Source organism: Streptomyces sp. NPDC008079 (assembly GCF_042957385.1).
Taxonomy (GTDB): Bacteria; Actinomycetota; Actinomycetes; order Streptomycetales; family Streptomycetaceae; genus Actinacidiphila.
In genome coordinates this window covers 55524-112347 of the sequence record NZ_JBIBIC010000012.1, presented here as the reverse complement: position 1 = coordinate 112347, position 56824 = coordinate 55524, and the positions used below count along the sequence as shown (strand labels likewise).

Below are 56824 nucleotides of genomic sequence, written 5' to 3'. Positions count from 1 at the left end.
TCTTCTCCAGCGTCTGGACCACGTATTTGTTGTGCACGATCTGCTTGCGCACGTAGACCGGGGCGCCGTACTGCTCCAGCGCCTTCTCGACGGTGATCACGGCCCGGTCCACGCCCGCGCAGTACCCGCGGGGGGCGGCGAGGAGGACGCGGCGGGGGCTCGTAGCGGCAGTCATGGGGTCCATCGTACGGGGGCGCTGATCGCACGCGCGGGGGCGTACGGGGGTGCGGCCGTTCGGCGGCGGTGTCGGTCGCGCCCACTACGCTGCGGGCATGGCTCTGAACACCTCGGCGCAGACGCCGATCCCCGTCGGTGAGGTGTCGCGGCTGATCGGCGGCTGGATCGACCGGCTGGGCGCGGTGTGGGTGGAGGGGCAGATCACCCAGTTGTCGCGGCGGCCGGGCGCGGGCGTGGTGTTCATGACGCTGCGCGACCCCTCGCACGACGTGTCGATCACGGTGACGTGCTTCCGCGGTGTCTTCGAGCAGGTCGCGGACGTGGTCGGCGAGGGCGCGCGGGTGGTGATGCACGCCAAGCCCGAGTGGTACGGGCCGCGCGGCCAGCTCTCGCTGCGCGCGGTGGAGATCCGCCCGGTCGGGGTGGGTGAACTGCTGGCGCGCCTGGAGCAGTTGAAGAAGACGCTGGCGGCCGAGGGGCTCTTCGCGCTGGACCGCAAGCGGCCCATACCGTTTCTGCCGCAGCTCATCGGCCTGGTGACCGGCCGCGCCTCGGCGGCCGAGCGGGACGTGCGGGAGAACGCGCGGCTGCGCTGGCCCGCCGTCCGCTTCGAGGTGCGCAATGTGCCGGTGCAGGGCGCGAGCGCGGTGCCGCGGGTGATCGAGGCGGTACGGGAGCTGGACGCGCGTCCGGATGTCGACGTGATCGTGGTGGCGCGCGGCGGCGGCAGCGTCGAGGACCTGCTGCCGTTCTCCGACGAGGAGCTGGTCCGCGCGGTCGCGGCCTGCCGGACCCCGGTGGTCTCGGCGATCGGCCACGAGCCGGACTCGCCGCTGCTCGACCTGGTCGCCGACCTGCGGGCGTCCACCCCGACCGACGCGGCCAAGCGGATCGTGCCGGATGTGCGCGAGGAGCTGGCGCGCGTCCAGTTGGTACGGGACCGGGCGCTGCGGGTGATGCGCGGGCTGCTGGACCGGGAGGAGCGCGGCCTGGAGGCGGCGCTGAGCCGTCCGTCGATGGCGGCGCCGTACGGGATGATCGACGGCCGCGCGGCGGAGGTGGCCGACCGGGTGGACCGGGCCCGCCGCACGCTGCGCCATCTGCTGGAGCGCGCCGACGCGGATCTCTCGCACACCCTGGCGCGGGTGGTCGCGCTGTCCCCGGCCGCGACGCTGCGCCGCGGGTACGCGGTGCTCCAGCGCGAGGACGGCTCGGTGGTACGGGACCCGGCGGAGGTGGCGCCGGACGACGCGCTGCGGGCGCGGGTGGCCGAGGGCGACTTCACAGTGCGCGTCACGGAGTGATGCCGGGGTGGGCGTGGGCGGCGCGCGGTGATGTCGGCGGCGCGCGGTTCGTCAGCGCGCGGTTCGGCGGCACGCGGTGATGTCGTCGTCACGCGGTTCGGTGTCGCGCGGTGATGTCGGTGTGCGCGTCGCCTGACCTGTCCCACCCCGCGCCTAGGCTTGCCCCCATGGCAGACACGGCAGGCACCACCGATACGGCGGACCGGGAGAGCGGCAGCGCGGCCCTCGGGTACGAGCAGGCGCGCGACGAGCTGGTGGACGTCGTACGGCGGCTGGAAGCGGGCGGCGCGACCTTGGAGGAGTCCCTGGCCCTGTGGGAGCGGGGCGAGGAGCTGGCCAAGGTCTGCCGCCGCTGGCTGGAGGGCGCGCGGGCCCGGCTGGACGCGGCGCTGGCGGCGGAGGAGGACGACGAGGAGGCGGAAGACGTCACGGGGGCCGCACAGGAGTGACAGGGGTCACACTTGCCCCAGGGAATGGTTGAACGTTCACCCAGGTTGGTCGGAGTGTTCCGACGCGCCGCCCCCCGGCGCGCCCCCCTCGCACGACCGAAAGACCTGAGGATCCCGCATGACTCTCGTGCTCGACACCGCCGCCCAGGACCTGCTCTTCCGTGAGGCCCGCACCGCCAACACGTTCACCGACGAGCCGGTGACCGACGAGCAGGTCCAGGCCATCTACGACCTGGTGAAGTACGCGCCGACCGCCTTCAACCAGCAGCCGCTGCGCGTCGTCCTGGCCCGTACCGAAGAGGGGCGCGAGCGCCTGGTGCGGCACATGAGCGAGGGCAACAAGGCGAAGACGTCGACCGCGCCGCTGGTGGCGATCCTGGCCGCGGACAACGAGTTCCACGAGGAGCTGCCCACCCTGCTCCCGGTCTTCCCGCAGGCCAAGGACGTGATCTTCGCCGAGCGCCCGGTCCGCGAGCAGTCCGCCGCGCTGAACGCCGCGCTCCAGGTCGGCTACTTCATCATCGGCGTTCGCGCCGCCGGTCTGGCCGCCGGCCCGATGACCGGCTTCGACGCCGACGGCATCAACAAGGAGTTCTTCGCGGACGGCGAGCACTCGGTGCTGGCCGTGGTCAACATAGGCAAGCCGGGCGAGGCCGCCTGGTACGACCGCAACCCGCGCCTGTCGTACGAGCAGGTCGTGACGACCGTCTGATCCGTACGACGGACCGACGTATGTCCGTATGACCGGGCACCTGGTCACACGTACGTCCGTATGACCGGCTACCGGTGGGACGTATGTCCGTATGACCGGCTACCGATTACTGGCCGCCGCGCTCCTTCAGCGCGGCGGCCATCGTCGTCAGCTCCGCGTCCTTGCCGGTGCCCAGTACCACCGTGGTGACGCCCTGCTCCTTGCGGACCAGCGCGTTGTACTTCGGCCCCGCGTAGCGCTCCCAGACCAGGCCGCCCGCGGTGACCGTACGGCCGCCGTCGCGGTGCGCGCCGAAGGTGACGTCCTTGATGTACGGCTCCGCCGCGGCGTTGCTCTGCTCGACGGCGACGTACTGGTCCTCGGGGTCGACGAAGCCGATGTGCCAGGTCACCGCCTGCGGGTCGGCCGCGCTGTAGGTGACCGAGGTGGGCCGCCAGGTCGCGGGCAGCCCCTCGGGCCCCGCCACCTTGTACGGCGCGTCGCGCCGCGCCTGGCCGAGCTCCACCGAGAAGGTGACCGGCTTGGTCGGGTCGGCCTTCGAGTCGTGCGGGATGAACACGTAGATGAGGGCGGCGACGGCGCCGATCACCGCCATCGACAGCACCAGGTCCCGCACGGTCTTGTTGCCACGTTTGTCTGCTGCCACCCGACCATCGTCCCCCATGCCGGGAACGGCCCCGGACGCCGGGGTCCGCACCCTCCACGGGCCCCGGCCCGCACCGGGCACCAGGCGCTCATGTGACGTGCACCCTGCTCATATTCGCGCCGAACCGATAGGGTCGGAACACCCTCATATTCCGGCCGTCCTCGTACAGAAAGGTGCGCGTGATGACCGAACAGCATTTGCCGCCCCAGCTCGAAGTGAGCCCGGAGGCCCCCGACCGCAACCTGGCACTGGAACTCGTACGCGTCACCGAGGCCGCCGCGATGGCGGCCGGACGCTGGGTCGGCAGGGGCGACAAGAACGGGGCCGACGGCGCCGCGGTGAACGCGATGCGCACCCTCGTCCACACCGTCTCGATGAACGGCGTCGTCGTCATCGGCGAGGGCGAGAAGGACGAGGCGCCGATGCTCTACAACGGCGAGCGGATCGGTGACGGCACCGGGCCCGAGTGCGATGTCGCCGTCGACCCGGTGGACGGCACCACGCTGACCGCCAAGGGCATGCCGAACGCGGTGGCGGTGCTCGCCGTCGCCGACCGCGGCACCATGTTCGACCCCTCGGCCGTCTTCTACATGGACAAGCTGGTGGTCGGCCCCGAGGCCGCCGAGTACGTCGACATCACCGCGCCGCCCGCGGTCAATGTGCGCCGGGTCGCCAAGGCCAAGGGCAGCGCGCCCGAGGACGTCACCGTCGTGGTGCTCGACCGGCCGCGGCACGACGGCATCGTGAAGGAGATCCGCGAGACCGGCGCCCGGATCAAGTTCATCGCCGACGGCGACGTGGCGGGCGCGATCATGGCGGTGCGCGAGGGCACCGGCGTGGACATGCTGCTGGGCATCGGGGGCACGCCCGAGGGCATCATCGCGGCCTGCGCGATCACCTGCCTCGGCGGCACGATCCAGGGCAGGCTGTGGCCGAAGGACGACGCCGAGCGGCGCCGTGCGCTGGACGCCGGGCACGACCTGGACCGGATTCTGCACACCAAGGACCTGGTCAGCGGCGAGAACGTCTTCTTCGTCGCCACCGGGATCACCGACGGCGAACTGCTGCGCGGGGTGCGGTACCGCGCGGAGACCGCCACCACCTCGTCGCTGGTGATGCGCTCCAAGTCCGGCACGATCCGGCAGATCGACTCCACGCACCGGCTGTCCAAGCTGCGGGCGTACAGCGCGATCGACTTCGACCGGGCGCGCTGAGGCCCGCTCCCCGTCTTCGGTACGTCCTTCGGTATGTCGGCTGCCGCCTGCCGCGGCGCACTCGGGCCCCGTATTCCCGGATGCGGCGCGGCGGGCGGCGCCCGGCCGACGAAACTCCTGAGCCGCTGAGCCGTACGGTCAGCCCGCGGCGGCGATCTGCGGGTCGGGGCGCTGGAGTTCGACCTCGCGACGGCGGCGGCGGGCCAGCACCACGCGGCGCTCGGCGGCGGTCATGCCGCCCCACACCCCGTACGGTTCCGGCTGGAGCAGGGCGTGTTCGCGGCATTCGAGCATCACCGGGCAGCGCGCGCACACGCGTTTGGCCGCCTCCTCCCGGGACAGACGAGCGGCAGTGGGCTCCTTCGACGGGGCGAAGAACAGCCCCGCCTCGTCACTGCGGCAGGCGGCCTCCGAGTGCCAGGGCCCGCCCAGATCCCGCGGATGACCGGGCGGGTAGGCGGTGTCCGTGACGGGCTCGATCGGTTGAAGCACGGGATACTCCTGACGACGGCTCGGCGATTGCCACCCTGGCGCGTCACCGACCACTCCCCCGGCGGGCGCGGATCTCAACGGCGGCAGTGCGGCGGCGTGCTCGAACCCCTACCCGCTGTACGCGACTTCATGCGCACCGTGTTCGCCCGGCGCGAGAGCCCCGCAAGCCTGTGACCTGCGGATGGCGGAAACACGCACGATGCTTGGCGCACTTACGCACCATCAATCACAGCCGTTACGGAGTCGGGGGGCGTGAAACCGCCGCTGCCCGCTCACCCGTGCGCGAGGCCGCCTCACCCCGGCGCCGGAGGCTCCCCCGACCGGTCCCGCGCCTCAGCTCTCGAGGTTCTTCTTCGTCCAGTCCTTGACCTTCTTGCCGCGCTTGGCCTTCGCCTCGACGCCGCCCCAGAAGGCGAAGCCGTCGATGCGGACCACCGGCGCGTCGGCGTCCGGCGCCTCGAACGCCTTGACGTCGGAGCCGCCCATGATGCCGACGACCCCGCCGCCGCGCAGCGTCACGTTCTCCGGCAGCTTGACGCTGATGCCGCCCATGATCGCGGTGCAGTGGATGACCAGTTCGGGCGAGGTGAACGTGGCCTCGGTGAGGTCGATCTCGACGCCGCCCATGATCGCGACCGCGGTGATCCGGTGGCCGACGCGCCAGCGGCCCTTGCGCTCGGCCCCGCCGAGGATGCCGACCAGGTTCGGGTTCTCGCCGCTGGGGTCGGGGGCGTAGTGGTAACCGCCGCGCGCCGCGGGGGCGGGCGCCGGTGCGCTGGTCCTGCCCACCGGCAGATCCCGTACCAGCGGCTCCAGTTCGCCCATCGTCTTGGCCGCGTAGACCTGGTCGAGCCGCTCGGAGTGCTCCGACGAGTCCAGACGGCCCTCGGCCAGGGCCTCGCGCAGGATGTCGGCGATCCGGTCCCGGTCCGCGTCCGACGCCCGCAGGTCCGCTTCCGCGGTGGGCTTGCCCGTACGCACCGGCTGGGGCTGCTCTTGCGCGCGTTTCTGGAGCTGCGATTCGTCCACGTCCCTACGGTACACAGACGCGATAGATCGCGACTACCCCGAAGTACCCCCTAGGGGTCCGGCCCGCCCGGCCGTTCGGGGGCGTTCTAGAATCGGGAGGCCGCAGCGCCGCCGCCGAGTGAGGAATGCCCCATGCCTGAGTTCGCCTACACGGATCTGCTTCCCCTCGGCGAGGACCCCACCACGTACCGCCTGCTCACCGCCGAGGGTGTCAGCACCTTCGAGGCGGACGGGCGTACGTTCCTCACGGTCGATCCGGAGGCGCTGCGGCTGCTCGCGGCCGAGGCGATGCACGACATCTCCCACTACCTGCGCCCGACCCACCTCGCGCAGCTCCGCCGCATCCTGGACGACCCGCAGGCGAGCCCCAACGACAAATTCGTCGCGCTCGACCTGCTGAAGAACGCGAACATCGCGGCGGCCGGCGTGCTCCCGATGTGCCAGGACACCGGTACGGCGATCGTCATGGGCAAGCGCGGCCAGCAGGTCCTCACCGCGGGCGGCGACGAGGAGGCGCTGTCGCGCGGGATCTACGACGCGTACACCAAGCTCAATCTGCGCTACTCGCAGATGGCCCCGCTGACGATGTGGGACGAGAAGAACACCGGCTCCAACCTGCCCGCGCAGATCGAGCTGTACGCGACGGACGGCGGCGCGTACAAGTTCCTCTTCATGGCCAAGGGCGGTGGCAGCGCCAACAAGTCCTTCCTCTACCAGGAGACGAAGGCGGTGCTGAACGAGGCGTCGATGATGAAGTTCCTTGAGGAGAAGATCCGTTCGCTGGGTACGGCGGCCTGTCCGCCGTACCACCTGGCGATCGTGGTGGGCGGGACCAGCGCCGAATTCGCCCTGAAGACGGCCAAGTACGCCTCCGCGCACTACCTGGACGAGCTGCCTGCCGAGGGCTCGGCGGCCGGACACGGCTTCCGGGACAAGGAGTTGGAGCAGAAGGTCTTCGAGCTGACGCAGAGGATCGGGATCGGGGCGCAGTTCGGCGGGAAGTACTTCTGCCACGACGTGCGGGTGGTGCGGCTGCCGCGGCACGGCGCGTCGTGCCCGGTCGCCATCGCGGTGTCCTGCTCGGCGGACCGGCAGGCGCTGGCGAAGATCACCGCCGAGGGCGTCTTCCTGGAGCAGTTGGAGACGGACCCGGCGCGTTTCCTGCCGGAGACCACCGACGAGCACCTGGACGACGACGTCGTACGCGTCGACCTCAACCGGCCGATGGACGAGATCCGCGCCGAGCTGACCAAGTACCCCGTGAAGACCCGGCTTTCGCTGTCCGGGCCGCTGGTCGTGGCCCGCGACATCGCGCACGCCAAGATCAAGGAGCGGCTGGACGCGGGCGAGGAGATGCCGCAGTACCTGCGCGACCACGCCGTCTATTACGCGGGCCCGGCCAAGACGCCCGAGGGGTACGCCTCGGGCTCCTTCGGGCCGACCACCGCGGGCCGGATGGACGCCTACGTCGAGCAGTTCCAGGCCGCGGGCGGCTCCTTCGTGATGCTCGCCAAGGGCAACCGCAGCAAGCAGGTCACCGACGCGTGCGCCGCCCACGGCGGCTTCTACCTCGGCTCCATCGGCGGCCCCGCCGCCCGCCTCGCCCAGGACTGCATCAAGCGGGTCGACGTCCTCGAATACGCCGAGCTCGGCATGGAAGCCGTCTGGAAGATCGAGGTCGAGGACTTCCCCGCCTTCGTCGTCGTCGACGACAAGGGCAACGACTTCTTCCAAGACCCTTCCCCCTCCCCCACCTTCACCACCATCCCCCGCCGCCAAGGCGCCTGACCCCTGCGGGAAGCTCGCCGCCTACGGGTCTGCCGCGCCGCGGGGGGCCGCCGCGGGGGGGGCGCGCGCCGCGCGGGGGCGGTAGCCGCGGACGCGCACGGCGCGGGAACGGGCGGGTACCGCCCTGCGGGGCGCTGGCGGCACGGCTGCGTGCAGACCCGCGGCAGGGGGGCGGACCTCCGCAGAGGCGGGCACGGGCACGTACCACCCTGCGCGGCACCACCCGCCCGTGCCGAAGGGGCGGCCCGGCGGGGGGCCGCTGATTACGCCAGCACGCAGCGCCCGGGCGGCGGGGCCGGCCGAGAACCGCACGGCGGCGGGGCACCACCCGCCCGTGCCCAAGGGGCGGCCCGGCGGGGGGACCGCTGATTACGACAGCGCGTGGCGCTGGGGGTCGGTGGTGAACGCCAGCGCGTGGCGCCGGGGGTTGGTATAGGCCAAGGGCAGGGGGTGGACCTTCACGAAATCCGCAAGAAGTGGAGGGCTTGCAGGCCAGGGTGGTCGGGGGGTGGCGGAATGCCCGGCTCGCGCAGCGGGGCCGATTCATCAACCGTTGACATGTCCTTAGCGGGAGCGGAACATTCCGTACCTGGGAGAGCGCTCTCCCAACTGACGGCCCGTCATGACGCCTGCCGCCACGTCGTGCCGTCAGCCCCCCATGCGCACCATCAAGCAGGAGGTCTCCATGGCACGGAGGACCAGAAGGATCCCGGGGCTGCTCATAGCCCTGTCACTCGCCGCTACCGGCCTCGGTATCGGCGGGGTCGCGATGACGACCGGAAACGCTTCCGCCAGCACACCGGCCGCCGCGGACCACGCGGCCGACCACGCCGGGATGCCCGGCATGGCGATGCCGCTGACCGGCAACGGACTGGCGTCCGGCGACGACCCGGACGGCGACGGCTACATCATGGCGAACCCGCCGGTCACCGGCGTGACGCCGTCGACGTACGAGCCGCCGCACGCGTACTTCCACGAGTTCCAGGCCCAGTGTGCCCCCACGCACACGGCGCCGGACGACCCGATCGTCTTCCCCGGCCAGCCGGGGGCGTCGCACGACCACACCTTCATGGGCAACACCAGCACGAACGGCAACTCCACGACGGCCTCACTGGAGACCGGTAACACGGTGTGTCTGGCGCCCGGCGACAAGTCGGCGTACTGGATGCCGAGTCTGTTCAAGGGCACCCAGAAGATCCTGCCGGTCGGCACGCAGACGATCTACTACAAGTCGTCCGTGAACGACTACACCAGCGTCCGCCCCTTCCCCAAGGGCCTGCGCTTCGTGGTCGGCAGCCCGAGCCAGACGCAGGACGAGTTCCAGCACCTCAAAGGCACCGTCGAGGGCTGGGAGTGCGGGACCAGTTACCACAACTGGAACATCCCGGTGAGCTGCCCCAACACGCCTGACACGCAGCTCAACATCCGTCTCCAGGCGCCGAGTTGCTGGGACGGCATCCACCTGGACGTGCCGGACCACAAGAGTCACATGGCCTACCCGGTCGCCGGCGGCGCCAACCAGAACGTCTGCCCGGCCGACCACCCGGTCGCCCTGCCGATGATCGAGTTCAAGATGGCCTGGCCGGTGAACGGCGACATGTCGCAGGTCCACCTCTCCAGTGGCCAGGGCTTCTCCTTCCACTACGACTTCTTCAACGACTGGGACGCCCCGACCCTCAACGCGCTGGTCACCCACTGCATCAACGGTGGACTCCAGTGCGACGCCCGCGGTTACGACCAGTCGCAGCCCCAGAAGGGCGCGGCTCTGAACCAGAACTACCAACTGCCGTAAGCCCGGACACCGCGCTCTCCCGCGCGGGCCGGGCTTTACCCGACCCCGTGGGAGAGCGCTCTCCGGAAACCTGTCCCCCCAACACACAGGTGATCTATGAACAGCCCCGCACTTCCCCCCTCTCAACCCCCCACAAGCAGCACAAGCAGCACGACCGGCACACCCGGCACACCCGGCTCACCGGTGACATCCGTCTTCTCCCGGCGCGCGGCCCTCGGCGCGCTGGCGGCCCTCGCGGCCACCCCGGTACTGGCGGGCCGCGCCTCGGCGGCCACCGCGGCCGGAGCGAACGGTACGACGGCCGGTACGACGGCCGGTCCGCGCGCCGCCGCCGCGGACCCCGACTTCGGCCCCAACGTCCTGGTCTTCGACCCCTCGATGCCGATCGCCGACATCCAGGCGAAGGTCTCGGACGTCTTCCGCCGCCAGGAGTCCAACCAGTTCGGCACCGACCGCTTCGCGCTGTTCTTCAAGCCGGGCACGTACGAAGGACTCGACGTCAACGTCGGCTTCTACACCCACGTCGCCGGTCTCGGCCTGTCCCCCGACGACGTCGACATCCACGGCCTGGTGCACGTCGAGGCCGACTGGATGCAGGGCAACGCCACCCAGAACTTCTGGCGCAGCGCCGAGAATCTGTCGGTCACCCCGACCGGCGGCTCCAACCGCTGGGCGGTCTCGCAGGCCGCCCCGCTGCGCCGCGTGCACATCCGCGGCGAGGTCCCGCTGTGGAACGGCTACGACGGCTGGTCCAGCGGCGGCTTCATGGCCGACTGCAAGGTGGACGGCCGGGTCGTGTCCGGCTCCCAGCAGCAGTGGCTGACCCGGAACAGCGCGCTCGGCGAATGGGCCGGTTCCGTATGGAACATGGTCTTCGTCGGCGTGGACGGCGCGCCGCCGCAGAACTTCCCCTACCCCTCCCACACGGTGGTCGACAGCGCCCCGGTGATCCGGGAGAAGCCCTTCTTGTACGTGGACGGGTCCGGCGCGTACCAGGTGTTCGTGCCCGCGCTGCACAGCAACGCCCGCGGGGTGACCTGGAACGGCGGCGCGCAGGGCGAGTCGATCCCGCTGACCGACTTCTACGTCACGAAGCCGGGCGACTCGGCGGCCACGATCAACTCCGCGCTGGCGCAGGGCAAGCACCTGCTGGTCACGCCGGGCGTGTACGCCCTCGACCAGACCGTGGAGGTGACGCGGGCGGGCACGGTCGTGCTGGGCCTGGGCATCGCCACGCTGCTGCCGGACAACGGCATCACCGCGCTGTCCGTCGCCGACGTCGACGGTGTGAAGATCTCCGGGCTGCTGATCGACGCGGGCGCCACGAATTCCGCGGTGCTGGTCCGCGTCGGACCGCAGGGCGCCGACGGCGGCCACGCGGGCGACCCGACGCTCCTCCAGGACGTGTTCGTGCGGATCGGCGGCGCGCAGGCCGGCAAGGCCACCGTCAGCGTCGAGATCAACAGCTCCGACGTGATCGGCGACAACCTGTGGCTGTGGCGGGCCGACCACGGCAGCGGTGTCGGCTGGGACGTCAACACCAGCGACACCGGCCTGGTCGTCAACGGCGCGCGCGTCACGATGTACGGCCTGTTCGTGGAGCACCACCAGAAGACCGAGGTGCTCTGGAACGGCGACGCCGGACGGACGTACTTCTTCCAGAACGAGATGCCGTACGACCCGCCCAACCAGGCGGCCTGGATGGACGGTTCGCGGCACGGCTACGCCGCCTACCAGGTGGCGGACTCGGTCGCCTCGCACGAGGCGTGGGGGCTGGGCAGCTACTGCCTGTTCCTCGCGGACCCCAGCGTCGTCGCCGACAGCGCCCTGCTGGTGCCGAACACGTCCGGGGTGCGGCTGCACGACATGGTCACCGTCTCGCTCGGCAACGACGGGACGATCAGCCATGTCGTCAACGAGACCGGAGACCCGGTGAACAACACCAACTCCGGTATCTCCTACCTGGTGAGCTACCCGTGACCCCCTCGGAGGACGAGATGCGCGCACATGTGATCAGGAGGACGGCCAGGCGCGGCCTGGCGCCCCTCGCGGTGGCGGCACTGGTCGCGGCGGGTCTCGCCGTCGTGCAGGCCCCGGCCGCGCAGGCGGCGGGCAGCGTGGTCAAGGTGACCGGCTCGCAGGGCAATTGGCAGCTCACCGTGGACGGCGCCCCGTACACCGTGAAGGGTCTGACGTGGGGTCCGCAGCCCTCGCAGGCGGCGGCGGACCTGCCGGACGTGGCACGGATGGGCGTCAACACGATCCGTACGTGGGGTACGGACGCGAGCAGCGCGCCGCTGTTCGACGCGGCGGCGGCCAACGGCATCAAGGTGATCGCCGGTTTCTGGCTCCAGCCGGGCGGCGGTCCCGGCTCGGGCGGCTGTGTCGACTACCTGACGGACACCACGTACAAGAACAACATGCTCGCGGAGTTCCCGAAGTGGGTGAACACCTACAAGGACAACCCGGGCGTGCTGATGTGGGACGTCGGCAACGAGTCGGTGCTGGGGCTCCAGAACTGCTACAGCGGTGACCAGTTGGAGCAGGAGCGCAACGCGTACACCTCCTTCGTCAACGACCTGTCGAAGGCGGTGCACGCGGCGGACCCGAACCACCCAGTGACGTCGACCGACGCGTGGACGGGCGCGTGGCCGTACTACAAGCGCAACACCCCGGACCTGGACCTGCTGGCGGTCAACTCCTACAAGGACGTCTGCAACGTCAAGTCGGCGTGGGAGAGCGGCGGTTACGACAAGCCGTACATCATCACCGAGGGCGGCCCGGCCGGTTCGTGGGAGGTGCCGAACGACGCGAACGGTGTGGCGGACGAGCCCACCGACCAGCAGAAGGCGGACGGTTACACCAACGCGTGGAACTGCGTGGCCGGCCACCCCGGTGTGGCGCTGGGCGCCACGCTCTTCCACTACGGCAACGAGGACGACTTCGGCGGCATCTGGTTCAACCTGGTGCCCGACGGCCTGAAGCGGCCCTCGTACTACGCGGTCAAGCGCGCGTACGGCGGGAACACCTCAGGTGACAACCAGCCGCCGCTGGTGACCGACATGACCGTGGACAACGCCACTTCGGGCGTGCCCGCGGGCGGCACGGTGACGATCACCACCTCGACCTCCGACCCGGAGAACGACCCGATCACGTACCAGGTGCTGTTCAGCAGCATCTACATCGACAACAACGGCTCGCTCACCCCGGCCGCGACCACGCAGAACGGCGGCACGCTGACGGCGAAGGCGCCGGAGAAGGTCGGCGTGTACGAGGCGTACGTCCGCGCCACCGACAACCACGGCAACGTCAGCTACGGCTCCAAGTCGGTGCGGATCGTGCCGCCGAAGCCGAACGGTACGAATGTCGCGCTCAACAAGCCCGCGACGGCCTCCACGTACCAGACCGACCCGACCGGCGGCTGCCCGTGCACCCCGTCGAACGCGGTGGACGGCAACGCCGGGACCCGCTGGGCGAGCGACTGGAGCGACCCGCAGTGGATCCAGGTCGACCTGGGCGCCACCACCGCCTTCCACCACGTCCAGCTCTCCTGGGAGTCGGCGTACGCCAAGGCGTACGACATCCAGACCTCCGACGACGGGCAGAACTGGACGACGGTGAAGTCCGTGACCGACGGCAACGGTGACATCGACGACCTCGACGTCTCCGGCACCGGCCGCTATGTGCGCCTGACGGGCACGCAGCGCGGCACGGCCTACGGGTACTCGCTCTACGAATTCGGCGTCTACAACTAAGCGGAGAGGAGGTGCGCTCATGTCGGACACCGTTACCGGTACGGGTTCGGACTCCCGCATCGACCGGGCCCAGCCGTACGCGCTCAGCCTGTTCCGTATCGTCGTCGGGCTCCTGTTCACCTGCCACGGTGTGGCGTCGCTCTTCGGCGTGCTCGGCACGGCCGAGCTGTCGGCGGGCCGGTGGCCGGGGTGGTACGCGGCGCTGATCCAGCTCGTCGGCGGTGTGCTGGTGCTGTTCGGGCTGGCGACCAGGCCGGCCGCGCTGATCGGCTCGGGGTCGATGGCGTTCGCGTACTTCGACGTCCATCAGCACCGGGGGCTGCTGCCGATCGAGAACGGCGGTGAGGCGGCGGTCTTCTTCTGCTGGACGCTGCTGCTGATCGTCTTCTCGGGGCCGGGCGCCCTGGCGCTGGACCGGCTGCTCGCGGACCGCAGGTCGGCCGCGCGGGCGGCGCTCGACGCGCAGGAGGCGCAGGACGGGGGGAACGGCCGGCTGGCCATGCCCGCCTGAGGCTCCGCGCGGATCTCACGCGGCCTCGCCCGGCTCCACGCGGGCTCGCGCGGCTGCGCGCGGATTCGGCCGATCTCACCACGGGGAGACAGTGCCCGGGAACACCCTGGTGTTCCCGGGCACTGTTATAGGCATGAGCGAATACCGGATCGAGCACGACTCGATGGGCGAGGTACGGGTGCCCGCCGAGGCGAAGTGGCGGGCGCAGACGCAGCGCGCGGTGGAGAACTTCCCGATCTCGGGGCAGCGGATCGAGCGGGCGCACATCGCGGCGCTGGCCCGGATCAAGGCCGCCGCCGCGAAGGTCAACGCGGAGCTGGGCGTCCTGGACAAGGACACCGCCGAGGCGATCCAGGAGGCCGCGGCCGAGGTCGCCGAGGGCCGCTGGGACGAGCACTTCCCGGTGGACGTCTTCCAGACCGGTTCCGGCACCTCGTCCAACATGAACGCCAACGAGGTGATCGCCACCCTGGCCACCGAGCGCCTGGGCCGCGACGTCCACCCCAACGACCACGTCAACGCCTCGCAGTCGTCCAACGACGTCTTCCCGTCCTCCATCCACATCGCGGCGACGGCGGCGGTGACCGGCGACCTGATTCCGGCGCTCACCCGTCTGGCGGAGTCCCTGGAGGCGAAGGCGGCGGAGTTCGCGACCGTCGTGAAGGCGGGCCGCACGCACCTGATGGACGCCACGCCGGTCACGCTGGGCCAGGAGTTCGGCGGCTACGCGGCGCAGGTGCGGTACGGGATCGAGCGGTTGCGGTCCTCGCTGCCGCGGCTGGCGGAGCTGCCACTGGGCGGCACGGCGGTGGGCACCGGCATCAACACCCCGGCGGGCTTCCCGGCCGCGGTGATCGCGGAGGTGGCGCGCGCGACCGGGCTGCCGCTGACCGAGGCCCGCGACCACTTCGAGGCGCAGGGCGCCAGGGACGGCATCGTGGAGACCTCGGGGCAGCTGCGGACGATCGCGGTCGGCCTCACCAAGATCGCCAACGACCTGCGCTGGATGTCCTCGGGGCCGCGTACCGGGCTGTCCGAGATCGCGCTGCCCGACCTTCAGCCCGGCTCGTCGATCATGCCGGGCAAGGTCAATCCGGTCGTCCCGGAGGCGGTGCTGATGGTGGCGGCGCAGGTGACGGGCAATGACACGGCCATCTCGGTGGCGGGCGCGGCGGGCAACTTCGAGCTGAACGTGATGCTGCCGGTGATCGCCCGCAACGTCCTGGAGTCGGTCCGGCTGCTCGCCAACGTCACGCGGCTGCTGGCGGACCGCACGGTGGACGGGATCACGGCGAATGTCGAGCGGGCCCGCGAGTACGCCGAGTCCTCGCCTTCGGTCGTCACTCCGCTGAACCGTTACATCGGGTACGAGGAGGCCGCGAAGGTCGCGAAGACGGCGCTGGCGCAGCGGAAGACGATCCGCGAGGTGGTGATCGAGTCCGGTTACGTCGAACGCGGTCTGCTGTCCGAAACGCAGCTCGACGAGGCGCTGGACGTTCTGCGTATGACGCATCCGTAACAGTGCTTCCGTAAACTCTGTTCATGACAGCCGAAGCGGATCTCTCGACCCGCGCCGGGGAGCGCCACTTCTGGACGCCCGGCGCGCAGGTGCTGTGGCGTTACCGGGGGAACGGCACGGACGCGGTGCACATCTGCCGTCCGGTGACCGTGGTGCGCGACGACGCGGAGCTGCTCGCGGTGTGGATGGCGCCCGGTACGGCGTGCGTGAAGCCGGTGCTGGCGGACGGGACGCCGGTGCACCGGGAGCCGCTGGCGAGCCGGTACGTGAAGCCGCGGGTGGCGCGGGTCGAGCCGTGGTGGGGCGCCGGGGTGCTGAAGCTGGCGCGGCCGGGCGAGCCGTGGTCGGTGTGGCTGTTCTGGGAGCCCGGGTGGCGGTTCAAATGCTGGTATGTGAACCTTGAGGAACCTCGTCGGCGCTGGTCGGGAGGGGTGGACTCGGAGGATCACTTCCTCGACATCTCGGTCCACCCGGACCGCTCCTGGCGCTGGCTGGACGAGGACGAGTTCGCGCAGGCGCAGGCGGACGGGCTGATGCCGGCGGAGCTGGCGGCGCGTGTGCGGCGGGCCGGTGAGCGCGCGGCGGGGGTGGTCAGGGCCTGGGGTCCGCCGTTCCGGGACGGCTGGGAGGACTGGCGGCCCGACCCGGCGTGGCCGGTGCCCGCGCTGCCGCCGGACTGGGACCGGCCGCCGTCGTAGAAGCGGCGGGCCGAGCCGAGGGTAGGGCCGCGGTGCGTACGGTAGGGGGCGTAAGCGGGCGTAAGCCGTGGGGGGCGGGAGTGAACCTCCGAGCCCCTTGTTGCGTCCCTGACCCCCAACCGTAGGATCGTGCTCCGGAACACTGCGCAATTGCCGATCGCGGCCTAGAGTTTGACGCTACGTCACAGCGACGCGAACACAGCCATTCGTACAGCCATTCAGCAGCAGCCATCCAGCAGCAGTCAGGGAGGCCCGGAACGGTGGGAACCGGCGGCTACGAGCACATGGGGATCCCCCCTGCCGACGATCACGAGGATCAGGGCAGGGACCGTACCGGCCAGGCCGAGGCGTTCGACGCGATCGGCGACCGGTACGACGAAGCGTTCCCGCACAAGGACGGGCAGGTCAGGGCCGGTGAATGGCTCGTCGAGACCCTGCCCGCCGGTGCCCGTGTGCTGGACCTCGGCTGCGGTACGGGACTGCCGACCGCGCGCCAGTTCACCGACGCGGGGCTGCGGGTGACGGGCGTGGACCTGTCGGCCGGAATGCTCGCGCAGGCACGGGTGAACGTGCCCGCGGCCGACTTCGTCCAGGCCGACTTCGCCGACCTCACCGAGGGCGGGCCGCTGGCGCCGGGAAGTTTCGCGGCGGTCGCCGCGTTCTTCTCGCTGCTCATGCTGCCCAAGGACGAGATCCCCGGCACCTTGCGGGCGCTCCACGGCCTGTTGGAGCCCGGCGGCCTGCTCGCCGTGTCGATGGTGGAAGCCGATCTGGACAATGTGCCGATTCCGTTCCTCGGTCACACCATCCGGGTATCCGGTTATCTAAGGGATGAACTGCGCCATGTCGTGGTGGACGCGGGCTTCGAGGTGATCAAGGAGGATTCGTACGCCTACGCACCGGCGAGCACCGACGTGCCGCCGGAGGAGCAGATCTTCCTCTCCTGCCGACGCGCCTGACCAGGCCCGACCCGCCGCGGCCAGCGCGTGGCGCACAGACGGATGGAACGACTCGCGTGACCACGGACCCGCCCCGTACGCCCAGGAACCACGCCGCGACCCCACCGGACCCGCGTGGCGGCTTCGCCGTACCCGAGACGCCTTCGGGGCCGAGTACCGCTGCGGGCCTCGGCTCGGCCGCGGGCCACCACGAGCTGCCCCGCGCCGCCCGCGACTTCGAGTCGGCGCGCGGCCTGGCCTCGGCGGCCTCCGCCACACCCCCGCGCCCCGGTGGGGCCCGCCCGCACGACGAGAACGAGCCGGAGGGCAGGCCGGCCGAGCGCCCCGGCGCCGACCACCCGGCGGCCGAGCGCCCTGCCACCGACCGCCCCGGCGCGGACCGGCCCTCGGCCATACCCGGCGGATCCGCCCCCGAGACCCCGCGCGGACCCTCGCGCGCCGTGGAGCCGCACCTGCCGCCGCTGCCGCCCATCCCGACGCACGGCTCCGGCTGGACGGCGCCGCCGGAGGGCGAGTCGCTGGCGTCGTTCGTCAGCACTCCGCCGCGCGGCACACCGCTGGAAGCGGCGGGACACCCCGGCGACGAGGATTCTGTGGGGATGCGCATCCCGATGCCCGTGCAGACCGGTCCCGAGGCCGACCGGCTGCGATACGTGGGTGCCGCCACCCGGCGGATCGCCCGCGGGCTCGACCTCGACGAGATCCTGCTCGGCCTGTGCCGCTCGGCGGTGCCCGCCTTCGCCGACGCGATCCTGGTCTATCTGCGCGACCCGCTGCCGGTCGGCGACGAGCGGCCGTCCGGGCCGCTGCGGCTGCGGCTGCGGCGCGCCGACGGCGGCCTGGAGGAGCCCGCGGACCCGCTGGCGACCGCGACCGCCCCGGTCGGCGCGGCGCCGCTGCTGCCCGCCCTGGAGTCGTCGTACGGCGGCGCCGCCGAGTCCATCGCGGTCCTGCTCGACGGGCCGCTGGCGGAAGTGCTGCGCGGCGTACGGCCGGTCTTCGCCGACTCCCCGCGCGCCGCCGACGCGCTCGCCGAACTCCTCGGCCGCCCCGACCACAGCGACGGGCCGCTGCCGGGCATGCCGACCGGGCGCCGCGCCCTGCTGGCACCGCTGCGCGGCCGTCGCCGGGTGATCGGCGCCGCGGTGCTGCTGCGGCGCGCGGACCGTACGCCCTTCGAGGCGGACGACCTGCTGGTGGCCGCCCAGCTCGCCACGCACACCGCCCTCGGCGTCGACAAGGCCGTGCTCTACGGCCGCGAGGCGTACATCGCGGACGCCCTCCAGCGCGAGATGCTGCCGGACTCGCTGCCGCAGCCGACCGGCGTCCAGCTCGCCAGCAGATACCTTCCGGCGGCCGAGTCCGCGCGTGTCGGCGGCGACTGGTACGACGCGATCCCGCTGCCCGGCAGCCGGGTGGCGCTCGTCGTCGGCGACGTCATGGGCCACTCCATGACCTCCGCGGCGATCATGGGCCAGCTCCGTACCACCGTCCAGACCCTGGCCGGGCTCGACCTGGCGCCCCAGGAAGTCCTCTACCACCTGGACGAACAGGCCCAGCGGCTCGGCCAGGACCGCATGGCGACCTGCGTCTACGCCGTCTACGACCCGATCGCCCACCGGCTGGTGGTCGCCAACGCGGGCCACCCGCCGCCGGTGCTGCTGCACGCCGACGGTCTCGCCGAGGTGCTGCGCGTGCCGCCCGGCGCGCCGATCGGCGTCGGGGGGGTGCCCTTCGAGGCCGTGGAGCTGCCCGCCCCCGCGGGGGCGACCCTGCTGCTCTACACCGACGGCCTGGTCGAGTCCCGCAGCCGTGACGTGTGGGGCGGCATCGAGCTGCTGCGCGAACGTCTGCACGACGCCGCCAGCGTGGTCTCGCCGCCGCCGCTGGAGCCGCTGTGCGACGAGGTGCTGGAGATCCTCGGCCCCGGCGACCGCGACGACGACATCGCCCTGCTCGCCGCGCGCTTCGACGGCATCTCGCCCAGCGACGTCGCCTACTGGTTCCTGGAGCCGCACCCCCAGACGCCCGGCCGCGCCCGCCGCCTGATCCGCCAGGCCCTGCGCCGCTGGGACCTCGATGACCAGTCCGACGCCGCCGAACTCCTGGTCAGCGAGATCGTCACCAACGCCGTGCGCTACGCCGAGCGCCCCATCACCCTGCGCCTCCTGCGCACCGACGTCCTGCGCTGCGAAGTCGGCGACGACGCGCCTCTTCTGCCGCGCATGCGCCACGCCGCCCCGGAGGAGGAAGGTGGCCGCGGCCTCTACCTCGTCAACCGCATGGCCCAACGCTGGGGCGCCACCCGCTTGGGCGCGGGCAAGGTGGTGTGGTTCGAGCTCCCGATCTAGGGCCGTACGGGGGTGGGGGTGCCGTCTTGGGTGGGGTTGCCGTGGGGGGTGAACGCCCGCGGCACCCTCTTGCGTCAGCTCAGCGTGGCGGCGGACCGTGCGTGGGAGCCGTCTTTCCCATGCTCACCGTCCTTCCCCTTTTTTTGCCGCCCTCTCGCCTCCGGCGGCTTAGATCCGGTGTCGACGGTCCTCTTCGACGGTCGCTCGTTCCTCGCTCCCTGCTCATCGTCGCTTTCGACACCGGCGCCGCCTTCGGCTCGCTGGCTACCGGCGAACCCACCTGCGCAGCGGTGCCGTAGGGGCGCAGCCCCTCGCGCGAACGCAGCCCGGTGACTCGGCCACCAGCGTGACCAAGGGTCACCGCAAGGTGGCTCAGCGTGCCGACAGGCATATTCGGTGGGAAGGTGGGGAGCAGCGAGGTCATACGACTCCCGAGCGTGAGGACACTCTCGATGAGCACCCCGTACACCACCAACAACGCCGGTATCCCGGTCGAGAGCGACGAGCACTCGCTGACCGTGGGGGCCGACGGGCCGATCCTGCTGCAGGATCACTACCTGATCGAGAAGATGGCCCAGTTCAACCGGGAGCGGGTCCCCGAGCGGGTGGTGCACGCCAAGGGCAGCGGGGCGTACGGCCGGTTCGAAGTGACCAACGACGTCAGCCAGTTCACCCGCGCCGACCTGTTCCAGCCGGGCAAGCGCACGCAGATGCTGGCGCGGTTCTCGACGGTCGCGGGTGAGCAGGGCAGCCCGGACACGTGGCGGGACCCGCGCGGCTTCGCGCTGAAGTTCTACACCGAGCACGGCAATTACGACCTGGTCGGCAACAACACCCCGGTGTTCTTCGTGCGCGACACGATCAAGTTCCAGGACTTCATCAGGTCGCAGAAGCGCCGCCCGGACAACGGGCTGCGCGACAACGACATGCAGTGGGACTTCTGGACGCTCTCGCCGGAGTCCGCGCACCAGGTGACGTGGCTGATGGGCGACCGCGGCATCCCCAAGTCGTACCGGCACATGAACGGCTACGGCTCGCACACGTACATGTGGGTCAACGGCGGCGGCACGAAGTTCTGGGTGAAGTACCACTTCAAGACCGACCAGGGCATCGACTTCCTCACCCAGGCGGACGCCGACACCCTCGCGGGCCAGAACGCCGACTACCACCGGCAGGACCTGTGGGAGGCCATCGACCGCGGCGACCACCCGTCGTGGACGCTGTATGTGCAGGTCATGCCGTTCGAGGACGCGGCGGACTACCGCTTCAACCCGTTCGACCTGACGAAGGTGTGGCCGCACGGCGACTACCCGCTGATCGAGGTCGGCCGGATGACGCTGGACCACAACCCCGAGGACTACTTCGTCCACATCGAGCAGGCGGCGTTCGAGCCCTCGAACATGGTGCCGGGCATCGGCCCGTCCCCGGACAAGATGCTGCTCGGCCGCCTGTTCTCGTACCCGGACACCCACCGGTACCGGATCGGCCCCAACTACGCCCAGCTCCCGCCGAACCGCCCGCACTCGCCGGTCAACTCCTATGCCAAGGACGGCCCGATGCGGTACGAGCCGTCGAACGCGGGGGCGCCGTACGCGCCCAACTCGTACGGCGGACCGGCCGCTTCGCCGCAGGCGTACGGGGAGGTCACCGGCTGGCGGGCGGCGGGCGAGATGGTGCGCGAGGCGTACGCGCTGCACGCGGAGGACGACGACTTCGGGCAGGCGGGCACGATGGTGCGCGAGGTGCTGGACGACGCGGCGCGCGCCCGGCTGGTGTCGAACGTGGCGGGCCACCTCAGCGACGGGGTGAGCGCGCCGGTGCTGGAGCGGGCGCTGACGTACTGGCGCAATGTCGACCAGTCGCTGGGCGACCGGATCGCCGGTGAGGTCAAGACCGGCTGACGCCCACCGAAGCGCAGCCCCGAGGCACGTGATCATGTCCCGTGCCCCGGGGCTGCATCGCGTCCGGGGGCGGGTCCGGTGCGGGTTCGAGGCTTTGCCAAGGTTTGGGTTTCCCAAAAATGTGATATCTCTTTGATAGACACTTTCGGAGGAACGGGGACCCGCCATGTCGGACCAGAAACCACAGCTCGCCGTCGACGCACCGGACATGCCCGCGCCGCGGGTGCAGGAGCGACGGGCGGTGGGCATGCCCGGTCTGCCCTTTCTGCTGCTCGCGCTGGTGGTGGTGGCCGGTGGTGTGGCGCTGATCGTCGCGGGGGCGGTGCACGCCAAGGACCACCCCGGCGCCCTCGCGACCACGCTGATCGTCGCGGGCGCGGTGGTCGTCCTCTGCGCGTTCATCACCCTGTTCGGCCTCACCCAGGTCGCGCCGGGCTCGGCGCGGGTGTGCCAGCTCTTCGGGCGCTACCAGGGCACCATCCGGCAGGACGGCCTGCGCTGGGTGAACCCCTTCACCAGCCGCCGCAAGATCTCCACCCGGCTGCGCAACCACGAGACCTCGACGCTGAAGGTCAACGACGCGTACGGCAACCCGATCGAACTGGCCGCGGTCGTGGTCTGGCAGGTCAGGGACACCGCGCAGGCGACCTTCGAGGTCGACAACTACGTCCAGTTCGTGAGCATCCAGACCGACACCGCCGTCCGGCACATCGCGACCAACTACCCGTACGACGCCCACGACGGCCAGTCGATCTCGCTGCGCGGCAACTCCGAGGACATCACCGAGCGGCTGTCCGCCGAGATCGCCGCCCGCGTCGAGTCGGCCGGTGTGAAGATCATCGAATCCCGCTTCACACACCTCGCCTACGCGCCCGAGATCGCCTCCGCGATGCTTCAGCGGCAGCAGGCCGGGGCCATCGTGGCCGCCCGGCAGACGATCGTGGACGGCGCGGTCGGCATGGTCGAGTCGGCGCTGTCCCGGATCGCCGAGCAGGGGATCGTCGAACTGGACGAGGAGCGCAAGGCGTCCATGGTCAGCAATCTGCTGGTCGTGCTCTGCGGTGACCGCGCCGCGCAGCCGGTCCTGAACACGGGCACCCTCTACCAGTGACCTCCTCCGCGCCCGACGACGGGCCCGACGGGGCGGGCGGCGGGGAGACCGCCGCCCGCACCGTACGCAAGCAGGTGCTGCTGCGGCTCGACCCCGCCGTTCACGACGCCCTCGCGTCCTGGGCGGCGGCGGAGCTGCGCAGCACCAACGCGCAGATCGAGTTCCTGCTGCGCCGCGCCCTCGCCGAGGCGGGCCGCCTGCCCAGCGCGACCCGCCCCCTCCCCCGCCGCGGCCGGCCCCCGAAGCCGTCGGCCGGTACGTAGGCCCCGCCCGCCACCGGCCCCCTCCCGACACCACCGCACGGCGGCGGAAGGCAGCGCTCCGATGCGTATACATGGTGTGTATACCCGTGGTGTACAGTGCTCCGCATGTCAATTGGGCACACCCTGCTCGGACTCCTGGAGTCCGGCCCGCGCCACGGCTACGACCTCAAGCGCGCATTCGACGAACGGTTCGGACACGACCGCCCGCTGGCCTATGGGCAGGTCTACTCGACGATGGCCAGGCTGCTGAAGAACGGCCTGGTCGAGGTGGACGGCATAGAGCCGGGCGGCGGCCCCGAGCGCAAGCGGTACGCGATCACCGAAGCGGGGATCACGGACGTCGAGACGTGGCTGACGCAGCCGGAGAAGCCGGAACCGTACCTCCAGACCACGCTGTACACGAAGGTCGTGCTGGCGCTGCTGACCGGCCGCCCGGCCGCCGACCTGCTCGACACCCAGCGCGCCGAGCACCTGCGGCTGATGCGCGACCTCACCCGGCGCAAGTCGGCGGGCGACCTGGCGGACCAGCTCATCTGCGACCACGCCCTGTTCCATCTGGAGGCGGATCTGCGGTGGCTGGAGCTGACCGCCGCCCGTCTCGACCAGCTCGCCGCGGAGGTGGCCAAATGAACGCGTCGACCGAGCCCCGACCCGAGCCGCTGCTGGTGGCCGCGGGACTGCGCAAGGCGTACGGCCCGACCCCGGCGCTGGACGGCGCCGACTTCAGCATCAGGCCCGGCGAGGTCGTCGCGGTCATGGGCCCCTCGGGGTCGGGCAAGTCGACCCTGCTGCACTGCCTGGCCGGCATCGTGAAGGCCGACTCCGGCCAGGTGCGCTACCGGGGACGCGACCTGTCGGCCATGTCGGACGGCGAGCGCAGCGCGCTGCGCCGCGCCGACTTCGGCTTCGTCTTCCAGTTCGGCCAGCTCGTACCCGAGCTGACCTGCCTGGAGAACGTGGCGATGCCGATGCGGCTCGGCGGCGCCAAGCGCAGGCCGGCCGAGCAGCAGGCGGCGCAGTGGCTGGAGCGCCTGGAGGTCGCCGACATCGCCGACAAGCGGCCCGGCGAGGTCTCCGGCGGCCAGGGCCAGCGCGTCGCGGTGGCGCGCGCGCTGGTCGGCGGCCCGCGGGTCGTCTTCGCCGACGAGCCGACCGGCGCGCTGGACTCGCTCAACGGCGAGCGGGTGATGCGGCTGCTGACCGACGCCGCGCACGACACCCGCGCCGCCGTCGTCCTGGTCACCCACGAAGCGCGGGTGGCCGCCTACTCCGACCGGGAGATCGTCGTGCGGGACGGGAAGTCGCGCGACATGGAGCGGGTGTCATGAACAGCCGCGAACCTCACGGCACCGGGGCACCGGACCAGCCGGCCGGCGTGCGGACCTGGGCGCGCGACCTCGCGCTCGGCGCGCGTTTCGCGGCGGGCGGCGGACGCGAGGGCTGGACCCGTACGGTGCTGACCGCCGTCGGCGTCGGGCTCGGCGTGGCGCTGCTGCTGCTCGCCGCCGCCGTACCGGCCATGCTGGACACGCGGGAACAGAAGCGGGTGGCCCGCGACACCTCCTCCGCCACGTTCATCGCCAAGCCGTCCGACCGCTCGCTCCTGGTGGCCGACGTCAGGACCGTCTACCGGGACTCGCAGATCAGCGGCTCGCTGCTCCAGGCCGAGGGGGCCAAGGCACCCTCGCCGCCCGGCGTCGCCCATCTGCCGGGCGCCGGGGAGATGGTGGTCTCCCCCGCGCTGCGCAAGCTGCTGAACTCCACGCCGCTGCTGCGCGAGCGCATCCCGTACAAGATCACCGGCACCGTCGGGGAAGCCGGGCTGATGGGCCCGAGCGAGCTGCTGTACTACGCGGGCAGCGATCAGCTCACCGCCCGTGACGAGAACTACGGGCACGGCAACGCCACGCGGGTCACCTCGTACGGCTACCACGCCCCGTCCGAGGCGATGAGCCCGGTGCTGACGCTGCTGCTGGTCGTCATGCTGGTGGTGCTGCTGCTGCCGGTCGCGGTCTTCGTCGGCGCGGCGGTACGGCTGGGCGGCGAGCGGCGGGACCGGCGGCTGGCGGCGATGCGGCTGGTCGGCGCGGACATCCGGATGACCCGCAGAATCGCCGCGGGGGAAGCCCTGTTGGGGTCGCTGTTCGGGCTGGTGCTGGGCGCGGTGTTCTTCTTCACCGGTCGGCAGCTGGCCTCGCACTTCACGATCCACGACATCAGCGCCTTTCCCGCCGACATGACGCCGAACGCGGCGCTCACCACGCTGATCGTGCTGGCGGTCCCGGTGGCGGCCGTCGCCGTGACCCTGGTCAGCCTGCGCGGCACGGCGATCGAACCGCTCGGCGTGGTCCGCCAGGGGCTCGGCCGGCGCCGCACCCTGTGGTGGCGGCTGCTGGTGCCGCTGGTCGGCATCGGCCTGCTGGTCCCGCTGTTCGGTTCGGTCAACGGCAGCGACGCGCATGTCAACGAGTACCAGACCGCGGCGGGCGCGGTGCTGCTGCTGTTCGGTGTCACCACGGTGCTGCCCTGGGTCGTGGAGGCCGTCGTCGGACGGCTGCGCGGCGGACCGGTCGCCTGGCAACTGGCCACCCGCAGGCTCCAGTTGAACAGCAACGGATCGGCGCGGATGGTCAGCGGCGTCACGGTCGCGGTCGCCGGGGCCATCGCGCTCCAGATGCTCTTCGCGGGCGTCAACGACACCTTCGTGCACTCCACGGGCGCCGACACGTCCCGTATCCAGGCCACCGTCAGCGCGCCGACCGCCGACGCGCGGCAGGCGGTCGACTACACCGCGAAGGTCCGGGCGACGCCCGGCGTGGCGCGGGCGTACGGCTTCATCGACACGCGGGCCACGCAGCCGGACGCCAGCAAGCTCGGCCCCGACGCCGAGACCGCCTACATCCCGCTGCTGGTCGCCGACTGCGACACGCTGCGGCAGATGGCCGACATCGGCTCCTGCGGGGCGGGCAGCGTCTACATCGTGCCCAACAACGAGCATTGGGGCGCGTCGTCCAACGCGGACCTGGCCAAGTACGCCAAGCCCGGCAAGCGCCTCGACCTCAACACCGGCGCCCTGCCGTACACCGGCGCTCCGCGGCTGTGGACGGTCCCGTCCGACGCCCGTTCGGTCACGGCGCGGACCGACCCGCGCGGTCAGACCAACTGGGGCGTCCTGCTGACCCCGGAGGCCGTCGACCAGTCGAAGCTGGCCGATCCCACGGCCGTCGTCATGGTCAACCTCGACGCGGGCAAGCGGGACGCGGTGGAGTACCTGCGCAACACCGGGGCCGCGCTCGGCCCGACGGTCACCGTCTCGGCCGTGAGCGACAGCACCACGCAGACGCAGTACGGCCAGTTGCGGCGCGGCCTGTTCGTGGGCGCGGCCATCACCATGGCGCTGATCGGCGCCAGCCTGCTCGTCACGATGCTGGAGCAGCTCCGCGACCGCAAGAAGCTGCTCGCCGTCCTGGTCGCCTTCGGCACCCGGCGCACCGCCCTGGCCTGGTCGGTGCTGTGGCAGACGGCCATTCCGATGGCGCTCGGCCTGGTCCTCGCCTGTGTCGGGGGGCTCGGGCTCGGCGCCGCGCTCCTGGCGATGGTCGGCCGTACGTTCCACGTCGACTGGGCGATCGTCGCCCAGATGTCGGCGATCGGCGCGTCCGTCGTCCTGGCCGTCACCCTCCTCAGCCTGCCGCCGCTGTGGCGGCTGATGCGGCCGGACGGTCTGCGGACCGAATAGGCCGAAGGGCGAAGGGCGAAGGGCGAACGACGCGACCGCCCCCGCGTCCGGAGGGGGGACGCGGGGGCGGTCGGAGGCGGGGGGCGGTCGCGGGGGCGCTGTTAGGCGGACGCGCCCTCGTGAGTGTGGTCGTCCTCGTGGGAGGGGTCCCGGTCGTCCGGGCCGGGACCGTTCGGGCCGGGGCCCTCAGGACCGGAACCCTCGGGACCGGAGCCCTCGGGGCCGGAGCCCCCAGGACCGGAGCCCCCGGGGCCGGGGCCGTCCGGTGTCGGGCCGCCCGAGGCCGGGGCCTCCGGGTCCGCCGGGGGCTGACGGGTGGTGACCGGGGCGATCTCGTAGGCCGTCGCGCCGTGCGGACCGGCTGCGGCCGCCGCCCGCTCCTTGGTGTGGGCCCTGAGGTAGCCGACCACCGTGTTGCCGACCGCGACCAGCGGCACGGCGACGACGGCGCCGCCGATGCCCGCGATCATCGAACCGGCGGCGACGGACAGGACGACGGCCAGCGGGTGGACGCGGACGGCGCGGCCGAGGATGAAGGGCTGGAGGATGTGCCCCTCGATCTGCTGGACGGCGAGCACGACGACCAGCACCATCAGCGCGGTGAACGGCCCCTGGGTGACCAGGGCCACGACGACCGCGATGAAGCCGGAGGCGACGGCGCCGACCAGCGGCACGAAGGACGACAGGAAGATGACCACGGCCAGCGGCACGGCCATCGGCACGCCGAGGAAGAAGATGCCGACGCCGATGAAGATGGCGTCGATGAGGGCGACTATCACCGTGCCGCGCACGTACAGGGTGAGGGTGCGCCAGGCGCGCGGACCGGCGCCGGCCAGCCCGTCCCTGGCCGCGTCGGGGAACAGCTTGAGGAACCAGTTCCAGATGTTCGGCCCGTCGTAGAGCAGGAACAGCGTGCTGAACATCGCCAGCAGTATGCCGGTGAGCAGTTCGACGATGACGGTGACGCCCTGGAGCCCGGCGTCGGTCAGCGCCTTGGTGTTGGAGCCGATCGCTTCCTGGAGGTTCTTGGCGACCTGGTTGATCTGGTCGTCGGTGACGTGGAAGGGGCTGTTGAGCAGCCACTTCTTCACCTCGTTGACGCCGTCCTGGAGGCTGGTCGACAGATTGCTGATGTTGTCCATCACCTGCCAGACCACGAACCAGCCGACCAGGCCCATGATGACGAAGCCGCCGACGAAGACCATGGCCGTCGCCACCCCGCGCGGCACACCGCGCCGCTTGAGGCGGGCGACGAACGGCTGGAGCAGCGCGGTGATCAGCAGGCCGGCAGTGAAGGCCAGCACCACGAGCTGTACGGCGCCGATCACCCGCATCAGCACCCAGACGGTGCCCGCGAGCACCAGCAGCCGCCAGCCGACCTCGGCGCCGACGCGCATGCTCCACGGCACGGCCGACACCGGATCGGGCTGCGGCGCGCGCGGCGCGGGCACGACGACGACGGGCGGGGGCGCGACGGCCCCGCCTCCCGCACCGGCGGCCTTCGCCGTACGCTTCCCGCCGCCCGGTTCGGAGGCCGCGTCGGGCGTGTCGGCCTCCCGGTCCGTACCGGCGGAGGGGTCGGTGGCGGGAGCGGCGTCCGAGGAGTCGCGGCGCGGGTCCTCGATCGCGGCGCCGACGCCGCGGCTCGCGTTCACCGCCGCCTGGCGTTCGTCGATCCGTCCGGCGATATTGGCCAGCCCGGAGGCCAGTACGGCGCTCCAGTGGCGCTTGTCCGGCATTGCTCTCCCCTGACCCCGTCGACCATCTGTGGAACTGCTGAGAATGACGATGTTATTCGCGAGGAGGGTTGCCTCCCACATCCTCCCCGCGCCTACCCCGTTCCGGGACACGCACAAGCCCCCGGCCCTGAGGGCTCGGGGGCTTGCGGAGAGATACCGCGCACTGCCGCCTGACGGCTGGGCGCCGTCGGCTCAGTAGTAGTTGTGACTCTGCCAGAACGACCAGGCGCCGCAAGGGCTGCCGTACCGGCTGTTCATGTAGTTGAGGCCCCACTTTATCTGCGTGGCCGGATTGGTCCGCCAGTCCGAGGCGACCGAGGCCATCTTCGAACCGGGGTTGGACTGAACCAGGCCGTACGCCCCGGAGGAGGGGTTGGTCGCCGTGTAGTTCCAGCCGCTCTCGCGGGAGACGATGTTGGAGAAGCACGCGAACTGGTCGCCGCCGACGATGGTCTGCGCCATCGCCTTGACCTGCGCCACCGTGTACGAGGCCGTGACGGGGAACGTGGCACGTGAGTCGCCACCGCCCCGGCTGGCGGCCTCTTCGAGCTTGCGCTGCTTCTCCTTGGCAGCCGCCTCGTCCGCCGCCTTCTTCTTGGCGGCGGCGTCCTTGGCCGCCTGGACGCGGGCGGTCTGCTCAGCGGACTGCCGGGCCGTGGCATCGGCGGCGTCCGACTGCGCCTGCACCTGCTCGGTCAGCGAAGCCTGCTGAATCTGCTGCCCAGCGGGAATGTCCGCAAGGAGGGTCGTCGTGCCGGCTGCTTCGACAGGCTCGGAAGAGCCCTGGTCGGCGCCCGACGCGACGCCTACGACGGCGCCCACAGTGGTGACCGCAGTGGCCGAAGCCACCGCGAGTCCCCGGACCGAGATCCGGCTCACACGGTTTCCTTCCAGCATCGCCCGATGGGTGACCTCACGGACGAAATCGTGCCCCTGGCACGGTCCCCTTCCTGCCGGTCCGCCAATACGGGCCGGTCGGTCACGGGGGCACTGGCCCGGTGCGAACTCCCGGAGGAGTCCCGCGTGGTGCTCGGGCGGCTCATGGCGGTCGATGTGGATTTGTGTGGAGCTGCTCTTCCCACACCCCTGAGGGTGTAGGAGTGCCATAAGCGGGGCCTGACAGCCTCACACCCTGCCGTACGCGGACGCCGCGCGGCAATTTCCGGTTGAGTGGCAAAGCTCACACGCTGCGGAGGAGGGTAAATCCGAGCGGCGGACCCCGTAAAACGCTAGGCTGCTGCACCCTTCACGCCGGGCGCAGCAGCCTCAACTCACGCTATCACTCAGTAAATCCGGACACTTCAGGCCCCCCGCCATTCGGGGGCCGTGCCCCGGTCAGGCCCCGCCGTCCTCCAGCATCTCGGTGACGAGAGCGGCGATCGGCGACCGCTCGGAGCGGTTGAGGGTGATGTGGGCGAACAGCGGATGGCCCTTCAGCTTCTCCACCACCGCCACGACACCGTCGTAACGGCCCACCCGGAGGTTGTCGCGCTGCGCCACGTCGTGGGTGAGGACCACCCGCGATCCGGCGCCGATCCGCGACAGGACGGTCAGCAGGACGTTCCGCTCCAGCGACTGGGCCTCGTCGACGATCACGAAGGCGTCGTGCAGCGAACGGCCCCTGATGTGGGTCAGCGGCAGCACTTCCAGCATGCCGCGCGCCACGACCTCCTCGATGACCTCCTTGGACGTCACGGCCGACAGCGTGTCGAAGACGGCCTGAGCCCAGGGGCTCATCTTCTCCGCCTCGCTGCCGGGCAGGTAGCCCAGCTCCTGGCCGCCGACCGCGTACAGCGGCCGGAAGACCATCACCTTGCGGTGCTGACGGCGCTCCAGGACGGCTTCGAGGCCCGCGCACAGGGCCAGCGCAGACTTGCCGGTACCCGCGCGCCCGCCCATCGACACGATGCCGACGTCGGGGTCGAGCAGCAGATCGAGCGCGATCCGCTGTTCCGCGCTGCGGCCGTGGATGCCGAACGCCTCGCGGTCGCCGCGCACCAGCCGCACCCGGCCGTCCTCGGTGACCCGGCCCAGCGCCTTGCCGCGCTCGGACTGGAGCACCAGGCCGGTGTGAACCGGCAGCTCGGCCGCTTCGGGCAGCGCGATGGACTCCTCCGCGAAGAGGGTGTCCACCTCGTCCGCCCCGACCAGCAGTTCCTCCATTCCCGTCCAGCCCGAGGTGATCGCCAGCTCGGCCCGGTACTCCTCGGCCAGCAGGCCGACGGAGGACGCCTTCACCCGCAGCGGCAGATCCTTGGAGACGACGGTGACGTCGTACCCCTCGGCCTGCAGATTGCGGGCGACCGCCAGAATGCGCGAGTCGTTGTCACCGAGCCGGAATCCGGCGGGGAGCACCCCGGGATCCGAGTGGTTGAGCTCGACACGCAGCGTGCCACCGACGTCACCGATCGGAATCGGTGCGTCCAGACGGCCGTAGCGGATCCGGAACTCATCCAGCAGCCGCAACGCCTGGCGGGCGAAGTAGCCGAGTTCCGGGTGGTGGCGCTTGGCTTCCAACTCCGTCACCACGACGACCGGCAGCACAACCTCGTGCTCGTCGAAGCGGGCGATGGCATTGGGGTCTGCGAGCAGCACGCTGGTGTCGAGTACGTACGTGCGCCGGTCGTTGTCACGGCGATTCTTGCTGGTCACCACGTGTGGACGAACCCCCTCGGGAGAGGTCGAACTGCGGTACCGGCAACCATGGGCCGGATGCCGGTCTCCCAGTGATATGCCCTGGAAAACCGTTGCCCATGCGAATGCATATGACAGTCATCCGACGGTCATCGCCCGGTCACCGACCGCTCACCGGCCATTACGCGGGAGAAACCGGCCTCCGCACGCCGTCGTCGAGCCCTCGCGGCACCGGATTCAGGCCGCCCCCACGCCCCCCGTACGGCCCACACCGCGCCCCGCGCGGCAGGGGCTCCACGGGGTCTTCCGTACCGGCGCGCCGGTACGGAAGTCGTCAGGTGCCGTAGCGCCGGTGCCTGGCCGCGTAGTCGCGCAGCGCCCGCAGGAAGTCCACCTTGCGGAAGGCGGGCCAGAAGACCTCGCAGAAGTAGTACTCCGAGTGGGCGCTCTGCCAGAGCATGAAGCCGGACAGCCGCTGCTCCCCCGAGGTGCGGATCACCAGATCCGGGTCGGGCTGGCCGCGCGTGTAGAGGTGCTCCGAGATGTGCTCGACGTCCAGGATCTCGGCCAGGTCCTCGATGGTGGTGCCGCGCCCCGCGTGCTCGTGCAGCAGCGACCGTACGGCGTCGGCGATCTCCTGCCGGCCGCCGTAGCCCACCGCCACGTTCACCAGCAGGCCGCCGAGCGCGTGCGTCTCCTGCTCGGCCTCCTTGAGCACCGACTGGGTGTGCGCGGGCAGCAGGTCCATGGTGCCCACGTGGTGCACGCGCCAGCGGCCGGTCGCGGCCAGTTCACGCACCGCGTCCTCGATGATGCCCAGCAGCGGCACCAACTGGTCGGCGGGGCGGTCCAGATTGTCGGTGGACAGCAGCCACAGCGTGACCACCTCGACACCGGTCTCCTCGCACCAGCCGAGCATTTCGGAGATCTTGTCGGCCCCGGCCCTGTGCCCCTGTTCGGGGCTGCCGCCGGACGCCTTGGCCCAGCGCCGGTTGCCGTCCAGGATCACGCCGATGTGCTTGGGGCCCTGCGCCACGTCCAGCCGGCGTTCCACCCTGCGGGAGTACAGCCCGTACACCAGGTCGCGCAGATTCATCGCACACCAGCCCCTCCTGGGCCTGTCGCCCGGCGGCCACACTACTGCGCACAAGGGCTCGCGGACGAACCGGGGAGGCGGGGCCGACACCCCCGCGTGATAAGCAGAGACCGTGAATATTCGTTCCCTTTACCGCGCCTCCGACGAGCGCTACGACTCGATGGAGTACCGCAGGACCGGCCGCAGCGGCCTCAAGCTCCCCGCCGTCTCCCTGGGTCTGTGGCACAACTTCGGCGACGACCGCACCCTGGACTCCCAGCGCGCCATCCTGCGCCGCGCGTTCGACCTCGGCGTCACGCACTTCGACCTCGCCAACAACTACGGCCCGCCGTACGGCGCCGCCGAGGCCAACTTCGGCACCCTCTTCGCCCAGGACTTCCGGCCCTACCGCGACGAACTGGTCATCTCCACCAAGGCGGGCTACGACATGTGGCCGGGACCGTACGGGGAATGGGGCTCGCGCAAGTACCTGCTGTCCTCCCTCGACCAGTCCCTGTCCCGCATGGGCCTCGACTACGTCGACATCTTCTACTCCCACCGCTTCGACCCCGACACGCCCCTCGAAGAGACGATGGGCGCGCTGGCGACCGCCGTCCAGCAGGGCAAGGCGCTCTACGTCGGCATCTCCTCGTACGGTCCCGACCGTACGCGCGAGGCCGCGCGCATCCTGCGCGAGCTGGGGGTGCCCGCGCTGATCCACCAGCCCTCGTACTCCATGATCAACCGGTGGATCGAGGACGAGGGTCTGCTGGACGTCCTGGAGGAGGAGGGCATGGGCTGCATCGGCTTCGTGCCGCTCGCCCAGGGGCTGCTGACCGACCGTTACCTCGGCGGCATCCCCGAGGGGTCGCGGGCCGCCCAGGGCAAGTCCCTCAACCCCGGCCTCGTCAACGACGAGACCATCGGCCGGCTGCGCGCCCTCAACGACATCGCCGCCGCGCGCGGCCAGTCGCTCGCCCAGCTCGCCCTGTCCTGGGTCCTGCGCGACCCCCGCGTCACCTCCGCCCTCATCGGCGCCTCCTCCGTCGCCCAGCTCGAGGCCAACGTCGCCGCCGTCGGCGCCGCCCCCCTCACCGCCGAGGAGCTCTCCTCCATCGACGCGCACGCGGTGGAGCCGGAGGGGGTCAACCTCTGGTCGGTCAGCAGCGAGGCCTAGCCTGCGGCTCGCTTCCGTTTAAAGGGGGGTGCCCCCTTTCGCCCCTCACCGGGCGGAGGGGGGCACCCCCCTTTCTTTCGGGGCTCGGGCCCCGGGCCCGCGGCTGCGCCGGGCGGTACGCCGCGTTTTCAGGGGCGCGGGGAACTGCGCGGTCGGCCAGGGCGATGGCTGCGCGTCACCACCGGGCCCGGAGGGGCAGTTCGGTGGTCTCCCGACCATTGGGCAGGTGGGGGCTGAGCGCGCAGTTCCCCGCGCCCCCGGGGGGGCATCGTCTTGCGGAGGGCGGGCGGACAGGGGGCGGGGGTCTGAGGGGGGCTCAGGGGGTGAGCAGGAGGGCGGTGAGGGTGCCGAGGAGCATGAAGGGCCCGAACGGCAGTGGGGTCTTGCGGGTGGCGCGCCGAGTGGCGATGAGGGCGAGGCCGATGACGGCGCCGAGGGCGAAGCCGAGAAACGTGCCGGTGAAGACGGTGGGCCAGCCGTACCAGCCGAGGGCGAGGCCGAGGGTGGGGGCGAGTTTGACGTCGCCGAAGCCCATGCCGGCGGGGTTGACGAGGAAGAGGAGCAGGTAGACGAAGCCGACGGCGAGGGCGCCGAGCAGGGCGCGCGGCCAGGAGCCCCGGTGATCGGGGAGCAGGGCGGCGAGACCGAGCAGCGCGGCGGTGCCGAAGAAGGCGGGGAAGGTGAGGACGTCCGGGAGCCGGAAGACCTTGAGGTCGACGCGGCCGAGGACGAGGCCGAGCGGCACCAGCAGGAGCCAGACGACGAGTTCGGGGTGGGCGCCCACCCTGGCGGCCAGTCCGGCGCAGGCGAGCGCGCACGCGAGGGCGAGGACGACGGCGGGCCCGTAGGAGCCGTAGGAGCCGCCCTCGGCGCGGCGCGGGCAGCGCGCCGGTCCGAGCCAGCCGCGTATGCCCTCGGGCAGCGGGTGACCCTCGGGGCAGTGCGCCGCCCACGGCTCACCTGAGGGGACGGCCAACCGGTAGGCGGCGCGCGGCAGCGACAGGCCGCTGACGATTCCCCACACGGCGGCGGCCACGATCGGATAGACATGCACCGGGCCGACCGTACACGGCCGCCGCGGACCCGTAACGGGGCCCGTACCGCGTCAACTGCCGCCTGATCGAGCACCCCGGGGAGTGGCCATGCGCCGACGTTGGCGAGACGGTGACGGCACGCTGCGTACGCCCGACGCCGAGGTGCCGCTGCGGGTCGCCGCGTCGTACCGGGCGCGGACCCGCGGGCTGCTCGGCCTGGACGGGATCGAGGGCGCCCTTCTGCTGACCCCGGCCTCCAGCGTGCACACCGTACGGATGCGGTTTCCGATCGACGTCGCCTATCTGGACCGCCGGCTGCGCGTCCTGGCCGTCCGTACGATGCCGCCCGGCCGCGTCGGCCGCCCCCGGCTGCTGGCCCGGCACGTCCTGGAGGCGGAGGCGGGCGCACTGGCGCGGTGGGGGGTGCGCAAGGGGGTCCGGCTGGAGGCGGACGTGGGAGGCGGGCCGGACACGCCCTAGCGGTTCGGGTCGGTGGCGAATTCGATGCTGTTGATGATCCGGCGCAGCAGCATCGGGTCGGCCGCGCCGTCGGCCGTCCAGGCGCGGACGGTGACCGGGTGGCCCTCGTAGTCGTGCAGGCGGACCTCGACGCGGGCGGCGGGGCGGCCGTCGGGGGCGGCCTGGACGTAACTGAGGACCTGGCCGGGCTGGCCGTCGAAGTCCAGCGACTCCTTGCGGGCGGTGGCGAGGGCGGTGGCCGTCGCCTTGTCGGGGGGACCGCCGGCGCCCGGATTGGCGCTGACGGCGACCTCGGCGTCCGTACGGCCGTCAGGGCCGCGCAGCACCGCCCCGCCGCGCACGTCCTGCCAGGTCTTGGGGACCGCGACCGCCAGCGGGTCGGCCCGCAGATAGCGCCAGCCGTCCGGGGCTCCGGCGCCGACCGAGCAGGCGGAGAGGGTGGCCAGGACCAGGCAGGTCAGGGCGGCGCCGGTGAGCGAATACCGGCGGCTTTTCGCCGTTTTGTTCCGCATGCGGGCAATCTACGATGCGGCGGCCCGCATCTCCTTGATAGGCATGCGGAATGCCCGCGACCTCTTCCGCCCGTTCCACCCACGAGATCGGCCGCCTCCGCGACCTGCCCACCGACGACTCGCTGTGCCGCTGGGCGGCGCAGGATCTGAGCGCGGGCCGGGCCTTCGTCCGCGGCGCGGCGGTCGCGGTGGCGGCGCCGAATCTGTCGCTGCTCGACCGGCTCGCGGTCACCGGCGCCGCGGACGACGCCGTCCCGCTCGTACGCGAGGTGCTGCGCGAGGTCGGCCCGAGCTATCGGCCGCTCGGCGACCGGGAGTTGATCGACACGGTCGTGCGCGCGGTGCCCTCGCTGCGGCCGGTGGCCGGTTTCGGCTGGATGGACCGTACGGGGCCGCCGGTCGGGCCCGTCCCCTCGGGAGACGGTTCCGCCCGGTGGCTTCCGGACAGCGCCGCCCCGGAGGTGGGCGCCCTGCTGGACACCGCCTTCCCCGCCTCGTACGCCTACCCCGGCCGCCCCGGCGCGCGGGACCGGTGGGCCGGGGCCCGCGTGGACGGGCGCCTGGCCGCGGTCGCCGCGCTCACCTGGTGCGCGCCGACGGTCGGGTACGTGGCGGGGGTCGCGACCGCCGCGGCGGCGCGCGGCCGGGGGCTGGCCCGCGAGGTCTGCGCGCTCGTCGTCGCGGAGGCGCTGGCCGTTCACGGCACCGCCGCCCTGATCGTCGACGACTCCAACGCCCCGGCGCTGCGGCTCTACCGCGGCCTGGGGCTGGCCTACCGGCCGCTGCGGGCGGCGGGGGTGGAGACGGGCTGAGGGGCGTTCGCGGGGGCCCTGCGGGGGCGGCCTATGGGGGCCGCGCGCGTGCGGTGCCAGGTGCGGTGCGGGCGCGGGTGCGGGAAAAGAAAAACGGGCCGGTTCGCAGGGGGGGGAGAGCGAACCGGCCCGAGGGGGGGAGTTACACCGTACCGCGTCAGAGCGACCGCTCAGCACGTTACGCGGCAGGTGGCGTGAAAGTGATCTCGACGCGGCGATTCTGGCTGCGTCCGGTTTCGGACGAATTGTCGGCAATCGGGTAATCCTCGCCGTACCCACGGACCTGAAACGTGTGGGACGGGTCACCGGCGCTGCCCATTTCCGTTGCCAGGACTTGGTAAACGGCGTCGGCGCGTTGCTTCGAGAGCACCATGCCGTGCTCGGAGCTGCCGAGATTGTCCGTGAACCCGAACACCCGGATGGGTGACGTCACATGGCGTGCGGTGATGTCGTCCGCGATGGCCTGGATCCGCGAGGTCGCCGTGGGCGACAGCACGGCGCTGTCCTTCTTGAACAGCACCTCCGACTGGAGCGCGTAGGTGACCGTCGAGTTCGACGTCTCCTGCCGCTGCTCCGGCTGGCTCGCCTTCGTCGACGACTCGTCCGTCACGGACACGATGTCCAGCACCTTCGCCGGCGCCAGCGTCGAGCCCTCCGGCAGCCTGAGTCCTGGCGAGGTCGGGTCGATCCGCACGGGGGCCGTCGGCGTGCTGTCACCGGCCGTGGGCGGCGGATTCGTGTCGGCCACGGCCGCGGTCCCCCCGGCCACCGTCCCGGCGGCCAGCACGAGCACGATCACCACACCCGCGGACAGGGCGGCCCGCTGACCTCCGGCGCGGGATGCCGCCCCGGGCGGCGACGCGTTGCGCTTCATCGTCCTCACCCCTCCGAGATCGTGATCTTCGCGGGCGGCATCGTCGGCAGCTCGAACGACACTTGGGTAGTGGCTTCCGGCGGGGCGGGGAACTGGGCGAAGAACGGGCGGGATTCCTTGGGCTGGACACTCAGCAGCTTCATCGTGCACAGGCACTTGCCGTCCGTGTCGCGCAGTACGTAGTAGCGCTTCTTTCCGGCTTCGTCGACGAGGACCGCGCCCGCGACGGACGCGCCGGACGAGGACAGCGCGGTCTCGTTGCCGACCCAGTTGTCCGCGTTGAAGATGTTCGTGCCGTTGTTGGTGACAACCCCCTGGACCGTGACGAATCCGCCGGAGTCCCGCACGGCCGAGTTGATGGTGACCTCGATGTCCCTCTCGCCCTTGATCTGGGCGAGGATCTGGGTCGCGGTGGCGCTCGGCGCGGCGGTGTCACCGCCACTCGATCCAGGGTTCTTCGACGCGCTCGCGGAGGTGGACGGCTTGTTGTCCGCCTTGTCACCGCCGCCGCCTCCGCCACCGCAACCCGCCAGCGTGATGGCGGCACCGGCGGCGAACGCCACCGCAATCGTCGCCCTGCGCCCGTATCGCATCGTTCCCCGTTCCCTCATCGCTCGGCCGCCGTCACTTGCTCAAGTGGACGGTGTAGAAGGTCGACAGGTCCAGCACGAAGCCGCCCGCCGTCGGATCGACCGTCACATGGTCGCCGTTGCAGATGAATCCGATCGCGTTGCCGTCCTTGTCGCCAAGTCCGCAGCGCGGTTCGACCACCGCGGTGGCGGTGGCCTTGGCGTGCTTGGTCTCGGTGCCGTCGATCACGGAGGTGCCGACCGTGCCCAGGGTCGTGACGGAGACGGTGTATCCGAGCGGTACGCCGGAGGCCCGGCCGCAGCCGTCCGGAGCGTCCACGGCGGCGTCGTTCTGCCCGGCGTACGAGGACGCGGCAGCGCACGCCTCCGCGTCGTGCGACCCCAAATTCGCCAGCAGTTTGCCCAGTTGGACGAGGTCGCCCGAGGTCAGTGCGGCGAGGAAGTCGGCGGACGCGGCATCACGGTCCGCGCGAGCGGCGGCCAGCGCCGCCGAATCCGCCGCGGTCTGGGCGGAGTTGCGGACGACCGCGGCCTGGCCGACCGCGAAGTACGCGAAGGCCAGGAAGAACAGCGCGGCCATGGACACGATGTAGATGCCGAGGGTCTGACCGCGGTCATCCCCGAACCGGCCTACTTGCCGTTTCCGGCGGTGATCTTGTCGATCATCGAGTTGATGCCGTCCTTGATCTTCGTGCCGATGTCCGTCGTCCCCGCCAGCACTCCGATGATCACCGCGATCACCACCGCGATCCCGAGATACTCGAACGACGTCTGACCCCTGTCGGCCGACCCGTCCGCCGACCGGTCGGCGATCCGGGCCGCGAGTCTGTCCGTGCGGTCGCGCAGCCAGATCTCGGTGTCCGTGTAGCGCCGGACTACCCACCTGTTCATCATCGTTCGCCCCATTCTTCGTCACCTGACGGATGCGTGCGACGGCCGCGTTCCACCTGTCGGGGTAGGTGTCCACGGCACACCGCCTCTCGCTGGTCGTGTTGCCGTCCGCAGCGGATCGGTTCTGATTGCAGGTGCAAATATGGTTGCGAATGCAAAGGTACACCCGAACCTCGGACATCCGCAGCCCGTTCTGCGCCAATTGGCGCTTACAGCATGCCGGTTGATCACACTGTGTGGCCAGCGGATCACGGTAATCGCCAGGTCATCAACCGCTCATCTCCGGTCATCGGCCGCCATCTCCGCTCATCGTCACCGGTCACGCCCCCGCCGCGTCCGGCGGCCACGACCGTCATCCGCCCGGTCGTCCGCGCCGACACCCGCCCCATCACCCGCCCCGCCGTACGAACCGGCACCCGGCCCGACGTACGAACCACCACCCGCCCCGTCATCCGCCGCTGCCGAAGGTGTCGCCGAACTGGATGTGGGAGCCCATGATCGTGCCGGTGATCAGCAGGATCATGGTCGCCGGGACGAGGATGGTGGTGATGACGCCGGTGGCGCGCGGGACCATGCGGGCGGCGCGGCGGCGGGCGTTCTGGGCCTCGGTGCGGCGCATGTCGTTGGCGATCTGGAGGAGGGTGCGGGCGATCGGGGCGCCCAGTTCCTCGCCCTGCTGGAGGGCGGTGACGAACTGGCCGACCTGGTCGCTGCGATTGCGCCTGCGGAGCTGGTCGAAGGCGTCGCGGCGGCTGACGCCGACGTCCATCTGACGCAGGGCGACCCGGATCTCGTCCGACCAGGGGCCCTGGTACACGGCGTTGACGCGCTCCAGGGCCTGGCGGAAGCCGAGGCCCGCGCTGACGACGACGGCGAGGACGTCGAGGAAGTCGGGGAGGGTACGTTCGATGTCGTCGCGGCGGCGGCGGACGGCCAGCCAGATGCCGAGGTCGGCCCACCACCAGGCGTACGCGGCGAGCAACAGGGCCAGGATCCAGTGCCCTTGGACGAGCAGCAGCAGGGCCGCGAAGCCGCCGAGGCCGCCGTAGACGGCGCGGCGGGCGGCGTAGCGCTCGACGGTGAGGCCGTGCGGGTGGCCCGCGTGGTCGATCCGGGCGCGCATTTTGGCGATCCGGGCCGGGCCCATCATCCGCATCACCATCGGCGCCCAGCGGATGCCGATCCGGTCGATGGCGTTGCCGGTACGGGTCGTCCGGGTCCTGCCGACTTCCAGCGCGAGGGCCAGGTCGTCGGGGAGCTTCACGTCGGCGCGCAGGAGTGCGACGGCGTGGACGACGCCGACGACGCCCGCGGCGACGACCGCCGCCAGGACGAGGCCGATCAGGAGCATCGGGAATTCCCTCCGGTCACCGGCCGGTTGCCGCGTGAGGTGTGCACGGTCGCGGTCATACGTCGATCCTCGACATCCGGCGGATCAGCGCGAAGCCGACCACGTACAGGCCCAGCGCGACCAGGACGCAGATCCGGCCGACAGTGGAGCCGGTCATGGCGCTGAGCGAGCCCGGCATGATCTGGTTGAGGAGCAGCAGGGAGCCGATGCCGATGACCGGGACCGCGTAGGCGGTGACGGTGACCTGGGACATCTGGGTGCGGATCTCGCGCCGGGTCTCCTTGCGCTCCTCCAGGGTGACCGTGAGGTTGCGCAGCGACTCGACGACGGAGCCGCCCGCGCGGCTGGAGAGCACCAGCGTGGAGACCAGCACGACCAACTCGCGGCTGGGCAGACGCTGTTGCAGCTCGGCCAGCGCGTCCTCGATGGAGTGGCCCACCGCCATCGCGTCCGCGACCTGCTTCAGCTCCTCGCCCGCGGGCGCGTCCAGCTCCTCCGCTGCCATGGAGACGGCGGTGCGCAGGGCGAGCCCGGCCTGGGTGGCGTTGGCCAGGACGCGTGCGAGCTCGGGGAGTTGGGCGATGAAGCGCTCGGTACGGACGCGGCGGCGCCACTCCAGGAAGCTGTACGCGGACCAGCCCGCGATGAGTGCGGCGATCGGCCCGAAGAAGGGGGCGAGGACCGCCGCGGCGAGCACCCATGCGACGAGGACGACGCCGATCGCGGCCGCGGTGAACTGACCTGGCGTCAAGTTAGTCCCGGTGGCGGCCAGTCGGCCCGCGAGGCGCTGGCCCCAGGCGTAGCGGCGTACGCGGCGGTCGAGTCCGGCGAAGGCCGATTCGCGGGGGCCGCCGCCGAAGTCGCCGGCGAGCCGGTCGACGAGCGCGGCCCGGTCGGCCCTGCCGCCGCGCCAGGCGTGGCCGCCCCACACGGCCAGTGCGAGGGCGAGCACGCTGACGCCGAGGACGAGCAGCGGGTACGGTCCCGAGGCGAATCCGGGGCTCGCTGCCAGGTGCGGGAGACCGCTGCCGGGCGGGGCCGCGACCGCCGTCAACTCTTCCGGAACGGCGGTCACTTCGCCTCCCTGCTGTCGAGTTCGAGTTCGCTCGCGCCGATGCCGAAGGCGGCGGGTACGTGTTCGCCGGACAGGTAGAGCCGCTCGGCGATCTCGCGCGGGACGGGCCGGTGTTCGTACCAGCCGCGGACGATGCGGTCGACGCCGAGCGGTTCCGCGCGGAAGCGGGTCGCGGAGGTGAGCCGGAAGACGTCACGGCCGCGGGAGGACAGGACGGCGATCTCGCCGATCCTGCGGGTGCCGTCGATGTGGCGGTTGAGCTGGACGAGGACGTCCACGGCGCTGTTGATCTGGTCGCGCAGCGCCTCGAAGGGGATCTTGACCTCGCTCATCGACGCGAGCGTCTGGAGCCTGAGCACCGCGTCCTCTGCGGAGTTGGCGTGCACGGTGGCCAGTGAGCCGTCGTGTCCTGTGGACATCGCCTGGAGCATGTCGAGGGTCTCGCCGCCGCGGACCTCACCGACGATGATCCGGTCGGGGCGCATCCGCAGCGAGTTGCGTACGAGGTCGCGAATCGTGATCCGGCCCTCGCCCTCGACGTTGGGCGGGCGCGACTCCAGCCGGATCACATGCTCCTGCTGGAGCTGGAGTTCGGCCGCGTCCTCGACCGTGATGATCCGCTCGCCGTCGGGGATCAGCCCGGACAGCGCGTTGAGCAGCGTGGTCTTGCCCGAGCCCGTCCCGCCGCTGACGATGATGTTGCACTTCGCGCGCACGAACGACGAGAGCAGCAACAGCATGTGCTCGTCCAGCGTCCCGAGGGCGATCAGCTCCTGGAGCGTGTACGCGCGCGGGAAGCGGCGGATGGTGAGCGTGGGTCCGGTCAGCGACAGCGGCGGGATGATGACGTTGACGCGCTCGCCCGACGGCAGCCGGGCGTCGACCATCGGATTCGACTCGTCCACACGGCGGTTGACGGTGGAGACGATCCGCTCGATGGTCTGGAGGAGCTGTTCCGCCGACGAGAAGCGGGCGGCGACCGCCTCGACCCGGCCGCCGCGCTCGACGTAGATCTTGTCGGGGCCGTTGACCATGATCTCGGTGACGGTGGGGTCTTCGAGCAGCGGTTCCAGGATGCCGAGGCCGAGCGCCTCGTCCACCACGCGGCGGATCAGCGCGGCGCGTTCCGCCGTGGACAGCACCGGGCCCTCGCGGCTGATGATGTGACCGAGCACCCGTTCCAGCCGGGCCCTGCGCTCGCCCGGCGCGAGCGCCGACATCTCCGCGAGGTCGATCTCCTGGAGCAGTTTCGCGCGGTAGACGGCCACCATGTGGCCTTCCTGCGTCTGCGGGGTCGCCTCTTCGACGGCGAGGCGGGCACGGAGGCTCATCGTGTCGTGTCCTCCTTCGGCATGGTGGCGGAGCGCTTCACGGGGTCGAAGAAGCTGACGCCCGGCAGGACGGACGGGACCTTCACCGTGGCCTGCGCGGTCACGGTCGTCGCGTCGGACGTCGTGAACCGGATCGTCGCGGTCAGCCAGTCGCTCACCGCCGCCTGGCCGGCCTGCTGGCCGGCCGCCTCTCCCCCGTTCGGGCCCGCCTGCGCGGCGGTCCTGGCCGCCGTACGGGCCGCCGTGCCGGCCTGTTCGCCGCAGTACGCGACGAGGCCGAGTTGGATGCCCGCGAGGGCGATCAGGAGCAGGAACGGGAGCATTCCGAGGTATTCGAGCGATGCCACTCCCCGGTCCCGGGCGGGCCCGCGGTGCCTCTCGGGGGCGCCGCCCCCGAACCCGCGCCGGGAGGGCCCCGAAGGGGCGCGGGGAACCGCGCGCACGGCGGAGGTACGGGCTGCGGGAGCCCGGCGGCGGGAGCGCTTCATCGCTTGGCCGTTTCGTCCAGCGTCTTCGCGTGGCCCGAGATGGGGACGAAGTCGCCGATGCCGGGGATGAGGAGGGGCATTTTGAGGGTGACGGTCGCCGAGACGGTGCCGTCCGCGCGGCTGACCGAGGTGTCGCCTGGCCCCCACGCGCTGGGAAGGTCGCTGCTCGCGGCGGCGGAGGCGTCGGAACCCACCGCCGCGGCCCGGGCCGCCTGATCGGCGGCGTTGCCCGCGAGCGTGAAGGTGTAACCGGCCAGCACGGCCTGCCAGATGAGCAGCAGGGTGATGAGGATGATCGGCGTCATGCCGAGGGTTTCGAGGGTGACCTGGCCCCGGTCGCCGCGTTCGGACCGCTCGCGGCGCTGCTTCTTCCCGCGTGCGGCGGGCAGCGTCGCGCCGCTGACCAGCCCCAACTCCCCTGCCAGTGCCCAGATTCCGGCCTTGACGGTGGAGCGGGCGTCGAGGTCCTGGAGGCGGCCGGCGTCGATGACGGCCTGGAGTTCGCGGAATCCGGCGGGGATGACGGAGGTCGCCATGCGGGTGCCGGTGATGCGGCCGATCAGCGACGGCTGGATCTCGGTGCCGCGGGTGTGGCGGTTGACGACGGCGGTGGTGTCCTGGGGCTTGCGGATCTGGAGCCGGTCCCACATGCGGACCATGCGCTTGGCGGCGCGCACGGCGATGACGTCGGGCGTGAGCACGAGGACGGCGGCGTCGGCGACCTCGACGGCGACGGCGTTGGCGCTGGTCATCTGGGTGCCGCAGTCCACGACGACGACTTCGTAGCGCTGCCGGAGCGCGGCGAGGACGAGGCGGGCCGAGCGGTCGGTGACGTCCTCGCCGCGTTCGCCGTCGGCGGGGGCGAGCAGCAGGGCGGGGCCGGACTCGTGGACGTACATGGCGTCGTGCAGGACCCGGGAGGAGACGTCCGCGATGTCGGCGAGGTCGGCGATGGAGCGGCGGAACTGGACGTCGAGGTAGGAGGCGATGTCACCGCCCTGGAGGTCGAGGTCGACCAGGGCGGTGGAGCGGCCCGACGCGTGGGCGGCGAGGGCGAGTTGGACGGCGGTGACGGTGGTACCGACGCCGCCCTTGGCCCCGGCGACGGCGATGAGGGTACCGCCCGCGACGGCGGGCAGGGCGCGCTGCGGGCCGAGGTGTCTGCGGACGCCGGCCGACCAGGTGGCGGCGGCTTCGACGCGGGCGCCCAACTCGTCGTAGGAGAGCGGGAATCCGACGACGCCTCGGGCGCCGGAGTCCATGGCGGCGGCGAGCACGGCGGGGCTGGGGTCGGCGGTGAGCAGGACGACGCCGATGGCGGGGAAGCGCAGGGCGACGTCGCGGATGAGGTCGAGCGCGGGCATCGGTCCGATGCCCTCCTGCACGATGACGACCTCGGGCAGTTCGTCGATCCCGGCCTCGGCGGCGCGCGTGAGGGTTTCAAGCAGCGCCGTGGAGTCGCCGAGCGCGGGTGCCGGTTCCGCGCCGGGCAGTTGGCCGAGCAGGCCGAGCAGGGCGCGCGCGGCGTCGGGGTCGGCGGTTCCGGCGAGGATGCGTACGGTCACGGCTTGCCTCCGGTGCCGCCGTCGCCGCTCAGGGTGTACGTGCGGTCGGTCTGCGAGGGTGCGGAGCTGTCACCTGGGGCGACCAGCGCGAGGCGTACGTGTTCCGCGAACGACTCGGCGTAGGCGACGCGTTGGGCGTCCCCGGCGTTGAGCGCGAAGGTGATCGGCACGCCTTCGGTGGACAGCCGCTGGGCGTTCTCGCTCTTGTCGAAGGCCTTGATCTCGCCGACGTCGATGACCTGCGCGCCGGACACGATGATCTTCGAGACGTCGGGGTCGGTGTCCTTGCGGCCCTGGAAGGTGGCGAAGATGTTGACCCGGGCGCCGGGGGTGATCTTGCCCGCGACGCCGGTCTCGGCGTCGATCATGATGGCGATCTCCATCTGTCCGGCCTGGAGTTCGGGCCGGGCGGCGACCATGTCGGACTGGAGCAGCGAGCCTTTGCGCAGCGGCACGGCGGCGATCTTGCCCTGGAGTTGGCCGAGATCGCGTACGGCGGTGTCCGGCAGCCAGCGCTTCGGTATCCGGATCCGGTGCACCTGGGACGCGGTCAGCGCCTGGTACGCCGGTACGTCGGCGCTGAGTTCGTACGCGGTGACCTTCGGTCCGACCTGTGACCGCGCGTCGCTGACGACGGCGAGCACTCCCGCGAAGGCGGCCACCGCGCAGATCACGGAGATCACGAGGAGGACGACACCACGACGCTGACGTGAGTTCATGTGCGGGCGGACCTATCGCTTGTGGGGTTCGAGTTGGGGGCGGCGCGGTGTCTCGACCTCGCGCCCCGGCCGGGCGGCGGCGTGCTTCGCCGGAGCCGTACGATCCCCCAGCCGTGTGGCGCAGAACAAGCACTGGTCACCGATGACTTCGAGCCCGCACCAGGTGCAGGTGTCGCGCCGTACCGAGGTGACGAGTTGGTAGAGCATGCCCACATCGGCGATGTAGGCGGTGAATTCGACCAGCCGGGACGTGCCCCACCAGCGTGGGGAGTCGGTCGGCAGCGGCACTTCGCGCAGGTGCTGGGCGCGCCAGCCGCTGGCGAGCGGTCCGGTGACCCAGGCGGGGTCGACGCCCTTGCCCGCGACGGCGAGCTGTGTCTGGTAGCCGGGCCCCGGCGGGACGGTGCCCGGTTCGGCCTCGGCCAGGTACGGCTCGGGGTGCGCGAGGACGGCGAAGTGCCGTCCCGGCACGAGGGACTTGACGTGGGCGCCCACGCCGACCGGGACGCGGTCGAGCTTGGCGACGGAGCCGAGCAGCGCGCCGGAGTGCAGGTAGTACGTGAGCAGCCGGGCGGCGCCCGCGAGGACGCCGGGGCCGAGGTCGGTGCCGGAGAGCTGGCGCAGTTGCTCGGCGAGCAGGGCGATGGCCAGCGGGGGCAGCGGGCTGGGGACGATCGCGATCCGGTCGGCTTCGAGGGCGGACCGCACGGTGTGCATCCGGCGCCTGGCGGGGTCGGCCGGTTCGGCCGGTGCCAGGGCGATGAGGTGCCCGTACGTGTCGAGCGCGGTCGTGGTGCGCGTCAACTGCTCTTCCAGCGAGAGCGAGAGATCGTCAGAGGTGACGGTGATGACGCTCGGCATGCGGAACCTCCCCTCCTGCGCCCGGTGGTGGCCGGTACCTGGCGATTCGCGGTCGTCAGCTTATCGATGTGTAGCGGCTTGGGTGCGGAAAGTTGCGGATCGGAAGTGGTGAACGACAGGTGTCCGGCGGAGGTCTTGACAACCGAATTGGTCTGGACCAACTTTCTCCCTGTCATCTGTTTTCTGCATGCGCTTCACATTGCTCCGCACGTCGGCACTTCAGGTCACCCGTTCACGTCCGTACGTCATGTCATGCGCCACCGCACTCCCACTACCCCCCAACTCCTTGCCCCCAGGAGGCAGTCGTGGAACGTGCATCGCACGCGAATCAAGCGAGCCATGCCCAGCACAGATCAAAGCTCGTCCGCTCGACGTTCTTCCGCCGAGGTATCGCGGGGCTGAGCGCCGCCGCGGTGATCGGCACCGGTGTCGCGCTCGTCGACATGGGCAGCGCCAGCGCCGCGACCACCAACCTCGCCGCCAACCCCGGCTTCGAGAGCGGCCTTTCCGGCTGGACCTGCACCGCGGGCAGCGGCAGCACCGTCTCCAGCCCGGTGCACTCCGGCTCCGCCGCCCTCAAGGCCACCCCGACCAGCAGCGACACCGGCCAGTGTTCCCAGGTCGTCAGCGTGCAGCCCAACTCCCAGTACACGCTCAGCGGTTGGGTGCAGGGCTCGTACGTCTACCTGGGCGCGACCGGCACCGGCGGCACCGACCCGTCCACCTGGACGCCGTCGGCCTCCTCGTACCAGCAGCTCAGCGTCAGCTTCACCACCGGCGCGAACACCAAGTCCGTGACGATCTACACCCACGGCTGGTACGCGCAGCCCGCGTACTTCGCGGACGACATCTCGCTGTCGGGCCCCGGCGGTACGGGCACGACCCCGCCGACCACCCCGCCGACGACGCCTCCCACGACGCCGCCGACCACTCCCCCCACGACACCTCCCACCACCCCGCCCACGACGCCTCCCACCACGCCGCCGACCAGCCCGCCCACCAGCAGCATCCCCAAGCACGCGGTCACCGGCTACTGGCAGAACTTCAACAACGGCGCCACCGTGCAGACCATCGCGCAGGTGCAGAGCCAGTACGACATCATCGCCGTCGCCTTCGCGGACGCGACGACCACGCCCGGCGCGGTCTCGTTCACCCTCGACCCGGCGCTGAACTACAGCACCGCGCAGTTCAAGGCGGACATCGCCGCCAAGCAGGCCGCGGGCAAGAAGGTGATCATCTCCGTCGGCGGTCAGAACGGCACCATCTCGGTCCGTGACTCCGCCTCGGCCACCAACTTCGCCAACAGCGTCTACACGCTGATGCAGACGTACGGCTTCAACGGCGTCGACATCGACCTCGAGAACGGCATCGACACCACCTACATGCCGCAGGCACTGCGCGCGCTGAGCGCCAAGGCGGGCTCGTCGCTCATCATCACGATGGCGCCGCAGACCATCGACATGCTCTCGGCGGGCAGTGACTACCTGGCCACGGCGCTGAAGATCAAGGACATCCTGACCGTCGTCAACACCCAGTACTACAACAGCGGTTCGATGAACGGCTGCGACGGCGGCGTCTACAGCCAGGGCACGGTGGACTTCATCACGACCCTGGCCTGCACCGCCATCCAGGCCGGGCTCTCCCCGTCCCAGGTCGGCATCGGCACCCCGGCGTCCACCAGCGCCGCGGGCTCCGGTTACGTCAGCCCGACCGTCGTCAACAACGCGCTGGACTGCCTCGCCAAGGGCACCGGGTGCGGGACCTTCCACCCGTCCACCACCTGGCCCACCATCCGCGGGGCCATGACCTGGTCCACCAACTGGGACGCCTCGGCGGGCAACGCCTGGTCCAACAGCGTCGGGGCCCACGTGCACGGCATGCCGTAACACGGAGTCCGCTCCAAGGGGGCGCCCCCTGTCCCGCACGTGCGGGACAGGGGGCGCCCCCGACGCGTTCCCCGCGCCCCGAAAGCTCTCCTCCCGCGCGGGAGGAGCCGTCACCCCAGGACGGCCAGGGCGTCGATTTCGATCAGCAGGCCGGCGGGGAGGCCGACGTAGATGGTGGTGCGGGCGGCGGGGGGCTCGACGAGGGAGGCGAAGAACTCGTTGTAGATGGCGTTGAGTTCGGCGAAGTGGTCCGTGTCCGTGAGGTAGACGCGGATCATGATGACGTCTTCCCAGGTGGCACCGCCCGCTTCGAGGACGGCCTGGACGTTGGCGAGGGTCTGGAGGGTCTGCTCGCGCAGGCCGGGGCCCGCGGGCGTCGGGGGCTGGCCCTCGACGGCCGGGAGGAAGCCGACCTGGCCGGCCACCTGGAGGAGATTCCCCTTGCGGACGCCGTGCGAGAACTTGGCGGGCGGCGCCGTGTGGGTGGCCGGGACGATCGCGGTCTTCTGTCCGTTGCTCATGCGGAGTTGTCCTTCACTGAATCTGGTGCGGGTACAGACGCGGATACGGGTACGGATGCGGGTACGGGTACAGATGCGGATGCGGGCGCGGGCGCGCTTCCCGACAGGTCGCGGCTGACGGCCTCGGCCGTCCGCAGCAACAGCGGGCGCAGGCGCAGCAGTTCGTCGGCGGGGACGACGACGTTGGGGGCCGAGAGCGACATGGCGGCGCAGACGCGGCCGTCGGGACCGCGCAGGGGCGCGCCGACGCAGTTGATGGACTCCTCGTGGCCGCCGAGGTCGGTGGCCCAGCCCTGTTCGCGGACGCGGGCCAGTTCGGCCAGGAACGCGGCGGCGTCGGGCGTGGACTTCGCGGTGTAGCGGGGGTACTCCAACTGCTCGGCCACCGAGCGCCGTTCGGGCTCGGGCAGGTCGGCCAGGAGCAGTTTGGCGACGGCGGCGACCGTGATGGCGACCGGGCGGCCGATCCGGGAGTACATCCGTACCGGATAGCGGCTCTCGACCTTGTCGATGTAGACGACCTCGCCCTGCTCGTACACCGCGAGGTGCACGGTGTGACCGGTGCGTTCGTTGAGCGCGGCGAGGTGGGGGTGGGCGATGCCGCGGATGTCGAGGGTCTCGATGGCCTGCTGGGCGAGGGCGAACAGGCGGGCGCCGAGCCGGTAGCGCTGGTCCTGCTGCCGGTAGACCAGGCCGTGTTCGTGCAGGGTCCGCAGCAGCCGCAGCGCGGTGGACTTGTGGACGTCGAGCCGGGTGGCGACCTGTTCGAGCCCCGCCGGGCCCTCGGCCAGCAGCGGCAGGATGCTCAGCGCGCGGTCGACCGTCTGGCTCACCGCGGTCCCTCCTCCGTCGTCGTGGGCGCACGATCTCCGGACGCCGTCCACCCGGCGCCCAGCCGCAGTCTCCCCCATGCCGCGTCGTCCAGGGCGACCAGCGCGTCGGCGCGGGCGCGGCCGGGCGGCGTGCCGAGGTCGCCCGGCTCGGTCAGCGCGGCGGCGGCCAGCACATGGCCGTGCCTGACGCGGTCGCGTACGGGCAGGCCGCGCAGGGCCGCCGACAGGTACCCGGCGGCGAAGGCGTCGCCCGCGCCGACGTGCGCGACGACGTCGACCGCGAGGGCGGGGACGTGACGGCGTTCGTCGCCGTCGAAGACGGTCGCGCCCGCCTCGCCCTGCTTGACCACCACCGTCCGCGGCTCGGGCAGCGCGGCCCGTACCGCGGCCGCGTCCGGCAGCCCCCAGGCGGCCTGCGCCTCGTCCTCGCCGACGAAGACGAGGTCGCAGCCGCGGGCGAGGTCGAGCGTGCGCCGGGGGTCGGCGTCGCGCCACAGCGCCGGGCGGTGGTTGACGTCGAAGGAGACCAGCGGGCGTCCCGGCGCGCGGCGGGTGAGGCCGCGCATCAGCTCCGCGCAGGTCGCGGAGAGCGCGGCGGTGATGCCGGTGAGGTGCAGCACCCGGCCGCTCCACGCGTCGGCGCGGGCGACGAAGTCGGGGGCGAGCGCGGAGGCGGCGGAACCGGCCCGGTAGTAGACGACCTCGGCCCGGTCGGCGGGGGCGTCCGTACCGACGGCGCGCTCGCCCGCCGTACGGAAGTACACGCCGGTGGGGCGGTGCGGGTCGCGCTGTACGGCGCTGACGTCGACCCCTGCCGCGGCGATGGTCTCCACCAGGTGGTCGCCGAAGCCGTCGGCGCCGACGCGGCTGATCCAGCGGGCGCGGTGGCCGGTGCGGGCCAGGGTGCAGGCCACGTTGGACTCGGCGCCGCCGATCGCGCGGTGGAAGGCGGGCACGTCGGCGAGGCGGCCGGGGCGGGAGGGGACGAAGGTGACCATGGACTCGCCGAGGCAGACGACGTCGAAGTCGGCGGCGCCGGGGGCGGCGCTCGGGCTCGTCGGTACGGTCACGGCGGTCACTCACTTCTGCGGGCCGCGGCGGGAGCGGCGGTGGCCTGGTGGGCAGGAGCACCGTTGACCAGGCACTCGCGGGGATGTTAGACAGCTTGCATCACTGTATGCAACGGCCGTTGCATATGTTGCAACTCGGGAGGTTCGATGACGGCGGACGTGGGCGGACACGGGGGCGGGGCCGGGGCCGGGGTCGGCACGGGAGCCGGTGCCGGTGCCGGTGCCGGTGCCGAGCGGGTGGCGGCGCTGGCGGCCGGGCTGCGCGAGGAGCGGGTCGACCACCGTTTCAAGGGGCTGCCGCCGGACGCCGAGGGGCTGACCGTCGGCGAGCTGGCCGACCAGCGCCGCGGCCTCTTCGACGGCGGCTTCACCACGCCCGTCCTCGTCCTGTCCCAGGCCGCCCTCGCGCATAACCTCGACCTGCTGGAGCGGTACACCGCCCAACACGGCCTGTCCTTCGCCCCGCACGGCAAGACGTCCATGGCCCCGCAGCTCTTCGCCGACCAACTCGCGCGCGGCGCCTGGGGGATCACCGTCGCCGTACCCCACCAGGCGCGCGTGTGCCGGGCGTTCGGGGTGCCGCGGATCTTCATCGCCAACGAGGTCGTCGACCCGGTGGCGCTGCGCTGGATCGGCGGTCAGCTCGACGCCGACCCCGGCCTCACCGTCGTCACGTACGTCGACTCCGTGCGCGGTGTCGAGCTGATGGACGCGGCGCTGCGGGACGCCGGGACGCGGCGGCGGCTGGACGTCGTGGTCGAGCTCGCGGGCGGCGAGGGCGCCAGGACCGGTGTCAGGACCGAGGACGAGTGCGCGGCCGTCGCGGCGGCCGTCGCCGCGACCGGCACGCTGCGGCTGACCGGCGTCGCCGGGTACGAGGGCGAGGTGCCGGACGCCGACCCCGGGCGGGTACGTGCGTGGCTGCGGCGGCTGGTCGCGCTCGCCGGCGCCCTCGACGCCGACGGGCTCTTCGGGGACGCCGAGCAGATCGTGGTCAGCGCCGGGGGCTCCGCCTGGTTCGACCTCGTCGCGGAGGTCTTCGCGGACGTGCCCGCGATGTCCCGGCCGGTCCTGAAGCTGCTGCGCTCCGGGGCGTACGTCACGCACGACGACGACCACTACCGGCGGCGCACGCCGTTCAACCGGGTCCCGGACGAGGGCGCCCTCGAACCGGCCTTCCGGCTCTGGGCCCAGGTCGTCTCCCGGCCCTCGCCCACCCAGGCGTTCCTCAACGCCGGGAAGCGCGACGCGCCGTACGATCTCGGGCTGCCGTCCGTCCAGACGGTTCGCGGCGCCGACGCCGGTCCGCGTCCGGCGCCGGACGGGCTCACCGTCACCGCCCTGTCCGACCAGCACACCTGGCTGGCCGTGCCCGCCTCCGACCCCCTCGCCGTCGGCGACTGGGTCGCCCTCGGCCTCTCCCACCCCTGCACCACCTTCGACAAGTGGCCCCTCATCCCGGTCACCGCCCCCGACGCCACCGTCCCCGCCTACATCCGCACCTTCTTCTAACCCACCCGCCCCCCCATGTCCTCAATCGCCGGACGGGCTGAAAAGGGGGGGTTGGCGCGTCCCGCGCCGGAAGCGGGGCCCGGACGGGACGACTACCGGGTCCAAACCCTGGGCACGGGCGGCCGGTTGGGCGGGCGCGCCAGAAGCGCCGGACCAGCCCGTCCGGCGATTGAGGACCAGGCCCGGCGGTGATGAGTGGCAACCGTGACGACATGAAAGGCCCCGCCATGGATCTCGTGTTCCGCGACGCTCGCGTCATCGACGGAACGGGGGCGGCGTCGTACGTGGCGGACGTGGGGCTCGCGGGGGGCCGGGTCGGGGAGATCCGGCGGAAGGACGGGGGGCGGCGGCTCACGGCGAGACGGGTGGTGGACGCGGAGGGTCTGGCGCTGGCGCCGGGGTTCATCGACATGCACGCGCACAGCGACCTGGCGCTGCTGCGGGACCCGTCGCACGAGGCGAAGGCGGCACAGGGCGTGACGCTGGAAGTCCTCGGCCAGGACGGCCTGTCGTACGCGCCGGTCGACGACCGGACGTTGGCGCAGGTGCGGGCCCAGATCGCGGGGTGGAACGGCGACGGCTCGGACGTGGAGTTCGACTGGCGGAGCGTCGGCGAGTACCTAGACCGGCTGGACCGGGGCATCGCGGTCAACGCCGCGTATCTGGTGCCGCAGGGCACGGTCCGGATGCTGGCGCTGGGCTGGGAGGACCGCCCGGCCACGGCGGCTGAGCTGGCACGGATGAAGGAGTTGGTCGCCGACGGCCTGGCCCAGGGCGCGGTGGGCCTGTCGTCGGGGCTGACGTACACGCCGGGGATGTACGCGTCGGACGCGGAACTGACCGAGCTGTGCCGGGTGGTGGCGGCGTACGACGGCTACTACTGCCCGCACCACAGGTCGTACGGGGCGGGCGCGCTGCGGGCGTACGAGGAGATGGTGGCGCTCACCGAACAGGCGGGCTGCGCGCTGCACTTGGCGCACGCCACGATGAACTTCCCGGAGAACGAGGGCCGCGCCCCCGAACTGCTGGCGCTGCTGGACGCGGCCCTGGCCGCAGGCGCGGACATCTCCCTGGACAGCTACCCCTACCTCCCCGGCTCCACAACCCTCGTGGCGATGCTGCCCAGTTGGGCCACCGAGGGCGGCCCCGAGGCGACGCTGGCCCGGCTGCGCGACGACGCGACGGCGGCGCGCATCCGCCGGGTGATGGAGGTGGACGGCGCCGACGGCAGCCACGGCGTCCCCGTCGACTGGTCGGTGATCGAGGTCGCCGGGGTGCGCGAGCGCTCGCTGGCCGCCCATGTCGGGCGCAGGATCGCGGACTTCGCGACCGCCCGGCGGCTCCTGCTGGAGGACCGGCTCGCCACCACGATCCTCCAGCACGTCGGCCACGAGGAGAACGTCCGGGCCATCATGCGGCACCGCGTGCACACCGGCGGCTCCGACGGCATCCTGCGCGGCGACAAGCCGCACCCGCGCGCGTACGGCACCTTCCCCGAGTATCTGGGCCGCTACGTCAGGGAGTTGGGGGTGCTGCCCCTTGAGGAGTGCGTGGCCCATCTGACCGGCAGGCCCGCCGCCCGGCTGCGGCTGCCCGATCGCGGCCTGGTCCGCGAGGGCTACCGCGCCGACCTGGTCCTGTTCGACCCGGCCACCGTCGCGGCCGGTTCCACGTACGACCGCCCCCGCACCCTGCCCACCGGTATCCCGTACGTCCTGATCGACGGCCGGTTCGTCATCGAGGACGCCCGTCGGACGGACGTGCTGGCGGGACGCTCGGTGCGGCGGACCGAGGTGCGGCGGACCGAGGCGCGAGGAACGGCTGGTCGGCGAACGGCCCGGGGGTGAGGCCCCCTGGGGCGAGAGTCCCTGAGGTGAGGGTCTCGGCGATCGCCGGTACGGCGGTCAGGTCGTCGGTGATGACCGCCTCCAACGCCCCGGCGGCGGCCCGGTCGTTGGGCGTGATCCGCCCGGAGTAGAAGATCACTGGACCCGCGTAGCCGCGTGACCTCACACCGCGTACCAGCGCGAAGCCCTTGGCGGGCTCGTCCGCGAAGCCCGCGTGGCAGAGCAGCAGGGCGGGGCGGTGTTCGGCGAAGATCTGGACGAGTTCGGCTTCCGTGTCGGCGGGGAGCACGGCGGAGCTCACCGTCAGCAACTGGGCGATGGCACGGCCTCTGCCCCGCGCGAAGCCCGCCGCCACCGCGAGCGCGAACGTACGCTCCGGCGTCCCGGCCGGGTAGCCGGAACCCTGTTGCGGCGCGTGCCAGGCCGGTGCGTCGGCGCCGTATCCGGCCAGTTCCGGGTCGTCGAGCGCGGGGCTCACCGACTGCGGCCGCTCCAGCGGATCCGGCTCGTACGGCGACCCGTCACCGCGCGGGTAGCCGTACCCCTGCCCGTACCCCTGCACGGGCCCCTGCCCGTACCCCGGCACGGGCCCCGGGTACGGCGGCGTGCCGACCCCCGTATCGCCGTAGTCGACCGACGATCCGCTCGGCCCCGGTGACGCCACCGGGTCCCCGGCCGGTTCCGGCCCGGCCGCGGGCTGCGGCGCGCTCTCCCACGGACCGGCCAGCGGCGGATACGGCGCCGCCTCGCCGTCCTCGGTGCCCTGCCGCAGCCGTCGCAGCACCAGTTCGGACTCGGGCAGCGCCACCAGGTCCTCGACCAGGGAGACGAAGGCGGGGTCGCCCGCCAGGTCGGGGAAGCCGACCGGGAGCTGGGCTTCGAGGTCGGCGAGGACCGTGCCGTGGTCCTCGTGCCCGTGCAGCGGCGGCAGGGAGTGGGCGCGCAGGAAGTCGGCGACCATCGGCCGGTCGGGGTCGGCGAGCGGCGCCGGGGACCACAGGCGGGTGCGGACCCGGCGGTAGGTGCGGAATTCGCGCACCACGTCGGCGTCGTCCCCGGGCCCGGCGGGCGCCGTCATCATGCGGTGGAAGTCGGGATAGAGGTACTGGAGCAGCAGGGTGCGGATGACGGCCTCGGGGCGGATGCCCGCCCAGACCGGGTTGAGGCTCGCCTCCAACAGCAGCCCGTTGAGCAGGCGTTTGACCCGGCGCGGGTTGCGGGCGGCGCGGTAGGCGAGGAGTTCGACCAGGTGCGGGTCCAACAGGTGGTCGATACCGGCCAGTTCGGCGCAGGAGCGGACGTACGCCTGGATCTCCCGGCCGCTGGGCGCGGGGATGCGGTAGCTGGTCTGGAAGATCTTCTCCACGAAGGCGGCCCCGGCTGGCGAGAGGTCCGGCAGCAGTCCGCCGGGGCCGATCGCGGCGCGGTCGCAGCCGATGACGAAGGCGAGGCCCGGCACGTCGAGGTAGACCTTCACGGCCTCGCAGACGGCGAGGAAGGTCTGCTCCGAGCAGCGGTCGAGGTCGTCGATGAAGATGACGAGGAGTTTGCCGCCGGGCGCGGAGCCGCGCGTCGCGGTCCACTCGCCGACCATGTCGCGCAGCGCGTCCCGCATGCCGTTGCGGGCGCCCGCGTCGACCGACAGGCGCTTCCACAGCTCGTCGACCATGCCCGCCACGCCGAGCGGCCCGGCGGCGACGACGGTCAGCGCCCGTAACAGGCCCATCAGGGCGCCGCCCGCCCTGATCCGGCGCAGGGCGCGCCGCAGGATGCTGGGGTCGACCTGGTTGAGCACCGATTTGATGAGCCCTTCGAGGGCGTCGCCGCCGGTCGAGGTCCAGGCGTTGTACCAGACGGTGTGCACGTCGGGGAACCGCTGGAGCCGTACGTCGACCAGCCGCATCAGGCTGCTCTTGCCCATCCCCCATCCGGCGTCCACCGCGAGGGTGAAGGGCGTCGCGTCGCGCGAGGCCACCAGCAGTCCGGTGAGCTGCGCCGCGGCCCGGTTGGCGCCGAGCAGGTCGCGCGTCTCGTCGGCCACGGGTTCGTCGTTGAGCAGAGCGAACGCGGGCGGGGTCACCGGCGGGTACGAGGACCCGTACGGGAATGCGTACGGCGTCGCGTAAGGCGTCGCGTACGGCGACATGGGCGGCGGTCCGGCCGCTGGGGAGGACACCGTCCAAGTCTGGCAGCCGCGCCCCCGGGTCCGCCGGTACGTGGCGGAAAACACCGAGCGGTCCGCGTGACGTGGCCGTAAGGTGACCGGCATGCAGGTGATCCAGTCCACGAAGCTCGCCAACGTCTGCTACGACATCCGGGGCCCGGTCCTCGAAGAGGCCATGCGGCTTCAGGCGGCGGGTCACCGCATCCTGGAGCTGAACACCGGGAATCCGGCGCCGTTCGGGTTCGAGTGCCCGCCGGAGATCCTGGAGGACATGCTCAGGTCGCTGGGGACGGCGCACGGGTATGTGAACTCCAAGGGCATCCTCCCGGCGCGCCGCGCGGTGATGCAGCACTACCAGACCAAGGGCATCGACCTGGACGTCGAGGACGTCTACCTCGGCAACGGGGTGTCGGAGCTGATCCAGATGTCGATGCAGGCGCTGCTCGACGACGGTGACGAGGTGCTGGTGCCCGCGCCGGACTACCCGCTGTGGACGGCGTCGGTCTCGCTGTCCGGCGGCACGGCCGTGCACTACCGCTGCGACGAGCAGGCGGACTGGCAGCCGGACCTCGCCGACATCGAGCGGAAGATCACCGACCGCACCAAGGCGATCGTGATCATCAACCCGAACAACCCGACCGGCGCCGTGTACGACGACGAGATGCTGCGCGGCATCGCCGAGATCGCCCGCAGGCACCGGCTGATCGTCTGCGCCGACGAGATCTACGACAAGATCCTGTACGACGACGCGACGCACACCCCCTTCGCCGCCATCGCCCCCGACCTGATGACCCTGACCTTCAACGGTCTGTCGAAGGCGTACCGGGTGGCGGGCTTCCGCAGCGGCTGGCTCGCGGTCTGCGGCCCCAAGGACCACGCGACCAGCTACATCGAGGGTCTGACGATCCTGGCGAACATGCGGCTGTGCGCGAATGTGCCCGCGCAGCACGCCATCGCCACCGCTCTCGGCGGGCGCCAGTCCATCAAGGACCTCGTCCTGCCCGGCGGCCGGCTGACCGAGCAGCGCGACGCGGCGTACGCGGCCCTGACCGCCATCCCCGGCGTCACCTGCGTGAAGCCCAAGGGCGCCCTCTACGCCTTCCCGCGCCTCGACCCCAAGGTGCACAAGATCAAGGACGACCAGCAGATGGTCCTCGACCTCCTGCGGGCCGAGCGCATCCTCGTCGTCCAGGGCACCGGCTTCAACTGGCCCGACCCCGACCACTTCCGCCTCGTCACCCTCCCCGCCAAGGAGGACCTGACGGACGCGGTCACCCGCATCGGCGACTTCCTGGGCGGCTACAGCCAGGTGCCGTAAGAGGTACGGCGTCCGGGAGGGGTACGGGCCCGGAAGAGGTACGGCGAAGGAGCGC

50 protein-coding genes and 1 pseudogene (1 of these 51 running past the window's edge) are annotated in these 56824 nt (G+C 71.7%); 26 read left to right on the top strand and 25 right to left on the bottom strand.

The annotated features are described in order from the left end of the window. On the bottom strand, positions 1 to 184 hold the 5' portion of the coding sequence (locus tag ACFZAM_RS24180) for a 4-hydroxy-3-methylbut-2-enyl diphosphate reductase (protein WP_355347969.1). It extends 815 nt beyond the left edge of the window; 184 of the gene's 999 nt are visible here — the first part of the coding sequence; it begins with the start codon at positions 182 to 184; its stop codon lies off the left edge, out of view. A gap of 88 nt (positions 185 to 272) precedes the next feature. Here ACFZAM_RS24180 and xseA point away from each other — a divergent pair, with 88 nt between their 5' ends. The 3 genes from xseA (at position 273) to ACFZAM_RS24165 (ending at position 2642) form a co-directional block, all read left to right on the top strand. Then, on the top strand, positions 273 to 1481 hold the full coding sequence (gene xseA, locus ACFZAM_RS24175) for an exodeoxyribonuclease VII large subunit (protein ID WP_355347966.1): 1209 nt from the start codon (positions 273 to 275) through the stop codon (positions 1479 to 1481). Positions 1482 to 1648: 167 nt separating this feature from the next. Next, entirely contained in the window at positions 1649 to 1930 is a 282-nt protein-coding gene (locus ACFZAM_RS24170; protein WP_391049216.1) for an exodeoxyribonuclease VII small subunit, read from the top strand. A gap of 118 nt (positions 1931 to 2048) precedes the next feature. Beyond that, complete coding sequence (locus ACFZAM_RS24165; protein ID WP_391049214.1) at positions 2049 to 2642, top strand: malonic semialdehyde reductase; 594 nt, start codon at positions 2049 to 2051, stop codon at positions 2640 to 2642. A 106-nt stretch (positions 2643 to 2748) separates the two neighbouring features. On the opposite strand, the gene ACFZAM_RS24160 is transcribed toward ACFZAM_RS24165, so the two are convergent. Further along, positions 2749 to 3306, bottom strand: a complete 558-nt coding sequence (locus ACFZAM_RS24160) for a DUF4245 family protein (protein ID WP_391049212.1) — start codon at positions 3304 to 3306, stop codon at positions 2749 to 2751. A gap of 164 nt (positions 3307 to 3470) precedes the next feature. Between ACFZAM_RS24160 and glpX the strand changes: the two genes are divergently transcribed. Beyond that, complete coding sequence (gene glpX / locus ACFZAM_RS24155; RefSeq protein ID WP_355347954.1) at positions 3471 to 4502, top strand: class II fructose-bisphosphatase; 1032 nt, start codon at positions 3471 to 3473, stop codon at positions 4500 to 4502. Positions 4503 to 4640: 138 nt separating this feature from the next. Here the strand turns inward: glpX and ACFZAM_RS24150 are convergent, their stop codons facing one another. Then, entirely contained in the window at positions 4641 to 4994 is a 354-nt protein-coding gene (locus ACFZAM_RS24150) for a WhiB family transcriptional regulator (RefSeq protein WP_188281299.1), read from the bottom strand. 333 nt (positions 4995 to 5327) lie between these two features. After that, on the bottom strand, positions 5328 to 6023 hold the full coding sequence (locus ACFZAM_RS24145; protein ID WP_355347952.1) for a DUF1707 domain-containing protein: 696 nt from the start codon (positions 6021 to 6023) through the stop codon (positions 5328 to 5330). Positions 6024 to 6155: 132 nt separating this feature from the next. Here ACFZAM_RS24145 and ACFZAM_RS24140 point away from each other — a divergent pair, with 132 nt between their 5' ends. The 15 genes from ACFZAM_RS24140 to ACFZAM_RS24070 all read left to right on the top strand — a co-directional run bounded on the left by ACFZAM_RS24140 (position 6156) and on the right by ACFZAM_RS24070 (position 26410). After that, positions 6156 to 7811 carry a FumA C-terminus/TtdB family hydratase beta subunit gene (locus tag ACFZAM_RS24140; RefSeq protein ID WP_391049208.1) on the top strand — a complete coding sequence of 552 codons (1656 nt, stop codon included), beginning with the start codon at positions 6156 to 6158 and terminating at the stop codon, positions 7809 to 7811. Positions 7812 to 8496: 685 nt separating this feature from the next. Beyond that, on the top strand, positions 8497 to 9603 hold the full coding sequence (locus ACFZAM_RS24135) for a DUF1996 domain-containing protein (RefSeq protein WP_355347946.1): 1107 nt from the start codon (positions 8497 to 8499) through the stop codon (positions 9601 to 9603). 96 nt (positions 9604 to 9699) lie between these two features. Continuing rightward, the gene (locus ACFZAM_RS24130) at positions 9700 to 11583 is read left to right on the top strand and encodes an adenylyl cyclase (protein ID WP_391049205.1); all 1884 of its coding nucleotides are present in this window, start codon (positions 9700 to 9702) and stop codon (positions 11581 to 11583) included. Between the two features lie 17 nt (positions 11584 to 11600). Next, on the top strand, positions 11601 to 13358 hold the full coding sequence (locus tag ACFZAM_RS24125; protein ID WP_391049204.1) for a discoidin domain-containing protein: 1758 nt from the start codon (positions 11601 to 11603) through the stop codon (positions 13356 to 13358). Between the two features lie 19 nt (positions 13359 to 13377). After that, entirely contained in the window at positions 13378 to 13869 is a 492-nt protein-coding gene (locus ACFZAM_RS24120) for a DoxX family protein (RefSeq protein WP_355347938.1), read from the top strand. A 133-nt stretch (positions 13870 to 14002) separates the two neighbouring features. Further along, a complete protein-coding gene (locus ACFZAM_RS24115) occupies positions 14003 to 15388 on the top strand; it encodes a class II fumarate hydratase (protein ID WP_355347935.1) in 1386 nt (461 codons plus the stop codon). A 23-nt stretch (positions 15389 to 15411) separates the two neighbouring features. Then, the gene (locus ACFZAM_RS24110) at positions 15412 to 16086 is read left to right on the top strand and encodes a DUF402 domain-containing protein (RefSeq protein WP_355347933.1); all 675 of its coding nucleotides are present in this window, start codon (positions 15412 to 15414) and stop codon (positions 16084 to 16086) included. A 284-nt stretch (positions 16087 to 16370) separates the two neighbouring features. Next, positions 16371 to 17045, top strand: coding sequence for a class I SAM-dependent methyltransferase (locus tag ACFZAM_RS24105; protein WP_355348005.1), 675 nt, complete (start codon positions 16371 to 16373; stop codon positions 17043 to 17045). Positions 17046 to 17101: 56 nt separating this feature from the next. Then, a complete protein-coding gene (locus tag ACFZAM_RS24100; protein WP_391049200.1) occupies positions 17102 to 19396 on the top strand; it encodes a SpoIIE family protein phosphatase in 2295 nt (764 codons plus the stop codon). A gap of 452 nt (positions 19397 to 19848) precedes the next feature. Beyond that, complete coding sequence (locus tag ACFZAM_RS24095) at positions 19849 to 21297, top strand: catalase (RefSeq protein ID WP_391049197.1); 1449 nt, start codon at positions 19849 to 19851, stop codon at positions 21295 to 21297. Positions 21298 to 21463: 166 nt separating this feature from the next. Beyond that, positions 21464 to 22408, top strand: coding sequence for an SPFH domain-containing protein (locus tag ACFZAM_RS24090; RefSeq protein ID WP_355347925.1), 945 nt, complete (start codon positions 21464 to 21466; stop codon positions 22406 to 22408). Continuing rightward, positions 22405 to 22671, top strand: a complete 267-nt coding sequence (locus tag ACFZAM_RS24085; RefSeq protein WP_391049193.1) for a hypothetical protein — start codon at positions 22405 to 22407, stop codon at positions 22669 to 22671. Before ACFZAM_RS24090 ends, ACFZAM_RS24085 begins: the two co-directional genes overlap by 4 nt. Before the next feature lie 105 nt (positions 22672 to 22776). After that, positions 22777 to 23301: a PadR family transcriptional regulator gene (locus ACFZAM_RS24080; protein ID WP_355347919.1), complete on the top strand. Its 525-nt coding sequence runs from the start codon at positions 22777 to 22779 to the stop codon at positions 23299 to 23301. Then, complete coding sequence (locus ACFZAM_RS24075) at positions 23298 to 23999, top strand: ATP-binding cassette domain-containing protein (protein WP_391049189.1); 702 nt, start codon at positions 23298 to 23300, stop codon at positions 23997 to 23999. The genes ACFZAM_RS24080 and ACFZAM_RS24075 overlap by 4 nt, the downstream gene beginning before the upstream one ends. Next, positions 23996 to 26410, top strand: a complete 2415-nt coding sequence (locus tag ACFZAM_RS24070) for an FtsX-like permease family protein (protein WP_391049186.1) — start codon at positions 23996 to 23998, stop codon at positions 26408 to 26410. Before ACFZAM_RS24075 ends, ACFZAM_RS24070 begins: the two co-directional genes overlap by 4 nt. A 101-nt stretch (positions 26411 to 26511) precedes the next feature. Here the strand turns inward: ACFZAM_RS24070 and ACFZAM_RS24065 are convergent, their stop codons facing one another. The 4 genes from ACFZAM_RS24065 to ACFZAM_RS24050 form a co-directional block, all read right to left on the bottom strand. Further along, the gene (locus tag ACFZAM_RS24065) at positions 26512 to 28149 is read right to left on the bottom strand and encodes an AI-2E family transporter (protein ID WP_391049184.1); all 1638 of its coding nucleotides are present in this window, start codon (positions 28147 to 28149) and stop codon (positions 26512 to 26514) included. Positions 28150 to 28341: 192 nt separating this feature from the next. Continuing rightward, the gene (locus tag ACFZAM_RS24060; RefSeq protein ID WP_355347907.1) at positions 28342 to 29046 is read right to left on the bottom strand and encodes a transglycosylase SLT domain-containing protein; all 705 of its coding nucleotides are present in this window, start codon (positions 29044 to 29046) and stop codon (positions 28342 to 28344) included. Positions 29047 to 29484: 438 nt separating this feature from the next. Beyond that, complete coding sequence (locus ACFZAM_RS24055) at positions 29485 to 30804, bottom strand: PhoH family protein (RefSeq protein WP_355347904.1); 1320 nt, start codon at positions 30802 to 30804, stop codon at positions 29485 to 29487. Positions 30805 to 31117: 313 nt separating this feature from the next. Continuing rightward, entirely contained in the window at positions 31118 to 31879 is a 762-nt protein-coding gene (locus ACFZAM_RS24050; protein ID WP_355347900.1) for an isoprenyl transferase, read from the bottom strand. A 112-nt stretch (positions 31880 to 31991) separates the two neighbouring features. Here ACFZAM_RS24050 and mgrA point away from each other — a divergent pair, with 112 nt between their 5' ends. Next, entirely contained in the window at positions 31992 to 33035 is a 1044-nt protein-coding gene (mgrA, locus tag ACFZAM_RS24045) for an L-glyceraldehyde 3-phosphate reductase (protein WP_355347898.1), read from the top strand. A gap of 316 nt (positions 33036 to 33351) precedes the next feature. Here mgrA and ACFZAM_RS24040 read toward each other — a convergent pair whose 3' ends face one another. Next, positions 33352 to 34089, bottom strand: coding sequence for a prepilin peptidase (locus ACFZAM_RS24040; RefSeq protein WP_391049178.1), 738 nt, complete (start codon positions 34087 to 34089; stop codon positions 33352 to 33354). Between the two features lie 88 nt (positions 34090 to 34177). On the opposite strand from ACFZAM_RS24040, the gene ACFZAM_RS24035 reads away from it, so the two are divergent. Continuing rightward, entirely contained in the window at positions 34178 to 34549 is a 372-nt protein-coding gene (locus tag ACFZAM_RS24035; protein ID WP_391049175.1) for a DUF192 domain-containing protein, read from the top strand. Here the strand turns inward: ACFZAM_RS24035 and ACFZAM_RS24030 are convergent. Continuing rightward, positions 34546 to 35061, bottom strand: a complete 516-nt coding sequence (locus tag ACFZAM_RS24030; RefSeq protein ID WP_391049173.1) for a hypothetical protein — start codon at positions 35059 to 35061, stop codon at positions 34546 to 34548. The two genes, ACFZAM_RS24035 and ACFZAM_RS24030, sit on opposite strands and share 4 nt — an antisense overlap. Positions 35062 to 35111: 50 nt before the next feature. Here ACFZAM_RS24030 and ACFZAM_RS24025 point away from each other — a divergent pair, with 50 nt between their 5' ends. After that, positions 35112 to 35873 (top strand): GNAT family N-acetyltransferase, encoded by a 762-nt coding sequence (locus ACFZAM_RS24025; RefSeq protein WP_391049170.1) that lies wholly within the window; start codon positions 35112 to 35114, stop codon positions 35871 to 35873. Between the two features lie 178 nt (positions 35874 to 36051). On the opposite strand, the gene ACFZAM_RS24020 is transcribed toward ACFZAM_RS24025, so the two are convergent. From ACFZAM_RS24020 to ACFZAM_RS23970, 11 genes and pseudogenes are all read right to left on the bottom strand, one after another. Next, positions 36052 to 36747: an OmpA family protein gene (locus ACFZAM_RS24020; protein WP_391049167.1), complete on the bottom strand. Its 696-nt coding sequence runs from the start codon at positions 36745 to 36747 to the stop codon at positions 36052 to 36054. 5 nt (positions 36748 to 36752) lie between these two features. Next, positions 36753 to 37340, bottom strand: a complete 588-nt coding sequence (locus ACFZAM_RS24015; RefSeq protein WP_355347880.1) for a hypothetical protein — start codon at positions 37338 to 37340, stop codon at positions 36753 to 36755. A gap of 31 nt (positions 37341 to 37371) precedes the next feature. Beyond that, a pseudogene (locus ACFZAM_RS24010) lies at positions 37372 to 37935 on the bottom strand (pilus assembly protein TadG-related protein); the annotation flags it as partial. 32 nt (positions 37936 to 37967) lie between these two features. Next, positions 37968 to 38228, bottom strand: coding sequence for a Flp family type IVb pilin (locus ACFZAM_RS24005; protein WP_391049164.1), 261 nt, complete (start codon positions 38226 to 38228; stop codon positions 37968 to 37970). Positions 38229 to 38676: 448 nt separating this feature from the next. Beyond that, positions 38677 to 39579, bottom strand: coding sequence for a DUF5936 domain-containing protein (locus ACFZAM_RS24000; RefSeq protein ID WP_355347874.1), 903 nt, complete (start codon positions 39577 to 39579; stop codon positions 38677 to 38679). Between the two features lie 55 nt (positions 39580 to 39634). Continuing rightward, the gene (locus ACFZAM_RS23995) at positions 39635 to 40591 is read right to left on the bottom strand and encodes a type II secretion system F family protein (protein WP_391049376.1); all 957 of its coding nucleotides are present in this window, start codon (positions 40589 to 40591) and stop codon (positions 39635 to 39637) included. A 59-nt stretch (positions 40592 to 40650) separates the two neighbouring features. After that, positions 40651 to 41985, bottom strand: a complete 1335-nt coding sequence (locus ACFZAM_RS23990; protein ID WP_355347872.1) for a CpaF family protein — start codon at positions 41983 to 41985, stop codon at positions 40651 to 40653. Then, the gene (locus ACFZAM_RS23985; protein WP_391049161.1) at positions 41982 to 42332 is read right to left on the bottom strand and encodes a TadE/TadG family type IV pilus assembly protein; all 351 of its coding nucleotides are present in this window, start codon (positions 42330 to 42332) and stop codon (positions 41982 to 41984) included. Before ACFZAM_RS23985 ends, ACFZAM_RS23990 begins: the two co-directional genes overlap by 4 nt. A 137-nt stretch (positions 42333 to 42469) precedes the next feature. Then, positions 42470 to 44038 carry an AAA family ATPase gene (locus tag ACFZAM_RS23980; protein WP_355347866.1) on the bottom strand — a complete coding sequence of 523 codons (1569 nt, stop codon included), beginning with the start codon at positions 44036 to 44038 and terminating at the stop codon, positions 42470 to 42472. Further along, on the bottom strand, positions 44035 to 44757 hold the full coding sequence (gene cpaB, locus ACFZAM_RS23975; protein ID WP_355347863.1) for a Flp pilus assembly protein CpaB: 723 nt from the start codon (positions 44755 to 44757) through the stop codon (positions 44035 to 44037). Before cpaB ends, ACFZAM_RS23980 begins: the two co-directional genes overlap by 4 nt. A gap of 12 nt (positions 44758 to 44769) precedes the next feature. Continuing rightward, complete coding sequence (locus ACFZAM_RS23970; RefSeq protein ID WP_391049158.1) at positions 44770 to 45618, bottom strand: hypothetical protein; 849 nt, start codon at positions 45616 to 45618, stop codon at positions 44770 to 44772. 389 nt (positions 45619 to 46007) lie between these two features. Here ACFZAM_RS23970 and ACFZAM_RS23965 point away from each other — a divergent pair, with 389 nt between their 5' ends. After that, positions 46008 to 47504, top strand: a complete 1497-nt coding sequence (locus ACFZAM_RS23965; RefSeq protein ID WP_391049374.1) for a glycosyl hydrolase family 18 protein — start codon at positions 46008 to 46010, stop codon at positions 47502 to 47504. A 110-nt stretch (positions 47505 to 47614) separates the two neighbouring features. Here ACFZAM_RS23965 and ACFZAM_RS23960 read toward each other — a convergent pair whose 3' ends face one another. The 3 genes from ACFZAM_RS23960 to ACFZAM_RS23950 are packed head-to-tail and all read right to left on the bottom strand — an operon-like array spanning position 47615 to position 49928. Beyond that, the gene (locus ACFZAM_RS23960; protein ID WP_355347857.1) at positions 47615 to 48025 is read right to left on the bottom strand and encodes a RidA family protein; all 411 of its coding nucleotides are present in this window, start codon (positions 48023 to 48025) and stop codon (positions 47615 to 47617) included. Further along, positions 48022 to 48858: an IclR family transcriptional regulator C-terminal domain-containing protein gene (locus ACFZAM_RS23955; RefSeq protein ID WP_391049155.1), complete on the bottom strand. Its 837-nt coding sequence runs from the start codon at positions 48856 to 48858 to the stop codon at positions 48022 to 48024. The genes ACFZAM_RS23960 and ACFZAM_RS23955 overlap by 4 nt, the downstream gene beginning before the upstream one ends. Continuing rightward, a complete protein-coding gene (locus ACFZAM_RS23950; protein WP_391049152.1) occupies positions 48855 to 49928 on the bottom strand; it encodes a PfkB family carbohydrate kinase in 1074 nt (357 codons plus the stop codon). The genes ACFZAM_RS23955 and ACFZAM_RS23950 overlap by 4 nt, the downstream gene beginning before the upstream one ends. Before the next feature lie 147 nt (positions 49929 to 50075). Between ACFZAM_RS23950 and ACFZAM_RS23945 the strand changes: the two genes are divergently transcribed. Together ACFZAM_RS23945 and ACFZAM_RS23940 are read left to right on the top strand one after the other, a co-directional pair. Further along, positions 50076 to 51440, top strand: coding sequence for an alanine racemase (locus ACFZAM_RS23945; protein WP_391049149.1), 1365 nt, complete (start codon positions 50076 to 50078; stop codon positions 51438 to 51440). Between the two features lie 227 nt (positions 51441 to 51667). Further along, complete coding sequence (locus ACFZAM_RS23940) at positions 51668 to 53287, top strand: amidohydrolase family protein (RefSeq protein ID WP_391049148.1); 1620 nt, start codon at positions 51668 to 51670, stop codon at positions 53285 to 53287. Here the strand turns inward: ACFZAM_RS23940 and ACFZAM_RS23935 are convergent. Further along, positions 53175 to 55463 carry a P-loop NTPase fold protein gene (locus ACFZAM_RS23935; RefSeq protein ID WP_391049145.1) on the bottom strand — a complete coding sequence of 763 codons (2289 nt, stop codon included), beginning with the start codon at positions 55461 to 55463 and terminating at the stop codon, positions 53175 to 53177. The two genes, ACFZAM_RS23940 and ACFZAM_RS23935, sit on opposite strands and share 113 nt — an antisense overlap. 91 nt (positions 55464 to 55554) lie before the next feature. Here ACFZAM_RS23935 and ACFZAM_RS23930 point away from each other — a divergent pair, with 91 nt between their 5' ends. Continuing rightward, the gene (locus tag ACFZAM_RS23930) at positions 55555 to 56769 is read left to right on the top strand and encodes a pyridoxal phosphate-dependent aminotransferase (RefSeq protein ID WP_355347839.1); all 1215 of its coding nucleotides are present in this window, start codon (positions 55555 to 55557) and stop codon (positions 56767 to 56769) included. Positions 56770 to 56824: the final 55 nt, after the last annotated feature.

Coding starts and splice junctions, on each gene's coding strand:
- ACFZAM_RS24070 (WP_391049186.1), top strand. CDS start 23,996: ATGAACAGCCGCGAACCTCACGGCACCGGGGCACCGGACCAGCCGGCC.
- ACFZAM_RS23930 (WP_355347839.1), top strand. CDS start 55,555: ATGCAGGTGATCCAGTCCACGAAGCTCGCCAACGTCTGCTACGACATC.
- ACFZAM_RS24120 (WP_355347938.1), top strand. CDS start 13,378: ATGTCGGACACCGTTACCGGTACGGGTTCGGACTCCCGCATCGACCGG.
- cpaB (WP_355347863.1), bottom strand. CDS start 44,757: ATGAACTCACGTCAGCGTCGTGGTGTCGTCCTCCTCGTGATCTCCGTG.
- ACFZAM_RS24140 (WP_391049208.1), top strand. CDS start 6,156: ATGCCTGAGTTCGCCTACACGGATCTGCTTCCCCTCGGCGAGGACCCC.
- ACFZAM_RS24005 (WP_391049164.1), bottom strand. CDS start 38,228: ATGAACAGGTGGGTAGTCCGGCGCTACACGGACACCGAGATCTGGCTG.
- xseA (WP_355347966.1), top strand. CDS start 273: ATGGCTCTGAACACCTCGGCGCAGACGCCGATCCCCGTCGGTGAGGTG.
- ACFZAM_RS23970 (WP_391049158.1), bottom strand. CDS start 45,618: ATGCCGAGCGTCATCACCGTCACCTCTGACGATCTCTCGCTCTCGCTG.
- ACFZAM_RS24165 (WP_391049214.1), top strand. CDS start 2,049: ATGACTCTCGTGCTCGACACCGCCGCCCAGGACCTGCTCTTCCGTGAG.
- ACFZAM_RS24115 (WP_355347935.1), top strand. CDS start 14,003: ATGAGCGAATACCGGATCGAGCACGACTCGATGGGCGAGGTACGGGTG.
- ACFZAM_RS24060 (WP_355347907.1), bottom strand. CDS start 29,046: ATGCTGGAAGGAAACCGTGTGAGCCGGATCTCGGTCCGGGGACTCGCG.
- ACFZAM_RS24095 (WP_391049197.1), top strand. CDS start 19,849: ATGAGCACCCCGTACACCACCAACAACGCCGGTATCCCGGTCGAGAGC.
- ACFZAM_RS24160 (WP_391049212.1), bottom strand. CDS start 3,306: ATGGGGGACGATGGTCGGGTGGCAGCAGACAAACGTGGCAACAAGACC.
- ACFZAM_RS24110 (WP_355347933.1), top strand. CDS start 15,412: ATGACAGCCGAAGCGGATCTCTCGACCCGCGCCGGGGAGCGCCACTTC.
- ACFZAM_RS24035 (WP_391049175.1), top strand. CDS start 34,178: ATGCGCCGACGTTGGCGAGACGGTGACGGCACGCTGCGTACGCCCGAC.
- ACFZAM_RS24065 (WP_391049184.1), bottom strand. CDS start 28,149: ATGCCGGACAAGCGCCACTGGAGCGCCGTACTGGCCTCCGGGCTGGCC.
- ACFZAM_RS24170 (WP_391049216.1), top strand. CDS start 1,649: ATGGCAGACACGGCAGGCACCACCGATACGGCGGACCGGGAGAGCGGC.
- ACFZAM_RS24050 (WP_355347900.1), bottom strand. CDS start 31,879: ATGAATCTGCGCGACCTGGTGTACGGGCTGTACTCCCGCAGGGTGGAA.
- ACFZAM_RS23990 (WP_355347872.1), bottom strand. CDS start 41,985: ATGAGCCTCCGTGCCCGCCTCGCCGTCGAAGAGGCGACCCCGCAGACG.
- ACFZAM_RS23960 (WP_355347857.1), bottom strand. CDS start 48,025: ATGAGCAACGGACAGAAGACCGCGATCGTCCCGGCCACCCACACGGCG.
- ACFZAM_RS24090 (WP_355347925.1), top strand. CDS start 21,464: ATGTCGGACCAGAAACCACAGCTCGCCGTCGACGCACCGGACATGCCC.
- ACFZAM_RS24105 (WP_355348005.1), top strand. CDS start 16,371: ATGGGGATCCCCCCTGCCGACGATCACGAGGATCAGGGCAGGGACCGT.
- ACFZAM_RS23940 (WP_391049148.1), top strand. CDS start 51,668: ATGGATCTCGTGTTCCGCGACGCTCGCGTCATCGACGGAACGGGGGCG.
- ACFZAM_RS24025 (WP_391049170.1), top strand. CDS start 35,112: ATGCCCGCGACCTCTTCCGCCCGTTCCACCCACGAGATCGGCCGCCTC.
- ACFZAM_RS23945 (WP_391049149.1), top strand. CDS start 50,076: ATGACGGCGGACGTGGGCGGACACGGGGGCGGGGCCGGGGCCGGGGTC.
- ACFZAM_RS24000 (WP_355347874.1), bottom strand. CDS start 39,579: ATGCTCCTGATCGGCCTCGTCCTGGCGGCGGTCGTCGCCGCGGGCGTC.
- ACFZAM_RS24020 (WP_391049167.1), bottom strand. CDS start 36,747: ATGAAGCGCAACGCGTCGCCGCCCGGGGCGGCATCCCGCGCCGGAGGT.
- ACFZAM_RS24030 (WP_391049173.1), bottom strand. CDS start 35,061: ATGCGGAACAAAACGGCGAAAAGCCGCCGGTATTCGCTCACCGGCGCC.
- ACFZAM_RS24080 (WP_355347919.1), top strand. CDS start 22,777: ATGTCAATTGGGCACACCCTGCTCGGACTCCTGGAGTCCGGCCCGCGC.
- ACFZAM_RS24075 (WP_391049189.1), top strand. CDS start 23,298: ATGAACGCGTCGACCGAGCCCCGACCCGAGCCGCTGCTGGTGGCCGCG.
- ACFZAM_RS24125 (WP_391049204.1), top strand. CDS start 11,601: ATGCGCGCACATGTGATCAGGAGGACGGCCAGGCGCGGCCTGGCGCCC.
- glpX (WP_355347954.1), top strand. CDS start 3,471: ATGACCGAACAGCATTTGCCGCCCCAGCTCGAAGTGAGCCCGGAGGCC.
- ACFZAM_RS24130 (WP_391049205.1), top strand. CDS start 9,700: ATGAACAGCCCCGCACTTCCCCCCTCTCAACCCCCCACAAGCAGCACA.
- ACFZAM_RS24015 (WP_355347880.1), bottom strand. CDS start 37,340: ATGCGATACGGGCGCAGGGCGACGATTGCGGTGGCGTTCGCCGCCGGT.
- ACFZAM_RS24135 (WP_355347946.1), top strand. CDS start 8,497: ATGGCACGGAGGACCAGAAGGATCCCGGGGCTGCTCATAGCCCTGTCA.